General features: G+C 72.5%; 42 protein-coding genes (2 of these 42 running past the window's edge). 18 read left to right on the forward strand and 24 right to left on the reverse strand.

Annotated features, from left to right (window positions below):
* Nucleotides 1-462: the final stretch of an NAD(+) diphosphatase gene (gene nudC, locus O0S08_RS00405; RefSeq protein ID WP_269036928.1), read on the forward strand. The gene continues 489 nt to the left of window position 1, outside the view; the window shows 462 of its 951 coding nt (coding positions 490-951); its start codon lies beyond the left edge, outside the window; the stop codon is at nt 460-462.
* 426 nt (nt 463-888) lie between these two features.
* Nucleotides 889-2,160, forward strand: coding sequence for a phosphatidylethanolamine N-methyltransferase family domain-containing protein (locus tag O0S08_RS00410; protein ID WP_269036929.1), 1,272 nt, complete (start codon nt 889-891; stop codon nt 2,158-2,160).
* A 43-nt stretch (nt 2,161-2,203) separates the two neighbouring features.
* Here the strand turns inward: O0S08_RS00410 and O0S08_RS00415 are convergent, their stop codons facing one another.
* Nucleotides 2,204-3,295, reverse strand: coding sequence for an aldo/keto reductase (locus O0S08_RS00415; RefSeq protein WP_269036930.1), 1,092 nt, complete (start codon nt 3,293-3,295; stop codon nt 2,204-2,206).
* A gap of 24 nt (nt 3,296-3,319) precedes the next feature.
* Entirely contained in the window at nt 3,320-6,397 is a 3,078-nt protein-coding gene (locus tag O0S08_RS00420; RefSeq protein ID WP_269036931.1) for a serine/threonine-protein kinase, read from the reverse strand.
* 186 nt (nt 6,398-6,583) lie between these two features.
* Between O0S08_RS00420 and O0S08_RS00425 the strand changes: the two genes are divergently transcribed.
* From O0S08_RS00425 to O0S08_RS00435, 3 genes are all read left to right on the forward strand, one after another.
* Entirely contained in the window at nt 6,584-7,687 is a 1,104-nt protein-coding gene (locus O0S08_RS00425; protein WP_269036932.1) for a hypothetical protein, read from the forward strand.
* A 1,209-nt stretch (nt 7,688-8,896) separates the two neighbouring features.
* Complete coding sequence (locus O0S08_RS00430) at nt 8,897-9,856, forward strand: isoprenoid biosynthesis enzyme family protein (RefSeq protein WP_269036933.1); 960 nt, start codon at nt 8,897-8,899, stop codon at nt 9,854-9,856.
* Nucleotides 9,857-9,874: 18 nt separating this feature from the next.
* Entirely contained in the window at nt 9,875-11,266 is a 1,392-nt protein-coding gene (locus O0S08_RS00435) for an MBL fold metallo-hydrolase (protein WP_269036934.1), read from the forward strand.
* 90 nt (nt 11,267-11,356) lie between these two features.
* On the opposite strand, the gene O0S08_RS00440 is transcribed toward O0S08_RS00435, so the two are convergent.
* Both O0S08_RS00440 and O0S08_RS00445 read right to left on the reverse strand, forming a co-directional pair.
* A complete protein-coding gene (locus O0S08_RS00440; protein WP_269036935.1) occupies nt 11,357-11,662 on the reverse strand; it encodes a hypothetical protein in 306 nt (101 codons plus the stop codon).
* Nucleotides 11,663-11,881: 219 nt separating this feature from the next.
* The gene (locus tag O0S08_RS00445; protein ID WP_269036936.1) at nt 11,882-12,181 is read right to left on the reverse strand and encodes a hypothetical protein; all 300 of its coding nucleotides are present in this window, start codon (nt 12,179-12,181) and stop codon (nt 11,882-11,884) included.
* Nucleotides 12,182-12,642: 461 nt separating this feature from the next.
* Here O0S08_RS00445 and O0S08_RS00450 point away from each other — a divergent pair, with 461 nt between their 5' ends.
* Together O0S08_RS00450 and O0S08_RS00455 are read left to right on the forward strand one after the other, a co-directional pair.
* Complete coding sequence (locus tag O0S08_RS00450) at nt 12,643-13,569, forward strand: sensor histidine kinase (protein ID WP_269036937.1); 927 nt, start codon at nt 12,643-12,645, stop codon at nt 13,567-13,569.
* On the forward strand, nt 13,566-14,927 hold the full coding sequence (locus O0S08_RS00455) for a sigma-54-dependent transcriptional regulator (RefSeq protein ID WP_269036938.1): 1,362 nt from the start codon (nt 13,566-13,568) through the stop codon (nt 14,925-14,927). Before O0S08_RS00450 ends, O0S08_RS00455 begins: the two co-directional genes overlap by 4 nt.
* 219 nt (nt 14,928-15,146) lie before the next feature.
* Here the strand turns inward: O0S08_RS00455 and O0S08_RS00460 are convergent, their stop codons facing one another.
* Nucleotides 15,147-16,346 (reverse strand): DUF4240 domain-containing protein, encoded by a 1,200-nt coding sequence (locus tag O0S08_RS00460; RefSeq protein WP_269036939.1) that lies wholly within the window; start codon nt 16,344-16,346, stop codon nt 15,147-15,149.
* Nucleotides 16,347-16,905: 559 nt separating this feature from the next.
* Between O0S08_RS00460 and O0S08_RS00465 the strand changes: the two genes are divergently transcribed.
* The 3 genes from O0S08_RS00465 to O0S08_RS00475 all read left to right on the forward strand — a co-directional run bounded on the left by O0S08_RS00465 (nt 16,906) and on the right by O0S08_RS00475 (nt 19,324).
* Nucleotides 16,906-17,247, forward strand: a complete 342-nt coding sequence (locus O0S08_RS00465; RefSeq protein ID WP_269036940.1) for a hypothetical protein — start codon at nt 16,906-16,908, stop codon at nt 17,245-17,247.
* A gap of 407 nt (nt 17,248-17,654) precedes the next feature.
* Nucleotides 17,655-18,341: a hypothetical protein gene (locus O0S08_RS00470; RefSeq protein ID WP_269036941.1), complete on the forward strand. Its 687-nt coding sequence runs from the start codon at nt 17,655-17,657 to the stop codon at nt 18,339-18,341.
* Between the two features lie 59 nt (nt 18,342-18,400).
* Nucleotides 18,401-19,324 carry a hypothetical protein gene (locus tag O0S08_RS00475; RefSeq protein ID WP_269036942.1) on the forward strand — a complete coding sequence of 308 codons (924 nt, stop codon included), beginning with the start codon at nt 18,401-18,403 and terminating at the stop codon, nt 19,322-19,324.
* Between the two features lie 267 nt (nt 19,325-19,591).
* On the opposite strand, the gene O0S08_RS00480 is transcribed toward O0S08_RS00475, so the two are convergent.
* Nucleotides 19,592-20,308: a sulfite exporter TauE/SafE family protein gene (locus O0S08_RS00480; RefSeq protein WP_269036943.1), complete on the reverse strand. Its 717-nt coding sequence runs from the start codon at nt 20,306-20,308 to the stop codon at nt 19,592-19,594.
* Nucleotides 20,309-20,391: 83 nt separating this feature from the next.
* On the opposite strand from O0S08_RS00480, the gene O0S08_RS00485 reads away from it, so the two are divergent.
* The 3 genes from O0S08_RS00485 to O0S08_RS00495 all read left to right on the forward strand — a co-directional run bounded on the left by O0S08_RS00485 (nt 20,392) and on the right by O0S08_RS00495 (nt 25,091).
* Entirely contained in the window at nt 20,392-21,240 is an 849-nt protein-coding gene (locus tag O0S08_RS00485; RefSeq protein ID WP_269036944.1) for a LysR family transcriptional regulator, read from the forward strand.
* 67 nt (nt 21,241-21,307) lie between these two features.
* On the forward strand, nt 21,308-21,820 hold the full coding sequence (locus O0S08_RS00490; protein WP_269036945.1) for a hypothetical protein: 513 nt from the start codon (nt 21,308-21,310) through the stop codon (nt 21,818-21,820).
* Nucleotides 21,821-21,947: 127 nt separating this feature from the next.
* Nucleotides 21,948-25,091 carry a carboxypeptidase regulatory-like domain-containing protein gene (locus tag O0S08_RS00495; protein ID WP_269036946.1) on the forward strand — a complete coding sequence of 1,048 codons (3,144 nt, stop codon included), beginning with the start codon at nt 21,948-21,950 and terminating at the stop codon, nt 25,089-25,091.
* Between the two features lie 379 nt (nt 25,092-25,470).
* Here the strand turns inward: O0S08_RS00495 and O0S08_RS00500 are convergent, their stop codons facing one another.
* Nucleotides 25,471-25,833 (reverse strand): GFA family protein, encoded by a 363-nt coding sequence (locus tag O0S08_RS00500; protein WP_269036947.1) that lies wholly within the window; start codon nt 25,831-25,833, stop codon nt 25,471-25,473.
* Nucleotides 25,834-25,889: 56 nt separating this feature from the next.
* On the opposite strand from O0S08_RS00500, the gene O0S08_RS00505 reads away from it, so the two are divergent.
* The 3 genes from O0S08_RS00505 to O0S08_RS00515 are packed head-to-tail and all read left to right on the forward strand — an operon-like array spanning nt 25,890 to nt 27,220.
* Complete coding sequence (locus O0S08_RS00505) at nt 25,890-26,735, forward strand: DUF6597 domain-containing transcriptional factor (RefSeq protein ID WP_269036948.1); 846 nt, start codon at nt 25,890-25,892, stop codon at nt 26,733-26,735.
* Entirely contained in the window at nt 26,732-27,019 is a 288-nt protein-coding gene (locus O0S08_RS00510; protein WP_269036949.1) for a hypothetical protein, read from the forward strand. The genes O0S08_RS00505 and O0S08_RS00510 overlap by 4 nt, the downstream gene beginning before the upstream one ends.
* Nucleotides 27,020-27,076: 57 nt before the next feature.
* Nucleotides 27,077-27,220 (forward strand): hypothetical protein, encoded by a 144-nt coding sequence (locus O0S08_RS00515; protein WP_269036950.1) that lies wholly within the window; start codon nt 27,077-27,079, stop codon nt 27,218-27,220.
* A gap of 344 nt (nt 27,221-27,564) precedes the next feature.
* On the opposite strand, the gene O0S08_RS00520 is transcribed toward O0S08_RS00515, so the two are convergent.
* Nucleotides 27,565-28,380, reverse strand: coding sequence for an SAM-dependent methyltransferase (locus O0S08_RS00520; protein WP_269036951.1), 816 nt, complete (start codon nt 28,378-28,380; stop codon nt 27,565-27,567).
* A 179-nt stretch (nt 28,381-28,559) separates the two neighbouring features.
* Nucleotides 28,560-29,372, reverse strand: a complete 813-nt coding sequence (locus O0S08_RS00525; RefSeq protein ID WP_269036952.1) for an AraC family transcriptional regulator — start codon at nt 29,370-29,372, stop codon at nt 28,560-28,562.
* A gap of 302 nt (nt 29,373-29,674) precedes the next feature.
* Here O0S08_RS00525 and O0S08_RS00530 point away from each other — a divergent pair, with 302 nt between their 5' ends.
* On the forward strand, nt 29,675-30,760 hold the full coding sequence (locus tag O0S08_RS00530) for a ferritin-like domain-containing protein (protein WP_269036953.1): 1,086 nt from the start codon (nt 29,675-29,677) through the stop codon (nt 30,758-30,760).
* Nucleotides 30,761-31,112: 352 nt separating this feature from the next.
* Here O0S08_RS00530 and O0S08_RS00535 read toward each other — a convergent pair whose 3' ends face one another.
* The 6 genes from O0S08_RS00535 to O0S08_RS00560 form a co-directional block, all read right to left on the reverse strand.
* Nucleotides 31,113-31,796 carry a hypothetical protein gene (locus tag O0S08_RS00535; RefSeq protein ID WP_269036954.1) on the reverse strand — a complete coding sequence of 228 codons (684 nt, stop codon included), beginning with the start codon at nt 31,794-31,796 and terminating at the stop codon, nt 31,113-31,115.
* Nucleotides 31,797-31,930: 134 nt separating this feature from the next.
* The gene (locus O0S08_RS00540; RefSeq protein WP_269036955.1) at nt 31,931-33,130 is read right to left on the reverse strand and encodes an NAD(P)/FAD-dependent oxidoreductase; all 1,200 of its coding nucleotides are present in this window, start codon (nt 33,128-33,130) and stop codon (nt 31,931-31,933) included.
* On the reverse strand, nt 33,127-33,324 hold the full coding sequence (locus O0S08_RS00545) for a ferredoxin (RefSeq protein WP_269036956.1): 198 nt from the start codon (nt 33,322-33,324) through the stop codon (nt 33,127-33,129). The genes O0S08_RS00540 and O0S08_RS00545 overlap by 4 nt, the downstream gene beginning before the upstream one ends.
* Nucleotides 33,325-33,365: 41 nt before the next feature.
* Nucleotides 33,366-34,016 (reverse strand): TetR/AcrR family transcriptional regulator, encoded by a 651-nt coding sequence (locus O0S08_RS00550; protein ID WP_269036957.1) that lies wholly within the window; start codon nt 34,014-34,016, stop codon nt 33,366-33,368.
* Nucleotides 34,017-34,020: 4 nt separating this feature from the next.
* On the reverse strand, nt 34,021-35,226 hold the full coding sequence (locus O0S08_RS00555) for a cytochrome P450 (RefSeq protein WP_269036958.1): 1,206 nt from the start codon (nt 35,224-35,226) through the stop codon (nt 34,021-34,023).
* Nucleotides 35,227-35,536: 310 nt separating this feature from the next.
* A complete protein-coding gene (locus tag O0S08_RS00560) occupies nt 35,537-36,082 on the reverse strand; it encodes a hypothetical protein (protein WP_269036959.1) in 546 nt (181 codons plus the stop codon).
* Between the two features lie 852 nt (nt 36,083-36,934).
* On the opposite strand from O0S08_RS00560, the gene O0S08_RS00565 reads away from it, so the two are divergent.
* Entirely contained in the window at nt 36,935-39,784 is a 2,850-nt protein-coding gene (locus O0S08_RS00565; protein WP_269036960.1) for a serine/threonine-protein kinase, read from the forward strand.
* A 232-nt stretch (nt 39,785-40,016) separates the two neighbouring features.
* On the opposite strand, the gene O0S08_RS00570 is transcribed toward O0S08_RS00565, so the two are convergent.
* From O0S08_RS00570 to clpB, 9 genes are all read right to left on the reverse strand, one after another.
* Entirely contained in the window at nt 40,017-41,789 is a 1,773-nt protein-coding gene (locus tag O0S08_RS00570; RefSeq protein ID WP_269036961.1) for a hypothetical protein, read from the reverse strand.
* A 267-nt stretch (nt 41,790-42,056) separates the two neighbouring features.
* Complete coding sequence (locus O0S08_RS00575; RefSeq protein ID WP_269036962.1) at nt 42,057-43,253, reverse strand: STAS domain-containing protein; 1,197 nt, start codon at nt 43,251-43,253, stop codon at nt 42,057-42,059.
* A 395-nt stretch (nt 43,254-43,648) separates the two neighbouring features.
* On the reverse strand, nt 43,649-44,617 hold the full coding sequence (locus O0S08_RS00580; RefSeq protein WP_269036963.1) for an alpha/beta hydrolase: 969 nt from the start codon (nt 44,615-44,617) through the stop codon (nt 43,649-43,651).
* Nucleotides 44,618-44,847: 230 nt separating this feature from the next.
* Entirely contained in the window at nt 44,848-49,281 is a 4,434-nt protein-coding gene (locus O0S08_RS00585) for a WGR domain-containing protein (protein WP_269036964.1), read from the reverse strand.
* A 74-nt stretch (nt 49,282-49,355) separates the two neighbouring features.
* A complete protein-coding gene (locus tag O0S08_RS00590; protein WP_269036965.1) occupies nt 49,356-50,216 on the reverse strand; it encodes an STAS domain-containing protein in 861 nt (286 codons plus the stop codon).
* A gap of 676 nt (nt 50,217-50,892) precedes the next feature.
* Nucleotides 50,893-52,527 (reverse strand): SpoIIE family protein phosphatase, encoded by a 1,635-nt coding sequence (locus O0S08_RS00595; protein ID WP_269036966.1) that lies wholly within the window; start codon nt 52,525-52,527, stop codon nt 50,893-50,895.
* Between the two features lie 422 nt (nt 52,528-52,949).
* Nucleotides 52,950-54,434: a tetratricopeptide repeat protein gene (locus O0S08_RS00600; protein WP_269036967.1), complete on the reverse strand. Its 1,485-nt coding sequence runs from the start codon at nt 54,432-54,434 to the stop codon at nt 52,950-52,952.
* Between the two features lie 179 nt (nt 54,435-54,613).
* Nucleotides 54,614-55,669 (reverse strand): lysylphosphatidylglycerol synthase domain-containing protein, encoded by a 1,056-nt coding sequence (locus tag O0S08_RS00605; protein ID WP_269036968.1) that lies wholly within the window; start codon nt 55,667-55,669, stop codon nt 54,614-54,616.
* A gap of 556 nt (nt 55,670-56,225) precedes the next feature.
* Nucleotides 56,226-57,671: the 3' portion of an ATP-dependent chaperone ClpB gene (gene clpB / locus O0S08_RS00610; RefSeq protein ID WP_269036969.1), read on the reverse strand. The gene runs 1,173 nt beyond the window's last position; the window shows 1,446 of its 2,619 coding nt (coding positions 1,174-2,619); its start codon lies off the right edge, out of view; its stop codon occupies nt 56,226-56,228.

The raw sequence follows: 57,671 nt of genomic DNA on the forward strand, positions 1-57,671 counted from the left end.
GCCTGCGCCATCGAACACTTCCCGCGCACCGACCCCGCCATCATCGTCATCGTCGGCTGGCGCGACGCCTGCCTGCTCGGCCGCCAGGCCAGCTGGCCGCCCGGCCGCTGGTCGACGCTGGCAGGCTTCGTCGAGCCCGGCGAGACGCTCGAGGACGCGGTCCGCCGCGAGGTGTTCGAGGAGAGCGGGGTGGTGGTGGCCGAGTGCGACTACCACTCGTCGCAGCCGTGGCCGTTCCCGGCGTCGCTGATGCTCGGCTTCACGGCCGAGGCCCAGGGCCCGGAGCTGCACGTCGGCCCCGAGCTCGAGGCGGCCCGGTGGTTCACCGCCGAGGAGATCGTCCGCTCGCTCGCCGACGGCTCGCTGATGTTCCCGCCGCCGCTGTCGGTGTCGTTCCGCCTGATCGAGCACTGGCTCCGCGAGACCGCCGGGCTCGAGCTGACCGCGCTGGTCCGTGGGTGAATTTTTTGAGATGCATGTCCTTGAAGACATGTCGAATCGAACATGGTCGAAGCACCATTGTTTTGGAGACATGCGCCGGAGGGACGGGGACGGAACCTGGTCGATAGGACAGCCGTGGAGCGTCGGCGGTCGTCCTGCTGGATCTGCGGCGTGGCCGTGATTGTCGGCGCCGTCGGGGTGAGACGGCGGGAGGTTCGCGCGAATCGCGGGCAGGTGCGGCGCAGGTCCGGGAGATCTACCCGGGGCGGGCGTCGTGCTCGGGATCACCATGGTCCGTGAGGCGGTCGGACAGGCGCGTGGGGGCCGAGGCGTCACGGAGGTCGCACGCGGGAGGTGCGTGGTCGCGGGTGCGGGCGAGCATGGGCTCGTGTCCCGCGACTCGCCCGGCCTGGAGATTCGCGGCGCCCGCCACTATCGTCGCTGCCGATGACGACCGCCGCTCCGGAGCCCGCGCACGACAAGACTCGCCCCGATCAATTCGGCGGCCCCTGGGGCGCGCTGCTGCTGACGATCGTCATGCCGACGGTCACGTTCTATCTGTGGTCGGCGGTGGCGCAGCACGGCGGCTCGCTGTGGCTGCCGCGCTCGGCCGCCGAGCTGTGGGCGATGATCCCGGCGCCGACCTGGGAGGCCGCGGCGATCTTCGCCGCGTGGCTCGGGCTGCAGGCGCTGCTCTACGTGGTGGTGCCGGGTCGCGTGGTCCACGGCCGGCTGACCGCGGCCGGCGAGCGGGCGGAGTACCGGCTCAACGGCCTGGTCGCGTTCGGCCTGTCGGCGGGGCTGCTGGTCGCGGGGATCGCCGCCGACGTGGTGTCGCCGTCACACGTGCTGGCGCAGCTCGGGCCGCTGCTCACGCTCGCGGTCCTGTTCGCCGGCGGCGCCGCGGCCCTGACCTACGTCGCCGGCCGGCGACGCGCCCACCTCGAGCGCAGCACCGGCAACCCGATCTACGACTTCTACATGGGCGCGATCCAGAACCCGCGGATCGGTCGCCACGACCTCAAGTTCTTCTTCGAGTCGCGCATCGGCATGGGCTCGTGGGGGGCGCTGGCGATCTTGCTGCCGGCGGCGGAGCTGCAGGCGCACGGGGAGCTGTCGACGGCGATGCTGGTCGTCAGCCTGTGCCAGCTGTTCTACATCTTCGAGTTCTTCGTGTTCGAGTCGGCGCTGCTGTCGACGATCGACATCATCGAGGAGAACCTCGGCTTCATGCTGTGGTTCGCGTTCCTCGCGTGGATGCCGTTCAACTTCACGCTGCAGCAGCAGTACGTGCTCGCGGCGCGCCCCGAGCTGTCGACGCTCGCGGCGGCCGCGATCATCGTCATGAACTTCGCCGGCTACTACGTGTTCCGCGACTCGAACCTGCAGAAGCAGCGATTCCGCCGCGACCCCTCGTTGCCGATCTGGGGGAAGCCGCCCGTCGCCATGGACACCGCCCGCGGCACCAAGCTGCTGCTGTCGGGCTGGTGGGGCCTCGCGCGCCACGCCAACTACCTCGGCGACCTCACCATGGCGCTCGCCTGGTGCCTCGCGTGCGGCTTCGGCAGCCTCGTGCCCTACTTCTACTTCATCTACTTCGCGCCGCTGCTGCTCAACCGCGAGCGCCGCGACCACGCGATGTGCCAGCGCAAGTACGGCGCCGACTGGGACCGCTACTGCGAGAAGGTGCCGTACCGCATCGTGCCGTTCGTGTACTGAGGGCGCGGGCGCGTCGACCTCGAGGTCGACGCGCCCTCGCGGATCAGCGCGGCCAGTACCAGGCGGGCGCGGCGTTCACGGTGGTGCCGCCGGTGAGCATGCCGCGCATGCCGGGCGCGAAGAAGTGATAGGGGTGGACGGTCTCGGGGCGGCTGGCGGCCTCGAGGCGCTCGGCGAGCGCGGCGGGGATCGTGAAGTCGAGCGACTTGAGGTTGTCGTCGAGCTGGGCCGGCTTGGTCGCGCCGATGATGGTCGAGGTCACGCCGGGGCGGGTGGTGACCCAGTTGAGGGCGACCTGCGCCGGCGTGTGCCCGAGCTCGCGCGCGACCTCGACGAGGACGTCGACGATCTGCCAGTTGCGCTCGGAGGTCAGCTTCTCGAAGGCCGGGTTGCCGCTGCTCTGCATCATCACCAGGCGGCCCTCGCCCTCGGCGCGCGTGCCGGCGCGGCCGTACTTGCCGGTCAGCATGCCGCTGCCGAGCGGGCTCCACGGGCACAGGCCGAGGCCGAGGGCCAGCGCGGCGGGGATGTGCTCGCGCTCGATGTTGCGTTCGACCAGCGAGTACTCGAGCTGCAGGCCGGCGAGCCGCTCGCTGCCGCGGAGCTCGGCGATCGTCTGGGCGCGGGCGAGGTACCACGCGGGCACGTCCGACAGGCCGATGTAGCGGACCTTGCCGACGCGCACGAGGTCGTCGAGCGTCGCCATGACCTCCTCGACCGGGGTGAGGCCGTCCCACGCGTGCAGCCAGTAGAGGTCGACGTAGTCGGTCTGCAGCCGGCGCAGCGAGGCGTCGAGGGCCCGGCGGATGTGCTTGCGCGAGTTGCCGCCGGCGTTGGGGTCGCCCGGCTGGACATTGAAGGAGAACTTGGTGGCGAGCACGACCTGCTCGCGGCGGCCGCTCTCCTTGAGGTACTCGCCGATGAGCTTCTCGCTGGTGCCGGCGGTGTAGCCGTCGGCGGTGTCGATGAAGTTGCCGCCGGCGTCGAGGTAGCGGGCGAGCAGCTCGAACACTGTGTCGCGGGGCGAGCCGAAGCCCCACTCGGTGCCGAAGGTCATCGTGCCGAGGCACAGCGGGCTGACGCGGAGGCCGCTGCGGCCGAGGAGGGAGTAGGACGCGAGGGACGGGATCGACATGGGGCGGAGGATAAGGGCCGCGGGTCACGGACCTGACACGGATTTCGTGTGTGCCGCGAGCCAGGCGGCGACGCGCCTGACGTCGGCTGCACGCGCCTTGACGCGGAGCGCCTCGAGTGCTGCCTCGGCGAGGGCGCGGGCCTCCGCCGGGGCGACCGCCGCGTCGGCGGTGAGGGCCCGCGCGTGGGCGAAGCGGGCGCGGGCGGCCGGCGAGTGGTCGGGCTCGGCGACTGCGTCGTAGATCGCCAGCGACTGCGCGGCGAAGCCGGCGGCCTCCTCGAAGCGGCCGCGCGCCAGCGCCAGCTCGGCCAGGGCGGTCAGGTTGCCGGCGAGCAGGAGGCTGCGCGTCAGCGCGGCGCGCTCGAGCTCGGCGAGCGCGCGCCGCAGGTCCTCCTCGGCCTCGTCGAGGAGCCCCAGCTCGAGCCGCAGCTCGCCGAGCAGCGACGCGGCCTCGGCGGCGTCGATCGTCCGCTCGGTGCCGGCCAGCGCGGCCAGCATCTGCTCGAGCGGCGCGAGGGCCTCGGCGGTGCGCCCGAGCGCGGCCAGCGAGCGGGCGTGGGCGAACCGGAGGAAGTGCAGCCGGCGGTCGAGCGGGTCGGGCTGCGCGGGCAGGCGGGCCATCGCGCGCTGGTGCTCGCGCTCCATCGCCGGCCCGTCGCCCTCGGCCGCGAACAGGCGCATGCGCTCGGCGAGCACCGCGTCGTGGGCCTCCGACACCTCGGGCACGGCCGTCATGGCCTGCTCGAGGTGCTCGCGCGCGGCCGCCAGGTCGCCCTCGTCGATCTCGATCATGCCGAGGTCGCGCAGGATCATCCCGCGCAGATAACTGTTGCTCAGGCGATCGAAGCGCTGGACGATCTGCCCGAGCTGCGCCAGCGCCTGCCGCGGGCGGCCGAGCCGCCACTGGCTGTTGGCGAGCAGCCACTCGTAGCGCATGTGGGAGGCGTGGTGCGGCCCGAGCAGCGGCCCGGAGACGGCGAGCAGGCGGCGGTAGATCGCGGCCATGTCCTCGTCGCGGTGCTCGGCCCGGGCCAGCCAGCCGAGGTTGGACAGGGTGTCGAGGGCGCGCGGGGTCTCGGCGCGGCCGTGGCGTTCACGCAGGGCGACGGCCTCCTCCCAGCGACTGCGCGCGGTCGCCAGCTCGGAGGCGGTGGCATGGACGACGCCGAGGTTGTTGAGGAACTCGGCGTACAGGTCGACGTCGTGCTCGACGCGGTGGTTGAGCGCGGTCGCCAGCGGCACCTCGGCGCGCGCCTGCTGCAATTGGTTCAGCGGCACCGCGCGCAGGTAGATCTGCTTCGAGCTGGCGACCGCGGCCACGGCCGCGTGGCCGCAGCCGAGCGCCGCCAGCAACGCGTCGGCGTAGTGGCGCTCGGCCGCCGCGTGGTCGCCGGACTCCATCGCCAGGCTGCCGGCGCGCAGCAGCGCCTCGGCGCGCAGCGGCTCGTGGGTGAGGGCCGTGCTGTCCTCGAGGACATCTTCGACGAGGACCCGGCCGAGCGGGTACTGCCCGGCGTCCTCGAGGACCTGCGCGCGCGCGAGGGTCTCGCGGTGGGCCTGGACGTGCAGGCGCAGCCGCGAGTCCGTGGGCGGCGGCAGCTGTTCGGTCAGCGCCGTGGCGTCGGCGCAGCGCGACAGCGGCGGCAGGCCGGAGATCGCCTTGATGACGCTGTCGAGGCTCGCGGCGTCGACCTGCGTCAGGGCGGCGGCGAGGGCGTCGAGGCTGGCGCGTCGCTGGTCGAGGCACGCGGTGCGCTGGTCGAACAGCGGCGTCGACTGGCGCGCCTCGGTGTGCGCGCGGCAGGCCTCGTTGCGCATCTCGATCCACGCCGCGGCGTAGCGGTCGATCCGCGGCAACGCGTTGGCGATCGCCTCGGCGGCCGCGGGCGTGCGCAGGGCGGCGAGCGCGTCGCGGACGTTCGCCGCGCGGGCGGCGTCCCACACGCCCGCGAGCTCGGCCTCGGCGTCGGGGCACAGCTGCACCGCGGGCTCGCCGGAGCCGGCGGCGTGGAAGCCGGCGAAGGCGGTGGCGGCCGCGGTGACCACGAGCGCGGCGGCGCGGCGGTAGGTCGCGCCCGGGTCGCGCTCGAGCGCCGACAGCAGCTCCGTCATCGACGGGAAGCGCTCGGCGGGCGCGAGCGCCAGGCCGCGGCGGAGGGCGCGGAAGATCCGCGCGGGCACCGGCGTGCCCACGGGCGGGGGTGCGACTCGCCCGCGCCGTAGATCGGCGAGCAGCGTCGCCATCGAGGTGGTGTCGAACGGCGAGCGGCCGTAGAGGCCCTGGTACAGCGAGACGCAGAAGCTGAACTGATCGCTGGCGGCGGTCGACGACTCGCCGCGGTGGGCCTCCAGGGCCATGTACGCCGGGGTGCCGAGGACCGCGCCGGTGCGCGTGATCGGGGCCAGGTGCGAGCTGGCCGGGGCGATGTGTCCGGGCAGTTCGGGCTCGCCGGGCGTGCGGTCGTCGGTCGCACGCGCGAGGCCGAAGTCGAGCACCTTGACCCCGCCGTCCTCGCCGACCATCACGTTGGCGGGCTTGAAGTCGCGGTGGACGAGGCCCGCGCGGTGGGCGGCCTCGAGACCGCGGCCGGCGCGGACGAAGGTGGCCACCACGTCGCGCCACGGTCGTCCTTGCTCGATCCACGCGTCGAGGGTGACGCCGCGGACGAACTCCATCGCCACGAACACCTGGCCGTGGTCCTGGCCGACCTCGTGGACGGTGACGATGTTGGGGTGAGACAGGCGCGCCATCGCCTGCGCCTCGCGCATCAGGCGGGTGCGCGACGTGGTCATGTCGCGGACGGCCTCGCCGAGCAGCACCTTGACCGCGACCTTGCGGTCGAGGACGCCGTCGTAGGCGGCATAGACCACGCCCATGCCGCCGCGGCCGATCAGGCCGAGGACCTGGAAGCGCCCGATCTGCACCGGCGTGGCGCGGCGCGGGAACAGGGCCCGCTTCACCAATTGCTTGTCGAGCGGGTCGTCGACCTGCCTCAGCGACTCCATCGCCCGCGGCATGGTGTCACCGTCGCCGTGCATCGACACGGGCGTGCGCTCGACGCTGCGCTCCGGCCCGCCGGGGGTGAACTCGTTGCTCTTCATCCGGCGGATAGTGTCTCCAAACTCGAGATCAATTTTGCCGATTTGCGGTCACTTGACGCACGTTCCCGGTCACATGGGCGAAAACGCGCCGAATGGCGGTCCGATCGGCGCGGCCCGAGAAAATTCAGGCGGAGGAAATTGTTCGGCGTTGGCCGGTCACCTGCCCTTCGTAGTTCGGGCACTACGATGCGTACTTCGAATAACATTCTCATTCTCCTTGTTTCCACGCTTTCCTTCGCAGTCGGCTGCGACGACGAGTTTTACGCCGATTTCGGCGAGGAAGAGGTAATCGCGCTGCGCTGCAACACTCCGGATTGTGGCAGCGGGCTCGCCAATACCTCGCGGATCGGCGACCACTCGCTTTCCAACCTGTCCGAGACCCTGATTGCGCCGGCGGCCAATACCACGTCGAAGGTGCGCATCGAGGGCGGCACTGCCGAATACCTCGGGTCGAAGACGGCGATCATGGGGATCGACGTCGAGGCCGATGGGGAGCTGAAGCTCAAGCTGGCCACGGGCGGGTGGATCGGCGGGGCGGCGGTCGAGGGCGCGACGTTCTCCGTCGTCATCGAGCCGCTCGACGGCGAGCCGCGGATCGCCGCGGAGCTGAAGATCGCCGGCGCCTGGTGCTCGCCGGGTCGGTACGACGCGAGCATGACGATCTGCCGCTATCAGTTCGTGACGGACATCGAGCCGGAGGACACAAAACTCTATCCGGAGAGCGAGGAGATGCCGGGCTACTACCACATTTGCCCGGACGAGGACGAGGACGGCGCGCTCGACGACACCCACAAGTTCAGCTCGGTGCTGAGCCCGAACGTGTCGCTGTTCGCGAACCCCAGCGTGGGCCCGACCATCGCGGACTCGCCCGGCATCTTCATCAACGGCTGCATCAACAGCGCGGTGGCGAAGGGTCAGTTCAAGCTCAACGCGTTCTACGACCCGACCGCGTACCGCGGCCTGCAGTTAGGCCAGCGCACCGCGCTGCTGCGGGCCTGGATGGCCTGGTTCAACGGCGGGCCGCGCACGGTACCCGGCAGGTTCATCTCGCTGAAGGACCCGCTGGGCGGGCTGTTCGACTGGACCTCCGAGCCCGCGTGGGTGCTGGAGGCCGGCTACGGGGCCGAGGGCGCGCGTTGCCGCGGCGGCGCGGAGGACACCGGCAACCACCGCTATTACATCGACCCGGTGCTGAGCTTGCCCGGCTGGTCGACGCTGCCGCCCTGCACCACCGCCGACTACACCAGCTACGGCGCGGTGCTCGGGGTCAAGGTGCACGGCGACCTGTAGGATCGCCATGCGCGCGAATCGTGGCACCGCGAGGGCCGCGGGCGTACATGTCTGCGGCCCTCGTCGCGTCGGTTCTCCGGTGATTCGCGTATCTACCGGTGTCCCACCGCCTGCATCGTCGATTGATGCATCGACCCGGTTAAACCGATCGGCGGGGCGGCGACACTACCGGAGCGCCGAGGGACGACGACGCGGCCCGGAGACGACCGAGGCGCAGCGTCCACCGGCGAGACACCCCGTGCAGGAGGACATCCTCGCCGCCGGTCCATGGGCGCCGGGCCGGTGAGTCGGTCGCACCCATCCCATTCCCCACCCCCGGGCCAGGACGCACCCTCCCCCGCGTCCTGGCCCTTTTTTGCGCTTTCTCGCCGCGCGTCCGGCGCTCGCGTGAAACACCTGCGATGGGCGACACAATGTGCATTGTGGCGGATGCGCGGTGAAGGGTCGCGGGCCGGCCAGCCGGGGCGCGCCGGGGCCGCGATGTCGGACAATGTGCAGTGGGGGCCCGGCGGCACGACAGCGAGGAGACCATGGGCAGGAGCACCCGGCCGCGAGCGCCGGCGGTTCGCAGACGAACATCGAGCCGGACCGGGACGGGACGATCATGTGCCCGAGCCGGTGAGCCGCTCGCACTCGAACCTGCAGGCGGCCAGAGCGCGCGATGCGGCGTGCTGGCCGCGGTTTCGCCCGTTTGCAGCGACCGCGGCGGGGCCGTATCAGTGACCGCCGGCGCACGGTCAATTGCCCCCGCGGCGCGCTGTTCCACCGGCGTAACCTCGCAGCGAAAGGTTAATCAGTCGCGCCGGTCGGTGACACTACCCGAGAGTCGGGGGGCGACGGAAGCGGCCCGGATGAGCCGAGGCGCGGCGCTCACCGACATGAGGTCGACACCATGGACGAACATATCATCACGACACGACCGCCGTATCGCCGCCGAGCGAGTGACATGGTGTCTCGCGCGGACCAGGTCGCTCGAAACCCGGCCTCGCACGCGCTTATCTCGTAGCTCGGCCTCGGCGGTCCCGCGATCCGGCCGTCCGACTGTCCTGCCGTCCCCGACATCGTAGGATCGCGCTGTCCCACGATCACGCTATCCGCTATCTCACTATCGCACTATCAACTATCCGCGATGCGATGATCCTGGCTTTGTCGATTGCATCCGCCCCTGTTTGGCCTAACCTGAAATTTAGCCCCGAGGATAGATTCGCCATGCATGAAACGCTCGCCATCGCCGTCGCCGCCGCGCACCGCAAGTGCGACGAGGTCGTCCGGGACCCGCTGCTCGACCCGGACCAGAGCGAGCTGCTCGTGGCGTTCATCGCCGGGGCGCGGGCCGGCGAGGCCGGCCCGATGGCCGATCTCGCGGCCCTGCCGCTGCTCGTCGGGCTGTGCGAGTGCGGCGAGGCGAACGTCGACCTCGCGGCCGGCTGCACCCTTTATCATCTGGCGCTCCGGCTGTTCGACGACGTCTCGGATCCCGACCTCGTGGCTCCGTGGGGCCCCGAGCGCGCGCCGGTGGCCGACAACGCCGCGCTCGCGCTGACCATGGTCGCGGTCGACACCCTCGCCGCGGCGGTCCCGGCCGGTAGGGCCGAGGCCGCGCGGCTGTCGCTGCGACGCCACACGCTGCGGGCCGTGGGGGCCCGGCACCGTGACCTCGGTGGGACGGTCGCCGGCGACGAGGCCGGCGTCCGCGCCCACAACGCCGACAAGTCGTCGGTGTTCGCGCTGTCGACCGAGCTGGCGGCGATCGCCGCCGGTTGCGAGCCCGAGCGCGTCGCGGCGTATTGCAGGATCGGCGAGGCGACGGCGGAGATCCGCCAGATCGCCGAGGACCTCCGCGATCTGTTCGGCGAGCCGCGCAGCCGCGACCTCGAGCGCGAGGCTCCGAGCTTCCCCCTGGCCTGCTTCGCCGCCCGCGCCAGCGCGGCCGAGCGGGCCGAGCTGCAGCGCCTGCGCGCCGAGCTGCCCGGCAGTCTCGACGCGATCCGCAAGCTGCTGCTGGCCGGCCCGGCGGTGCGCGCCAGCGCGGCGGCGATGGAGGCCGCGCGGCGGGCGGTCCACGCCGAGGTCGCCGCGCTGTTCCCCGCCGGCTCGGGGCTCGACCTCCACGCCGAGTTCGTCGACGCGGTGGCCGCCGAGCTGCACCGCCGGCCGCGCGCCGCATGACCTTTGGAGCATGTCCTCATGGCCACGTATCACATGCGCCTGCGCGACGAGATCGGCCTGCAGGTCCGCTACGCCGACAGCACCCGCTACGGCAGCGGGGTGACCGGCCTGGTCGACGCGCTGGTGGCCCGCATGTGCGCCCCGCTGCTCGCGCTGGCCCGCCGCGAGGGCCCGGCGCGCCTGGTCGAGCGCAGCGCCGAGTTCATGCCGCGGATGTTCGCCGGCCAGGCGCTCGGCGGGCTGTACGCCGCGCCCGACGTGCTGCGCGAGGAGTGCCTCTACCCCGACCCGGCGCGCGTGACCCCGGCGGCGCTGGTCGTGCGCGGGCTGGGACCCGCGGGCGAGGGCTCGCTGGCGCTGCCGCTCCACCGCGAGGCCGCCGAACTGGCCGACGTGGTCGCCGCGCTCGACCGCGGCTGCCCGCGCCCGCTCGGCGGCCTGGGGGCCCGGCTGTGGGACGCGCTGCTCGACGCCGGCGCCCTGACCCGAGAGACAGCTGACGAGCGCGCGCTGGCCGACGGCGTCACCGCGGTCGGCCACGCCACAGTGGCAGTGCAGCACGCGGGCGCGCGCCTCGTGGTCGATCCGTTCGCCGCCCCGCCGCTGCCCGGCGAGGCCCCGCGGCCGCTGCCGTGCCGGGCGCTGCGGCCCGACCTCGTCCTCGTCACCCACGGCCACCCCGCCCACTTCGACCTGCACGCGCTGCTGCGCTTCGGCGCCGACACGCCGATCGTGGTGCCGGCCGTCGCGCGCGAGTCGCTGCTCAGCGTCGACATGGCGCTGCGCCTGCGCCAGCTCGGCTTCCGTCGCGTGATCCCGCTGTCCTGGCGCGACGCGGTGCAGGTCGGGCCGTTCCACGTGGTCGTCCTGCCGTTCTTCGGCGAGCAGCCGACGTCCGGCGAGTTCCTCCACCCGGAGGCGCGCAACCTCGGCAACACGTACCTGATCGAGGTCGCCGGCCGCCGCGTCGCGTGCATCGCCGACGCCGGCGCCGACGCGGCCGGCGACACGATCACCATGGCCCGCGCGGCCGCGCGGCGGCACGGCCGGCTCGACGTGCTGTTCGGGGGCTACCGCGCGTGGCGCCCGCACCCGATCGAGCTGCTCGGGACGTCGATGGCGCGCTACCTGCTGCAGGTCCCGCGCGCGCAGTGGGGCACGCGCCAGCAGCTGACGCCCGACGCCGACGACCTGCTCGCCGCGGCGCAGGCCTGGCAGGCGCGCACCGTGGTGCCCTACGCCAACGGCGGGGCGCCGTGGTTGGCCCGCCTCGGCCTCGGCCCGCGCGGCGCCGACAGCCCGAGCTTCGACCCCGATCTGGCCGCGGTGAGGCAAGCGGCCGCGCGGGCGCCGAACGCCCCCACGGTCCGCGCGCTGCGCCCCGGCGAGCGGATGGAGCTGTTCGGATGAAGTTCGACGGGTGCGTGGCTGATCTTTGGGACATGTCCTTGGGGAAAGACCGCCGCGGATAGCCGTGAACCGGCGATGGTGCCGATCGCATCAATCGCGGTGAAGCTCGAAGCCGCAGCAGGGGCCGGCGAGCTGCTCGAGCTGCTGCACCGGATCGAGCTGGCGACACACGTCCCCGCTGGCGCACTCGCCGGCTTGCTCGTCGCCTGCCCAGCAGGTGCAGGTGGCGTCCTCGCAGGCGATCGTCCGGACGGGCTCGCCGGGGCACTGCTGCGAGAGGGCGCAGGTGGCGTCCGTGCCGAGGCTGGCTGCCAGGTTGCAGGGCAGGTCTCGCTCGGCCGCGACCGATGACCACGCGGCGAGGACGAGCGAACAGACGAGGGGTCGGGCGAGCATGCGTCGAAGCTGCATGAAGGCAGGTCGCCGTCGACCCGACCGCGACCTGGCAGGCGCTCGCTCGCCGACGGCGCTCGGCTGATTCACCGAGCCCGCGGGGTCTGACCCTCCGCGGTGCGAGCGGTCACGGGCCGACGCTCGCGGCGGAGGACGGCCCTGTCGCGTCCACGCGCGAGGCCGCCGCGGAGGTCCGCGTCGACCTGCGCGGCCGCTCGCGCCTCACGCGGTCTTGAGCGCCCACTCGCGGCGGATGAGGTACGCCAGCGGCCCGAGCGAGCCGAACGCCAGAGTGGCGACCAGGTACGGCACCACCTTGAGGCCGTGCTTGCGGGCGTCGACCAGCATCCAGCCCATGATCATGAACAGGGCGATGGTCAGGTCGAAGGCGGTGAGGATGCCCGGCCACGACGACAGCAGGTCGGCGAACATGCCGACGTAGCCGAAGGTCTCGACGACGTAGATGGTGAGGGCGAGGAAGTCGACGGCGACGATGGCGAGGACGATCTGGCGGGTGTTCATGCGATGATTTCCTTTCGTGCCAGTCCTTGAGCAACCCGCGTGCCAGCGCCCGAACGCCGCCGCAACGGGGCTCCGGCGGCGATGGGGCGCGGGTGACGTTGCAGGTCTGCAACACGCGTTGCGGCGGCGCATCCTCGGCGAGCGACGCACGCATCGCGCGAGCCGCTACACCCGCGAGCTCCGCGTCCTGCTCGCGCGGCCCGGCGAGCGGCTCGTCTGCAGCGGATCGGCGGCGCACCGGGCGAGAGGCGGCGTTCGCCGGGGCTTCACGGGCCGACCTGCACGACGGCCGCGCGCTCGCGTCGTCGCGCCGAACCGGCCTCTGTGCTCTCGGGCGGGCACGCGGCGACGGCGCTCGTCGCTGGCACGCCGCGTGCTCGAGCGAGGTCGTGACCCTGCGACCGCGTCTCGCCTATAGTCGTCTCCGCGCCCTCGCGCTCGCCCCGACCGGAGACGACCCAGTGTCCTCAGCGCCGACCTCGCCACCGTCCACGCGCCGCGCCTGGTTCGGCGCAGTCCTCGGGTTCGGCGCCGGTCTGTTCGACTTCCTCCTGCTGCGGCTGGCCGGGGTCGACGTCTCGGCGTTCGTGGTCGGCTTCTTCGCCGTCACCTTCGCCGGCTTCGGCTACGCGATCGGCCTCCTGCTCGAGACGCGCGACCGGCTCAGGGCCAGCGCCGCGGCGCTCGCGGCCAGCCACCGGCGGGCGGCCCACAGCGAGAAGCTGGCGGCGATCGGTCGCCTCGCGGCCGGCGTCGCCCACGAGGTCCGCAATCCGCTCGGCGTGATCCGCTCCTCGGCCGCGCTTGTCCTCGAGGACATGCCCGAAGGGACAGACAACCACCAGGCCGCGCGCTTCATCGTCGAGGAGGTCGACCGGCTCAACGCGGTCGTCACGGCGCTGCTCGACTACGCCCGGCCGCTGGCGCCGCGGCGCGAGGAGGTCGAGCTGGCGGGGCTCGTCACCGCGGTCGAGCCGCTGGTGCGCGAGGCCCTGCGACCGAAGCGCGGGCGGCTCGACGCCGCCGAGAGCGACGGCCCGGCGCTGCGCGGCGACCCCGACCTGCTGGCGCAGCTGGTCTACGGGCTGGCGCTGAACGCCGCCCAGGCGATCGGCGACGGCGGGCGCATCGAGCTGCGGGTGCGCCGGCGCGGCGAGGCGGTCGAGCTGCTGGTGCGCGACGACGGCCCGGGCGTGGCCCCCGAGCACGCGGCGCGGATGTTCGAGCCGTTCTTCACCACCAAGAAGACCGGCACGGGCCTCGGCCTCGCCACCGCCGCGCGGATCGCCGAGGCCCACGGCGGCGCGCTCGAGCTGATCCCGGGCGGCGGCCTCGGCCCCGACGGCCGCGGCGCCTGCTTCTGCGTGCGCCTGCCGGAGGCCGCATGAGCGCCGCACAGATCGCGGTCGTCGACGACGAGCCGCGCATGGCCGAGATCCTCGCCATGCTGCTGCGCCGCGACGGTCACAAGGTCGACGTGTTCGCCGGCGCCGAGGCGTTCCTGCGCGCCCTCGCCGAGCAGTCGTACGACCTCCTGCTCACCGACCTGATGATGCCCGGCGTCGACGGCCGCGAGCTGCTGCGGCGCGCGCGAGCTGTCTCTCCGGACATGCCGGTGGTCCTCGTCACCGCCCACGCCAGCGTGCCGACCGCGGTGGCGGCGATCCGCGACGGCGCGTTCGACTTCGTCGAGAAGCCGTTCGACAACGACGCCTGCCGCGCCCTGGTCCACCGCGCGCTGCAGGTCCGCGCGCTCACCCGCGAGAACCGGCGCCTGCGCGCGGCCCTGCAGCGGACCGGCTCGCCCGACATCATCACCCACAGCCCGGCCATGCGCGAGGTCCTCGACCTCGCCGCACGCGCCGCCCGCAGCCGCGCCACCGCGCTGGTCACCGGCGAGAGCGGCACCGGCAAGGAGCTCGTGGCGCGCACGATCCACGACCACAGCGATCGCGCGCTCGGCCCGTTCGTCGCAGTCAACTGCAAGGCCTTCGCCGCCGGCGTGCTGGAGAGCGAGCTGTTCGGCCACGAGCGCGGCGCCTACACCGGGGCCGCCGGGGCGCGCGCCGGCGTGTTCGAGCGGGCCGGCGGCGGCACCCTGTTCCTCGACGAGATCGGCGAGGTCGACCTCGACTTCCAGGCCAAGCTGCTGCGGGCCCTGCAGACGCGCGAGGTGCTGCCGGTCGGCGGCACCAAGGCCAGGCCGGTCGACGTCCGGATCGTCGCCGCCACCAACCGCGACCTGCGAGCCGAGTGCGCCGCCGGCCGCTTCCGCGAGGACCTGTACTTCCGCCTGGCGGTGATCCCGATCCGCCTGCCGCCGCTGCGCGAGCGCCCGGAGGACGTCCTGCCGCTCGCCAATCACTTCCTGGCCCGCTTCGCCGCCGAGCTCGGGCGCGAGTTCGTCGGCTTCCACCCCACCGTCGAGACCTGGCTCAAGGGACATCCATGGCCCGGCAACGTGCGCGAGCTCGAGAACCTGGTCGAGCGGGCCGCCGTGCTCGCGCGCAGCGAGATCATCACTCGCGACGACCTGCTGCTCGAGGCGACCGCGCCGGCGCCGGCGAGCGCCGACCCGGACGACGCGCTGCCGCTGCAGGTCCACCTCGACCGCGCCGCGGCCCGGCGGATCCGCCTGGCCCTGGCGCGCGCGCAGGGCCGCCGCAACGACGCCGCCGCCGAGCTCGGGGTCGAACGGACCACGCTGTATCGCCTCATCAAAAAGTTCGGGCTCGAGGACGAGTGACCTGCGAGCGGTGCGCTCGGCCGGCGACCGCTCGCAGCAGCTCGCCGTAGGTGGTCGTGCCTCATTAAAAAGTTCGGGCTCGAGGACGAGTGACCTGCGAGCGGTGCGCTCGGCCGGCGACCGCTCGCGGAGCAGCTCGGCGTGCAGCAGCTCGCCGTGGGGGGTCGTGCCTCATTAAAAAGTTCGGGCTCGAGGACGAGTGACCTGCGAGCGGTGCGCTCAGCCGGCGATCGCTCGCAGGAGCTCGCGGATCTGCTCGGCCTGCAGCAGCTCGCCGTAGGTGGTCTTGCCGGGGATGAAGCGGACCAGCAGGCCGACGACCTCGCCCTGCTCGGACAGCAGCGGGGCGCCGCTGGTGCCGCCGAGGGCGAGGTCGGGGCGATCGAAGGCGACCATCCCGAGGCCACGGGTGTCGGCGACCTTGATCGCGCGATGCAGCCGCTTCGTCCGCGGGGCGCCGGCCCGGACCGAACCGGCGAGGAACACGACGTCGCCGGCGCTCGGGTTGCGGGCGGACAGGCGAAGGAGCGGCAGCGCGTGGCCGTCGGGCAGCGCGAAGGCGGAGAGGTCGTGCGTCGGGTCGTCGCCGTTGGCGCCGGGGATCGACAGCGATCGGCCGGCAGCGCCTGTGGGCGCGCCGTCGAAGGGATCGGTCAGGTTCACCGATTCGACGAAGCGATCCATGAGCTCGCCGGGGACGTCCTTCGAGAGGCCGCCGGCGGGGCCGAACAGGTGCTGGCAGGAGACGAGCAGGTCGCGGCCGAGCTCGGGGAAGGCGAGCGGGAAGGCGGAGCCGGCGGCGAACGGGCCGATCGCCGAGACGAACTCGGGCTTGTTGACGGCGCCGCGCGCGAGCGGTGGAGCGCCAGGGTCGTCGGCGTCGTCCTCCTGTTCGGGCTCGCCGTCGTCCCAGAAGCGGGCGTACAGGCGCGGCAGGTGCTCGCGCAGCAGCTCGGGGGTGAACGCGGCGCCCTTCAGGCGATCGGCGGGCCAGGTCGACAGGCCGTCGATCTCGACGCGAGGCGAGCCGGCCTCGAGCTCGCGGCCCTGCGAGCGCCTGTGGGCGACGAAGGCGGCGCCGAGCATCGCTTCGCAGCTCGGGGGCTCTTTCAAGGGGTGATCGGCGAGCGAGTCGGGGTCGTGGATCGCGGCCATGTAGACACGCTCGCCCTGTCCGATCAGCCAGCCGCGGAAATAGTCGAAGCCGTCGTCCGAGCAGCCGCCCATGATCGTGTACGCGGCGGCCCACAGCTCGCGGCGGTGGGCGGCCCACTGGTAGGCCCAGTACCAGGCGTCGAACGCGACGATGTCGTCGACGGGCAGGGCGGCGAGCAGGTCGATGAGCGCGGCGGCGGTCCTGCGCGTGCCGGCATCGCTGCGGGCCGCGTCGATCAAGTCCCAGAAGCGTGTCCGATCCACGGCCGCTGGGGTAGCCCGGTACAGGCGGCGAGACAAGGCCCGGCGCGTGTTGCGCGGATTCGCCCATGGGCCGGCGAGCAATGCTCGACCAGGAGCCTTCAATCCGCTCCGACGTGGCGCTCGCGAGCTTCGGGCAGCACGTCACCGATCGCGATGACCGGCACGATCGGCCAGGTCGCCTCGACGGCCGCTCACCTTTCGGCCGCGAGGACGGGTGAACCTGCGAGCCGCCCGCCGCCGAGGTCGCGGTCGAGCGGGCCACGGCGCGGACGAGCGAGCCGGCAGCGGGTCGAATCACCGAGCGGGGCGGTCGGCCGCGACGACGGGTGAATCGGCGAGCTGCCACCGCCCGGGTCGACTCTGCCGCGCGGGCGGCCGGCCGTGACGACGCGCGGACCGGCAGCCCGCTCCCCAGATCGATCCACCGGCGGCCGCGGCGGCGAGGCGCTCCGCCGTTCGGTCGCCCGCTCGCGCTGCGCCGCCCGGCCGGCGATTTCAGAGCAGCCTGCTCGACAGCGACGGCTGGCGAACCAAACTTTGCGACGAATCGAGGAGTGCCATGTCGATGTTCGTCGCGCTGCTTTACACCCAGACGATGTTGCTCGCCGCGCCGGCGGTGGTGACGCCCGCGCCAGGCGGCGGCCCGGATCTCTCCGGCGAGCTGCGCGTGCAGGGAGGTTGGTGCGCCGACCCGCACTTCGCCGGCCCGTGGTATTGCCTCGCGCGCTGCACCGAGGCCACCCAGTTTTACGTGGCCGACGAGAATCCCCTCGACATCTCGGCGGAGACGGATTGGGACGCCGCGCGGGCCGACTGTTATTTGAAGGCAGTGGACTTCTGCAAGACAGCCTTCTCGCAATACCTCGATCGGTCGTGCCTCGGCGGCGCGTTCGACGAATGAGGCGCTGACGTCGGCGGCTGTGCGCCGCCGAGCGAGAGCCACGTCGGCTCGCGGCCGCTGAAGGGGCGCGGGGAGGCTCGTTCCGCCGCGTCCCGGCCATGATGGGAGCCACGGGTTCGGGCGACCGGCGCGTGAGGTCGGCGAGCCACGCCAGCCGAAAGCGAGTGAACGACGCTCGCTCACGCGGTCGACGGGAGGCGCGATTCGTGGCCACGCCGTTTCGCGTCGGTCGCGGCGAATCGCATGATCGCTCCATTCGTCGTTCGTACTCCGTCCCGGCGAGGACGAGGTGATTCGACCGAGCCCGCGGGCAGCGGCGCGCGGGGCGATAACTCCCGTTGATCGCGGCATTGGCGTTTGGAAGCATCCGAGCCGCCGCACAGGCGCGGCGGGAAAGGAATCGTTCGATGCCGTCTCTCAACCAATTCGCGTACGTCGCGGGCTCCACCAATTATCAGTTCGGGTACAACTCGATCCCCAACATCACGATCACGGGGGCGCCGGCCGACGCCAACCTGGCCCGCTGGTCCATGCTGCACGACAACGCGGCCTATCGCCTGTACTGCTTCAAGGGCTCCAGCCGCGACGCGATCTACCAGTTCAGCTTCAACGGCACGAGCTACGCCTTCGGCCACAATGCGATCCCCGAGCTGCGCCTCGAGGGCTTCCCGGCCGACGTCGACGCCAGCAGCTTCTCGATGCTGCACGACGGCCTCGACTACCGGCTGTACATGCGCCGGCTCGGCCACCGCCAGACGCTGTACCAGGCCGCGTGGGTGCAGGGCACCAACGTCTATCGCTTCGGTCACAACTCGATCCCGCAGATCCCCGTGCTCGAGTTCCCCGCCGACACCGACTGGTCGCGCTGGGCCATGCTGCACGACGGCGCCGATTACCGCTTCTACGCCTTCAAGCTCGGCAGCAACACCCAGTTCTACCAGGGCGCCTTCAACCGGGCCAACAACAGCTACCAGTTCGGCTTCAACTCGATCCGCGAGCTGACTCTGGTCGGCACCCCGGCCGGCAGCGACACCGGCAGCTGCGGGATGCTGCACGACAACGGCGCCTATCGCTTCTACTTCCAGACCCGCTGACGCTCCGCGCTCGCGCGCTCGCGCCGCGGTCGGGGCGGGCGTGCTAACCTCGGCGCGGCATGGACGACCTCGACGACTACGGCCGCGACTACGTCCCGCAGGCGGCGGCCGGCGTCGCCGACCACGCGATCCGCAGCGGCGACCGCTACGTCGGCCGGCGCGACCTGCTGCGGGCGGTCGCGGTCGCCGTCTCCGGCGCCGAGGCCGACGTGCAGCTCGGCGTCGACCCGGGCACCTTCTACTGCGCCGACCAACTGGCCAACCTGATCGCGCTGGCCGGCGAGCCGGCGTTCGCCGGCGTGCTGAGCGGCTTCATCCACGTCCCGCCCGACCGCAGCACCGGCGCGGCCGCGGTCGCGGCGACGCACCTGCTCTCGCGGGCCGACAACCTGCAACAGTGCGCGCGGGTGGTCGCCACGGCGGTGCGTGAGCTGTCCGAAGGGACAGACGGTGCGACGGTCGTGCTCACCGCGTTCGGGCCGTTCGCCGGGGTGATCGACAACCCGACCGCGGCGTTCGTCGGCGACGCCGACCACCTCGACGCGACCGCGCGCCTGGCCGTCGCGGGCCTGACTCTGGTGGAGCGCGAGCCGCTCGGCGCGGCCACGCTGCACCGCTACGCCGGCGAAGGTCGGAAGCTGGTGCTGGCCACCGCGGTGCTGCCGCTCGCGGCCACCGCCGCCGCCGCGCTGGCGGGTCGCTACTTCGACACCGATACCACCGCGGCCAACTTTCGCCGCGCGCTCGGGGTGATCGTCGCGGTGCAGCCGCCGCGGGCGATCGTCAGCCTCGGGGTCGACAGCGGTCAGGTGCTGCGCCCGGCTCGCCCGGCCTTCCGCGTCGAGACGCAGACCCGCGGCTTCCACGGCGCCACGCGCGGGCGCACCGCGAGCGACGCGTACCAGCGCCACCTCGAGCTGGCCCGCCTGTTCCTGCGCGCCAGGGCGCGGGGCGACGGGCCGCTGCGCTTTCAGCCGGACTGAGGCCTGTTCGTCGGCTGGCCGATCGAGCATGTTTTAATGGCCATGTCCGTAGAATGCGACGCGTCCAGCTCCGAGGTGGAGCGCGAGTGGCGAGAATGAGAGGCGCAGCGCGAGAGCGATCGAGCATGGCGAGGGCGGTGCTGCTCGCGTGGATGGCCAGGGCCGGCTCGAGATCGACGGAGGGCAGAGCCGCGACTCGCCGCGGGCCGCGAATCGTCGACGACCTGCGAGCGAGCGCGTGACTCGCCAGCCCGCGAGAGTTCGCGCTTACGCCAGCCCCGCGAGCGCGAGGGCGACGCAGGCGAACAGCACCCCGAGCTCGATGCGGCTGCAGGCGGGCGCGGACAGGCGCTTGCGGACGCGGCCGCCGGCGAGGTTGCCGGCGAGGATCGCCAGCGCCAGCGCGGCGGAGAGCAGGGCGGTCTCGCCGGTGACGAGGCCGCCGAACCCGTAGGCGGCGATCCGGCCGACGTGCATGGCGACCGCGGTGGCGGCCGCGGTGGCGACGTAGGCCGCGCCGGAGAGCCCGGCCGACTGCAGGATGGCGCCGATGGCCAGGCCGGCGCTGCCCGTGGTCGCCGCCATCGCCCCGATCGCCGCGCCCGCGGGCACCAGCGCGGCCGCGGGCGGCGGGCGCGGCAGCCACCAGCCGAGCGCGCGGGCCAGGGCGAGCGCGCTCGTGAGCACCAGCAGGAGCTGCAGCACGGCGGTCGGCATGGCCACCACCAGCAGGCCGCCGAGAGCGCTGCCCGGCAGCGCGCCCAGCGCGAACGGCCAGGCGATCCGCCGGTCGACCTCGTCGCGCCCGACGGCCCAGCGGTGCAGGTTGCCGACCAGCAGCGCCGGCGACGACAGCGCCAGGGCCTCCGCCGGGCTCATCCGCAGCGACAGCGCGAGGATCAAAAAAACTCCGCCGCCGAGACCGGCGACGGTCGTCAGCCAACCCGCGACCCATCCCAGCAACAGCAGCAACCCGATCTCCACGAAGCGACCTCCTGGGCCTGGTGTAGTGCCCAGACCACCATCTTCAAAATCGAATCTTCGGAAGGCTGCTATAAAGATTCCTGATGATCGACGAGCTCCGTCACTTCCTGCTCATCGTCGAGCTCGGCACCTTCACCGAGGCGGCGCGGCGGGCACATTTGTCTCAGCCGGCGCTCACTGCCTCGATCCAGCGGCTCGAGGGGGCCTTCGGGGCCCGGCTGCTCGACCGCGGGCCGGGCGGGGCGACGCCGACCGCGGCCGGGGCGGCGCTGGTGTCGCGGGCGGGGGCGGTGCTGGCGGCGCTCGACGACGCGAAGCGGGCGGTGGCGGAGATCGAAGGCCTGCACGCGGGCGAGGTGCGGGTCGGCGCGGGGGCGACCGCGTGCACGTACCTGCTGCCGGCGACTCTGGCCCTGTACCGGGCGGAGCACCCGGGCGTGCGGTTCTTGCTGCGCGAGGCCAACACCGACGAGGTGCTCGACGCGCTGCACCGCGGCGACCTCGACCTCGGCGTCATCACCACCGACCGTGGCGAGCCGTGGTTCGTCGACGAGATGATCCTCGTCGCCGCCCCCGACTTGCCCGATCCGTCGCACGCCCCGTTCGTCACCTTCGCCCGCGGGACCACCTCGCGCGAGCTGCTCGAGCGCCACTTCCCGGGCGCGGAGATCGTGATGGAGCTCGGCAGCATCGCCTCGGTCAAGGGCAACGTGCGCGCCGGCATCGGCGTCGCGTTGATCAGCCGCGCCTCCGCCCGTCACGACCTGTCTCAGGGCCGCCTCGTCGAGGTGCCCGACCCGCGGACCCCGATCGCCCGCCCGCTCCACCTCGTCCACCGCGGCATCGACCGCCTGCCGCCCGCCGCCGCCCGCCTGCGCGAGCTGCTGCTGGCGCACCCGCCCGACCGCCCGCCCGTCCGCCGCGCGAGCTGAGCTCGCTCGCTGCGCGTGGGACCTGCGCTGGGCAGCCGCGTGGCGTCGTGTTAGACGCGCGCTCGAGATGCTGAAGTGTCAGTGGGATCGCGTCTGCGAGAATTTCAACGAGATCGGCGCCCGCTGCGATCGCAACCGGGTGAAGGAGCAGATGTTCTGCGAAGTTCACCTCCAACGGCTCTGCATCGCGGCGTTGCAGCAGGCCAGGCCGCGAGAACCCGGCGCGGCCGCCAAGTTCGGGCGGGAGCTCGTGCTGCGGAGCCTGGCGGGCGTCGGGGGGTTCCTGGCGGGTGCCCTGTTCAAACACTACTGGCCCATGATCGTCGAGGCGGTGAACTCGTTCATGATCCACGTCCCGCCGGCCGGCGCCGAAGGGACCGACGAGTTGACGTTCCGGTGGGGCGAGCAGGAGATCGACTTGCTGTCGCCGACTGGTTGGGAGGGCGCACGCACGGTGGTCGTCCGCCCGCAGCTCGGGTTGCCTGCGGAGCTCGTGCGCCAGCTCGAGAACGGGGACGGGTGGACGGCGGTCGGCCGGATCCTCGAACACCTGGTCCGAGCCGAGCAATCGCCCTCGTGAGCCGAGTCGAGAATGTCCCGAAGGGCATGTCTCGAGAGGCATGTGATGCAGGCTTGCGCGCCGGGCTCGGCTGGTCGAGACTGGCCTCGTGTCGCGCAGGTTTTTAATAGGCGTCGCGGTCGCGCTGGTGCTGCTGGCGATCGCCGCGTGGTGGTTGCTCGAGCGGCCGGGGCCCGCGGAGGCGCTCGCGGAGGAGCGGCCCGATCGGGCGGCGCGGGCGGCCGAGATCGCGCGGGAGCGGACGGAGGCGCGGGCGCGCGGCGAGGTCGACATCTCGCCTTGCTCGGCCGCGGGGCGGGTCGTCGACGCGGCGAACGGGCGGGGCATCGCCGGCGCGGTGGTGATGCTGCGACCCAAGGGCCTCGGCGCGCCGGTGGGGTTCGGCGATTCGGGCGCGCCGATCACCGCGCGCACCGACGCCTCGGGCGACTGGTCGGTGCCGCTGGTGCGGCCGGGCCACTACATCCTCAGCGCCGCGGCGGCCGGATATTTACCATATGTCCGCAAAGACCTGTCCCTTCAATCAGGCAACGCTCACGCCGGCCTCGACGCCGCGCTGGTGCCCGGGGGTCACGCGCTGCGCGGCACCGTGAGCGACATCGGCGGCGGGCCGGTCGAGGGCGCGATCGTCAGCGTCGACCGCCAGGGCGAGGGCAACGTGATCCAGTTCAGCCGCGCCTCGTTCCCGGCGGTCAGCGACGCCGAGGGCCGGTTCGAGGTGCAGGTCGCCGACGGCCTGTATCAGGTCGCGGCCTGGCACGCCGACTACACCGGCGACAGCGAGGCCGTCGACGTGGCCGGCGGCCCGCGCTCGGTCGACCTGCGGCTGGTGCCGGCGGCCTCGGTCGAGGGCACGGTGCGCGGCGACCCCGGCGACGCGCCGGTCACGGGTGCGGTCGTCAGCGTCGGCGAGTTCGGCGGCTTCGGCGGCGCCTCGGCGGTCAGCGACGAGCGCGGCCGGTTCCGCCTCGGCGGCCTGGCCTCGGGCGCGCACAGCCTGTGGGCGGCCGCGGCCGGGCACGCCTCGCGCGAGCCGGCGAAGGTCGAGCTGGGGATCGGCGAGTCGCTCACAGGCGTCGAGATCCGCGTCGAGCGGGCGTTCAAGATCTCCGGCTTCGTCGCGCCCAGAGACGACCCGCGCAAGGCCCTCGACGGGGTCATGGTCGGCGCCCTGTCGCTGGACCCGTTCGCGCTGCGCCCGGCGACCGGGCCGAGCGCGGTCGACGGTTACTTCGAGGTGCTCGGCGTACGGCCCGGCACGTACATGCTCGGCTCGGTGGCCGAGCAGGCGCTGCCGGAGATCCTCGGCGGCCCGAGCGTGACCGTGGTTGACGCCGACGTCAGCGGGGTGCTGGTCGAGCTCGACCGCGGGGTCGAGGTGCGCGGGCGGGTCGAGCCGCCGGCGATGGCGGCGGTGTCGCTCACCCTCGCCGACGAAGAGGCGGGCTTCCTGTCGTTCCTCGCCAACCTCGGCAACGTCCTGGTCCGCAGCCGGGCCGACGCCGGCGGCGAGTTCACGCTGCGGCCGGTCAAGCCGGGCAAGCTGCGCGTGGTCGCCGAGGCGCCCGACGGCAGCCGCGGGCAGGTCGACGTCGAGGTCGGCGCCGAGGGGCTGCGCGGCGCGGTGGTGGTGCTCGAGCCGCGGGCGACGGTCACCGGCCGGGTGGTCGACGCCCGCGGCGCGCCGGTCAAGGGCGGCAGCGTGCAGCTGCTGCCGGTGGCGCCGAAGCGCGACGGCGCGGCCGCGGTGACGTTCGACGCCGACCGCCGCGACCGCTACCCGATCGCCGAGGACGGCACCTACGCGGCGCGCGGCCTCGACGGCGGCGAGTACGAGGTGCGGGTGCTCGACCGTGCGGGCAATGTGATCCGCTGGGATGTCCCTGCGGACAGGTCGTACGAACCGGCGCGAAAGACCGTCGCCGCGGCGGTCGTCACGCCCGGCGTCGACCTGGTGGTCGAGGTGCGCGACGGGGTGCTGCGCGGGGTGGTGCTCGACCCCGACGGCGCGCCCACGCCCGACGCGTGGATCACCGCCACGCCGGAGCAGCGCGACCCGGCCGAGAGCCCGTTCCACCGGCCCGAGGCCGCCAAGTCGGGCGAGAAGGTCGGGCTCGTGCCCGAGGCGCCGAAGGAGCCCGGCGCGGGGGCAAGGGCCGCGTTCTTCGGGCGCGGCGAGCCGGTGCTGTCGGGCGAGGACGGTCGCTTCGAGTTCACCGGCCTCGCGCGTCGGACCTACACCCTGCGCGCCGAGGCCCTCCGCGGCAGCGCGCGTGTCGAGGTGTCCGGCCTGTCCCCGGGGACAGACGTGCGACTGCAGGTGGTCCCGCTCGCCGAGCTGACGGTCACCGCGCTGGCGGGCGGCAAGCCGGTGCCGCGCTGGGAGCTGCACCTCACCCACAAGAAGCAGGGCGGGGTCACCAGCAACGACCGCGAGACCGTCGACAGCGCGACTGGCGGCCGGCGCCTCGACCACCTCGAGCCCGGCGAGTACGAGCTGATCGCGGTGGCCGACGCCGGCCGCGTCGAGCACCCGCTCGAGCTGAAGCCGGGCGAGCGCGCGGCGGTCACCCTCGACCTGCAGCCGTGGGCCAGGCTGCGCGGCGTCCTGCTCGACTCGCGCAGCGGCCAGCCGCTGGCTGGCATGTCGGTGATGACTTTCGGCAAGGGCGAGCGGACCGGCGGCCTGATCGGCAGCCTGTTCGGCAAGGGCCCGCGCACCGACGCGAGCGGCCGCTTCGAGCTCGCCAGCGTCAGCCCCGGCGCCGGCGAGCTGCACTTCGTCGACGGCGACCTGTCCGACGTCGGCATCATCGCCCGCGCCGACTACTCGGTGGCGGCCGGCGTCGAGGCCGACCTCGGCACGATCTACGGCGTCGCTGCCGGCAAGATCGCCAGGGCCGAGCGCGGCGACCTCGGCCTGCGCACCCGTCTGGCCACCGAGGCGAGCCGGCCGCGGCCGCTCGGCGAGCAGCCGGAGCCGTTGAAGGAGAAGGAAGATCCGCGGGCGCCGAAGCGGCTGTGGATCGAGGCGGTCACGATCGACGGGCCGGCCGACCGGGCCGGGGTGCAGCCCGGCGACGAGGTCGTCGGCGTCGACGGCCTGGCCGTCTCCGCGACCAACTCGGAGAACGCCGCGCGCATGCTGGCGCCCGCCAGCGTCCGCCGCGGCCAGAGCGTGGCGCTCGAGCTGGCCCGCGCCGGCGGCCGCGAGACGGTCACGCTCGAGGCCGCAGCGCGGCCGCCCGAGCCGGGTCTTCATACGCAGTGACGGGCGGCGCGGGCCAGGCCGAGCGGCGTGACGCAAGAGGCCGCGAATACAGCACGTGCCGGCGCGCTAGCGAGACGGTCACGCTCGAGGCCGCAGCGCGGCCGCCCGAGCCGGGTCTTCATGCGCAGTGACGGGCGGCGCGGGCCAGGTCGAGCGGCGTGACGCAAGAGGCCGCGAACGACCGCACGTGCCGGCGCGCTCGGCTCCTCGCCGGGGCCGCGGCCCGCGTCCTGGAAGCTTGCGGCGCCCTCACCGGGGCCGTCCAGCTCGTGCGAGCTGGTGGGCCGGCGAGACACCGGCTCGTGAAGAACATGTCCTCAAGAACATGTCCTTCGTATCATGCCGTCATGGACATGCTCTTATGGGCATGTCCAGAAGCTCAGGCGCTCTTGCCGTCGTACTTGTTGACGCTGAGCTTGTCGACGTCGACGTCGTCGAGGCAGCGGACGTTGACGGCGACCATCTCGGTGCCGTCGGGGCCGACGCCGCGGGCGAACGAGCGGATCCCGCAAGCGTCGCAGAACAGGTGATGGATCCGCTTGCTGGCGAACTGGTAGTCGGTCAGGTGGTCGTCGCCGCCGGTCAGGCGGAACTCGCTCTTGGGCACGAACGCCAGGACGGCGCCGGTCTTGCCGCAGATGCTGCAGTTGCAGGAGAGGACGGGCTGGCCGAGGTCGAGGTTGACCTCGTAGCGGACCTTGCCGCAGTGGCAGCCGCCGGAGTGCTGAGTGGCTTGGGTCATGGTGTGAGGATGCCCTGACACGGCCCCGCCGCGTATTGTAGAAATGCGACACGCCGATGCACCGCGCCAGCACGCGCTCGGGAGGGGTCCTCCATCCGCACGCCGCGCGGGGGCAGTTCTCGCTGACGCGTCACCTGCCGGCGGCCGACCTGTCGCGGTGGGTCGAGCGCCACTGGACGGTCCGCTGGGACCTGCGCGGGCGCCCGCCGCACGTGCAGGAGACGCTGCCGCACCCGTGCGTGAACCTGGCGATCACCGCCCGCGGCGCGGCGATCCACGGCTGCGAGACGCACCGCTCGGGCGTGCAGCTGCGCGGCGAGGGCCGCGTGTTCGGCACGAAGTTCCGCCCGGGGGCCTTCTTCCCGTTCCTGCAGCGGCCGCTGGCCCAGCTGACCGACCGCGACGTGCCGCTTGGCGAGGTGTTCGGCCCGGCCGCGGACGAGCTCGCCGAGGCGGTGCTGGCCGCCGAGGACGACGCGGCTCAGGTCGCTCTGGTCGAGGCCTTCCTGCGCGCGCGCTCGCCGGCGCCGGACCCGAGCGTCGACCGCGTGCTCGAGGTGGTCCGCCTGGCGCTCGACCACCCCGCGATCGCCCGCGTCGAACAGCTCGCCGAGCTGGCGCAGATCCCCGCCCGCTCGCTGCAGCGGCTGTTCCGCCGCTACGTCGGCGTCGGCCCGAAGTGGGTCATCCGCTGCTTCCGCCTCCACGAGGCCGCCGAACGCCTGGCCGCCGACCGCGTCCTCGACGGCGCGACCCTCGCCGCCGAACTCGGCTACTTCGACCAGGCCCACTTCATCCGCGACTTCAAGGCGCTCATCGGCAGCGCGCCCAGCGAGTACGCCGCCCGCTGCGCCGCCGAGGCCGCGATGCTCGCAGGAAGCCACGACGAGCGCCGCGCGTGAACGGCGAGAAGCGCATGCATCGCGACGCTTTCATCGAGGACGCGCTGAGAGCCCGCGCCGGACAGGGGGCGTCCGTCGTCGCGCTCGTCGAATGGCTCCGCGCGGAGCTCGGCGTCACAGACCCCGGGCAGGGCCGATTCATGGTGATGAGGCACCTGGCCCGAGCTTTTGCGATCCCGGCCCGGGAGGTCTCGGCGGTCGGTGCATGGGTCGGCTTCGGCGACGGAGACGGCGAGATCACGGACGAGGAGCTGAACGCGCTGCTGGGAGCCTATCTGCGCTGAATGCTCCCTTCGGGCCGCCCGGGCTTGAATGCGTCGAGAGCGAAGGACACCCTGAGCATGACGGACCTCGAAGAAGAACTCTACGAACGGGTGTCGGAGATCTCCGAGGAAGCCTTCTGCTCCGGGTGGCAGGGCGGGATAGAGTTCGACCTCTGGGACCGGATCGCCGGGACGGAACGAAGGTGGGCCAGATCCTCCTGAGCGAGGAGCGCGTCCGACGCTTGCGCGAGCCGAGCCGTGCGCTGAATGGCCGGATGGTATACAGCATATACGGGGATGGCCCCGAAGTGGTGCCTTCCGCGGAATGGCTCGAGATGTTCGCTCGGTGGCGATTGAACCCGAGGGCCGACATTTGCCGCGTCAAACCTGGCACTCGCCGAGGGGCGATTCGCCGCACCTCGAGAATGTGTGGCCATCGCCGTGATCGAGGTGCTGAGAGTCCGCCGATAGCAGCGCTCGCATCGGCGTCTTCTCACTCGTCAGCCCGTCGCTGCTCCGCTCGAACTTGGGGCGGCGACGTCCCCGGCCACCAGCGCCGCGTCGCGCTATCGCTTGCTCGCCTCGACGAGGTACCCGCGCGGCACGCCCGGCGCGTCGGGCGGGAGGGCAGGGAACGGCCAGCGGCCCCACTCCGCCGCGAGCACGGACGGATCGGTGACGACCGCGTCCCAGCCGTGAGCGCCGATCAGGCCCCCCGGCTCGTCGGTGGCGTAGACCCACGGCGCGCCCAGCTCGCGCATCATCCGGAGCGTCGGCGCGAGCGCGGGCGCCTCGAGCAGCCCGCGGCCGACCACGTCGTACAGCAGGCGAGAACCAGGCGCCGACAGCTGCTCGACGCGGGCGAACAGGGCAGCGACCACGCTCGCGTCGAGGTACTGCAGCAGCCCCTCGACCAGCCAGGCGGTGCGCTGCGAGCGATCGAAGTCCGCGGCGAGCAGCGCGGCCGGCCAGTCGTCGCCGAGGTCGGCACCCACGGCGAAGCGAGCGGCCCGCGATCGGGCGCCGCCCAGCCGCTCGGCCTTGGCGGCGAGCACGTCCGGCTGATCGACCTCGAACACGCGCGCGTCCGCGGGCCACGACAGGCGATACGCGCGTGCGTCCATGCCGGCGGCGAGGACCACGAACTGACGAATGCCCGCGTCCCAGGCGCGCGCGAGCGCCTCGTCGTAGTAGCGCGTGCGGACCTCGATGATCGGCAGGGACAGCGGACTGGCGGAGCGGTAGGCGGCGAGCGCGGCCCGGCCGGCGCCCCCGGCGAGCTGGGCCGCGAACGGGTCGTCGAACAGTCGGTCGGCGCGCGCGGATTCTTCGGCCCGCATGGCAGCGACAAGGAGGCCGGTGGTGGCGACTGAGTTGAGCATGCGGCGAACATGCGCCGGCCATCGCCCCGCGTCTTGGATCTTTTTTCCCGCGCTCGCGCGGTGTCGATCGCCGCCGCGAGGACGCTCGAGCTCCCCCGCTCGGCCGCAGGGATCCTCGCAGCCAGCGCCGAGTTCATCGATTGATTCAGGTCGCGATTCGTGGGTCGCGGCGAGAGGGCCTATCCGCGCAGCGGCACGTGGTTCGGACGCTCGACGCCCTGGGCGCGGTAGGCTCGCGGGCTGAGGCCGGTCAGCTCGCGGAACTCGCGGTCGAAGTGGGACTGATCGCAATACCCGAGCTCGGCGGCCAGATCTGCGCCGCGCGCCGGCCGATCGGCGTCGAGCCGCCGCAGCGCCGCTTGCAGCCGCCGGACCCGCCAGAACGCCTTGGGTGCCAGCCCCACCTCGTCGCGGAACAGCGCCAGCAGCCGCTTCGCGGACACTCCGGTGCGCGTCAGCACCTCGGCGACGCTGCCGAGGTCGGGGTCGTCGAAGGCCCGCAGCGCGTACGCGACGGCCGGGTGCCGCCGCGGCGGTCGAGCGAGCCGCGCGAGCAGGAATCGCGCGAGCAGGCGGAACCGTTCGTCGGGCCCCGCGGCCTCGAGCAGGCGCTCGCGCAAGGTCGTCGCGCTCGCGCCCCAGATCGCAGCGAGCGCGAAGTGACCGCCCGTGAGCGCGCCCGCGGGGACCCCGAGGAACGGCGCGGCGCCGCCGGGCTTGAAGTGCACCCCCATCACCGCGGCGCACGGCGCGGTGTCGATGACGAAGTAGCCGGCGTGCGCGCCCGAGACCATGATCCCCGGGAACAGCGCGGCGCGGTCGGAGCGGTCGAATACGCGGAGCCGGTCGTCGCGCAGGTTGATGACGATGTCGACCGTCCCTGACGGCAACGCCCGCTCCCGCGGAGCCGGGGCGGTGTAGCAATCCCACGACCAGAAGCAGTCGACGAACTCGCCGAGCGGTGGCCCAGGACGGTGGAGCTGCGCAGGCATTTTTTTCCACTGCGAGTATTCGCGCCCGCCTCGCGAGGAGCAAGTCGACGCCAATCGTCCCTCCGACGTCCGACCTCATGGGTGTCGCAGCAGATGGCCGCCCGCCGAATGATTCGCGCCGTGACCTGCTTCAAAGGACATCTCCTCATCGATGGCGGCGACCGGTGTCAGGGATCGCCTGATGCGCGTCCTGCGAGCTGTTTCGAACCGGGCTCGATGGACCGGCAGGACCGGTGGGCTGCGCACGCAGGAAGCCGCAATTTTTCGGTGGCCGTCGGTCACTCCCACGTGGAGGAACCTTCATGAACTACGCCCTTGGTCTCGGCGCCTCGCTCGCCTCGCTGTTCGCCAGTCTCCTCGCCGGCTGCGGCGACTCGTGCAGCGGCTTCGACAGTTATCACGGCAAGGAGACGATCCTGTTGACGCCGGAGGAATATGCCCACTGGCAGACCGGCAAGCCGCCGCCCGTCGATCCGACCGGCGGCAGCACGAGCGGGGACAGCACGACCGGCGGGGACAGCACGACCGGCGGGGACAGCACGACCGGCGAGGACCCCACCACCGGCGGAAACGGCACGACCGGCGGGGCGGCGCCTCTGACCGACGACGAGGTGTGCATGCTCGTGTGCGACCGGGAGATCTCGGTCAGCGACAGCGTCGACGGGTGCTCCGTCGGCGCGCCCGACGGCGACGGCAAGATCCCCGTCACATGTGCGTACCACACCCTCTGCACCGGCCGGCGCCACCTCTGCGTGCGTTCGACCGGCGAGACCGAGGCCCGCGGCCGGATCGGCGCCTGGCTCGCGCGAGACGCCCACAACGAGGCCGCGTCGGTGCACGCGTTCGTGGCGCTCCGGCGCGAGCTCGCGGCCCACGGCGCTCCCGAGCAGCTGCTGGCGCGCCTCGACGCTGCCGCGCGCGACGAGGTGCGTCACGCCGAGCTCGTCGGCGCGCTCGCGCGGATGCACGGCGCCGAGACGCCGGCCGTCGCGGTCGCCGACGTGCCGGTGCGCGACCTGCTGGCGATCGCGCTCGAGAACTCGATCGAGGGTTGTGTCGGTGAGACGTGGGCCGCGCTGATCAACGCGCACCAGGCCCGCGCCGCTCCAGATCTCGCAATTCGCGAGATCTACGCGGAGATCGCCGCCGACGAGGCGCGCCACGCCGAGCTGGCATGGGCCCTCGACGCCTGGCTCTGCGGACAGCTCGACGCGGCCGGGCGTGGCCGCGTCGCCGCAGCCCGGGGCGAGGCGGTGCGCCGGCTGTCGGCTGCCCTCGAGGACAGCGAGGACGACGTCGCGCTGCGCGTCCTCGGCGTCCCGGATGGCACGCGCGCGCAGCAGCTGGCCGCCGGCCTCACCGCTGCCCTGTGGTCGCAGGCGGCCTAGCGCCTCGAGGCAGCGATCCTCGGCAGCGACGGCGACGTCGTGCCTGGCCGGGCGGGCCGCCGCCCGGTTCGAACGGTCGCGCCATCGCGCAGGGTTCGCCTGGAGCGGCTCGAGCGACAGATGCCGATGATTGGCACAGGCAAAAGTATGGATAGGCGGCCACGTTACCGCCACCATACGCGACGTGGCAGGCATTCGCCCGGTTCGGGCGCAAGTTGAACCCGGACGGCGCCCCTCGTCTCCCCGTTCGGAAACGGGCCCGAGCTGACGGGCGTCCATTCCACAAATCGTGTCGCGCCGATGAGCCCTGCGACTTCAGCGATGGCGACTCACGACGCGGCTCTCAGGCAGGTCAGAAGTGGCCGCCGAGCGTGAGGGCGCCGCCGTCGAGGAGGCGCGTGGGGGTGACGCCGAGGCGCAGCCGCTTGCCGAGCTTGAAGCCGTCGGCGTCGGCGACGCGCGGGCCCCGGCCGTCGCGGACGAATTGCACGGTGCCGACGATGGCGAGGCTCAGGGCGACGACCTGCAGGACGCCCGGTAAGACGATTTGAAACCGCTCCCGGTGAGTTTCTCCGACGGGGAGCGCCGCGAATGGGCCGACGACCGGGATATACATCCGATTGATGGCCCTGGGGATCCCGGGATCTGGGTAGCAGGGCGAATCGTCGGTGCACGGGCTGGGATAGGGATCGTAATCGTCGAGGGCGACGAAGAGCAGGGTGACGCCTGCAGTGAGGGTGTAGAGGGTCCCGAACGCGACCCAGCCGCCGATCATCAAACCCTTGCGTCGGCGCGGCGGCGGCGGCTGCTGGGCGGTGTTGGCGGCGGGCGCGGCCGGGGCGGGCCAGGCGTAGTAGAGCGGAGCCTCGGGCGCGGACGAACCCTGCTGGACGGTCGACGTCGGGGGTGCGGCCGATTTCGGCGAAAATGGCTCTTCGACCATGACCGAAGAGTCATGTTGAACCGGTGCGGCCAGAGTGGGAGAGGCCAGTCCGACGACGATCAAGGCGGCGAGCGGGACGGCGCGTCGGTTCATCGCTGGCCCTTCATGGAACGATTGTGGCCCGCGCCTGCGGACGTGACAAGCCGCGGCGCTCCGGGGACGCGCGGACCTTGCCCCTGAAGCCGCGGGGCACAATCGTTCACCCGGCCTGCGGACCGGTCCTCCGCTCAGGACGCTCGCAGCGAATCGACCCTGGACCAGTCGGTCCCTTCGACCACGTGCTGGCGATGCATGCGGGTCTGCTTGACCATGTTCCACCCGAGCACCCCGGTCACCTTGCCGCCGCTGCCGTACAGCGCCACGAATTGACCGAGCTCGGGCGAGCCCTCGACGAGCGCGACCTCCGCCCCGGGCGTCGCGAATCCGTGGACCTGAATCTTCACATCGTATTGATCGGTCCAGAAGAAAGGCACCGGCGCGTAGGGTCGGTCCTTGCCGAGGATGTTCGCCGCCACCGCTGCGCCCTGTTCGACCGCGTTGCTGCGGTTCTCCAGGCGCAGCCCGGTTCCGAGGCCCTCGTGGTGCCACCACGCCACGTCGCCGACGGCGTAGATGCCCTCGGCCGCGCGGCAGCGGGAGTCGCAGACGATCCCGTCGGCCAGCTGCAGGCCGCTGTTCGCCAGCCAGCCGATCGCAGGGCGCGAGCCGATCGCCACCACCACCACGTCGGCGGGGAGCACCTCGCCGCCGGCCAGGCGGACCCCGCGGACGCGCTGGTCGTCGCCGACCAGTCCCTCGACCGCGGCGCCGAGGCGCAGCTGCACCCCCTGGCGCGCGTGCAGCTCCGCCAAATAGCCGCCGATTCGCGGGCCGAGCTGGCTGGCGAGCGGCGTCGCTTGCGGGCCGACCAGAGTGACCGTCAGGCCCATCCCGCGGGCCGTGGCGGCCGCCTCCGTGCCGAGCACGCCGTCGCCGACGACGACCACCTGCGTGGCCGCGAGCAGGTCGGCCCGCAGCGCGACCGCGTCGTCTACGGTGCGCAGCACGTGGACCCCGGGCCACGGCAGCTGCCCGGGCAGGCGGCGCGGCTCGAGGCCGGTGGCGATCACGATCGCCTCCGCGGTCAGCCGGCGCCCCGCCGCGGTCACCACCGCGCGGGCGGGGGCGTCGAGGTGCACTGCAGGGTCGCCGAGGAGCACCGTCGCGTTCAACTGAGCCAGCGCCGCGTCGGGCCGCAAGCGGGTCCGGTCCGGCTCCAAGGCGCCGGACAGGACCTTCTTCGACAGCGGCGGGCGGTCGTAGGGCGGGTGTCGCTCCGCGCCGAGCAGCGTCAGCGCGCCGGCGTACCCGTCGCGTCGCAGCGACTCGACCACCGCGAGGCCGCCCACCGAGGCGCCGACGACGAGCACGCCGGACGGGACCGTCACGCCTGCTCCTCGAGCCGGATCGCCGCGCCCGGGCACACGCAGGCCGCCTCGCGCACGGCCTTGTGCAGCTCCGGCGCCGGCGACTCGTCGAGCAACACGACGATGCCGTCGTCACGCTGGTCGAACACCTTCGGCGCCAGCAGGACGCACTGACCTGCCCCGCAGCACTTCTCCACATCGACAATGATGCGCATGGTCGTCGCTCTCCTTGATCGTTCGGATGTCGTTTCGAGGGTCACTTCGTGGCGGTGAAGGGGGCCTGCCACAGGCCCGCGAGGGCGTCGATGAGGCCGACCGCCGCGCCCTCCCAGGTCGCGCGCGGGGTCGGCGAGCCCTCCTGCAGCGCGCGCTCGCGTTCGGCGCACACGTGCACGATGAGGTGGCGGCTCATGTCGCCGCGCTCGGCGACCACGTCGGCGGGCAGCACCGGCATCAGCCGCTTGAGCCCGTCGGTGACCGCGGGCATCGACGGCGAGGCCTGGGTCTCGCCGATCACGATCTCGCGCAGCACCGGGTCGGTGGTCGCCTGGGCGATGAAGCGCGCGTACCAGCTCGGGCTGCCGAGCGAGGCGAGGTGTTCGGTGGTCGGCAGGACCAGGCAGCCGAGCCAGTCGCGCAGCGCCTGCGAGCCCTGGATCGCCGCCAGGGCGTCGGTGCGGCGGCGCTCGATCGACGGTGCGTGTCGGCGCACGATGGCGGCCACGAGATCGGTCTTGGTGCCGAAGTGGTAGCCGACGGCGAAGTTGTTCGCCTGGCCCGCCGCCTCGCTGATCTGGCGGTTCGAGACCGCGGCCACCCCGTGCTCGGCGAACAGGCGCTCGGCCGTGGTGAGGATGAGCTCGCGGGTCTCGGTGGCGTGGGCGTGCCTCGTGCGTGGTCCGGCCATGGGGTCACCAGCGTACTGGAACCCGCTCGAGTCCGCCGATCAGCAGGCCCTCGCGGCGGGCCAGCTCCTCCGGCGGGACGGCGAGCTCCAGCGTCGGCAGCCGGCGCAGCAGCACGTTCAGCGTGGTCTGCAGCTCGGTGCGGGCCAGGGCCTGGCCGACGCACGAGTGCGGACCGACGCCGAAAGTCAGGTGCGGGTTCGGCGACCGGGTCAGGTCCATGTGGTCGGCGCGCTCGTAGGCCTTCTCGTCGCGGTTGGCGGCGGCCATGTTGCAGATCACGGTCGTGCCGCCCGGCAGCTTCTGGCCGCTGACCTCGATGTCCTCGGTGATGAAGCGGGGCAGGCCGAAGCCGGCGTTGGCGTCGAAGCGGAGCACCTCCTCGACGGCGGTGCGGACCAGCGACGGGTCGGCGACCAGCTGCTCCCAGCGGTGGCGCTCGCCGAGCAGCATCGCCATCATCTTGGCGATCGTGTTGGAGGTGGTCTCGTGGCCGGCGACGAGGATGCCCTGGCCGATCATCATCAGCTCGCGCTCGGTGAGCGGGTGGCCGTCGTCGACGGCGGCGACCAGCTCGCTCAGCAGGTCCTCGCCCGGCGCGGCCCGCTTGGCGGCGATGTGCGTCATCATGTACTGGCTGAACTCCGCCTGCGCGGCGTCCATCTCCTGGCGGGTGAACTGCGACATGTTCAGCATCGCGTTCGACCAGTAGGCCAGCTTGTCGCGGTCGATGTCGGGGATCCCCAGCAGCTCGCAGATCACCCACACCGGCAACGGGAAGGCCAGGCCGGCCACCAGGTCGGCGGGCGCGCCCTGCTTCACCATGTCGTCGATCAGCTGGTCGGCCATCGCCTCGATCCGCGGCTGCATCGCCGAGACCCGCTTGGCGGTGAACGACTTGTGCAGCAGGCGCCGCCACCGCTCGTGCCCCTCGGTCAGCGAGGCCGCCTCCTCGGTCTCGAACACCGAGCCGCCCTCCTCGGACAGCCGCGCCGCGCCCTCCTTGCCGAGCTGCCGGGTGAACCGCGGGTCGGCCAGCACCTGGCGAACATCGTTGTAGCGGGTCAGCAGGACCGCGCTGTCCCCGCTGGGCAGCCGCACGTGGGCGACCGGACAACCCTGGCGCAGCTTGGCCCACTCCTCGGGCGGCTCCAGCGGGGCAGGGGCGCGAAGGGGATAGTCCAGGACCTGGTCGCTACTTTCGATGCTCATCAGAACCTCCGGGCAGGAGGTCTAAGTCATGCGACTGATTAAGTCAATCAACTGACTTATGTTTTGAAGATGGGACCGCCAGGACGGAGGCTCCGGGCGAGGTCGAGCTCGCCCGGCGCGACGAAGAGCGGCGACGCGCCGAGGGCCCGGAGCGACAGGCTCGCGCGCGAGCGGAATGTCCTGAAGGACATGTCCGGAGAGACATCCTTCGGCGAGTTCCGGCCGGCGAGAATGTCTTCCAGGACATGTCCTTCAGGACACTGGCCAGCGAGTGGACCGGTCCAGGCGGACCGCCGGCGCCGGCGCTCGTTCAGGTGACCTCGCGGTGGCGGACCTGGCCCTTGTGGACGGCGCCGCCGGCGTCGCTGCAGGTGACTGCGACGCGGGAGAGGCCGACGGGCATGCCGAGCACGCGGTGGGCGATCAGGCGGGCGGCGGAGAGGCGGCAGCGGGGGACGTGGCGGCCGTCCTCGCTGTCGATGGCGACGAAGGCGTGCAGCTCGCCGGACTCGGCCAGCTCGACGACGAAGGCGAACTCCTTGCCGTCGCCGGTGACCGTGACGGTCAGCGAGCGGCTCGAGCCCCGGTGGTAGCGCAGCTTGACCATGCGCTCGACCATCGGCCCGAGCGGCTTGCGCCGGTCCTGCTCGGCGGTGTTGACCCACCACAGACGGGCCTCGTCGAGGCGCGAGGCGTCGGCCGAGACCCACGCGTCGATCGCCAGATCGAAGTGCGGCTTGCCGAAGTCGCGCTTGACCCGGACGACCTCCGTCCCCGGCGCGGCCTGGCCGCTGTCCTTCACCTTCGGAGCGGCGCCCGCGAGCACGAGCGCGACGACAGACAGGGACCAGTTCAAAACATCATCACGGTAGCAAGGGCGGCGCGGGCCGACAATGCGGGCACCGCGATTCACGATAGTGGAACGCGCGAGCCGAGGACGCCTGCGCGACACAGCCTCGACGCATTCGCGAGATTTGGCCCGCTGGCGGCGAACTGGGCGACAACTGCAGCGCCGCGGGTCGGCGAGAACGACGGCGACGCTGCGGGCGACGCGTTCAGGATACTCGCCGATCCGCGCGACTCGGGCTCCAGCTCGACCTGCGCCCAGGAGCAGCATCGCGCGGCGGCGCGTGCCCGCGGGGTCCCGATCGCAGCTCGGCGCCGGCATGGGGAGCGCGACGACCTCGACGGAGGCGCTCCGAACGAGGACCCGAGCGCGTCCGCACGACGACCGCGAGCGAGCCAGCGGCGATCGATCGCGTACCCGCGGGCGCGGGCGAGGATGTCCGAAAGAACATGTCTCAAGAGATGTGTCGAAGACAGGCGCCGGTGGATGCGGGGCACACGTGCGGGCGACAGGCGCGTGTCGGTCTCGTCTCTCGTGATGCCTGCTGGTGGCTCGCCGCGAAGACTCTCGAGGGCGCCGCGCCGACTGCTGACCTCGGTCGAGGCCCCGCAGGCGCGGAGCTGGATCGGCCCCGCTCAGATCTGCCTCGGGGGTGCGACGGACCCGAGAACAGTCGGGTCATGCCCGAGCCGCTGCCGGACGAGCCGGGCGAACTGCGCCGACACGAACGACCGCGGCTGGGCCTGAGCGGCGCGGAACCGAGCCGCCGGCGCGCCTCTGCGCCCGCGCGCCGGGGAGGTTGGTCGCGCGGCCGGCATGACCGATGATGGGGCGAGAGGCCCGATGGACGAGCGCACGGAGATGTCCAAGAAGACATGGCCTGAAGGCCATGCGAAAGACGCGCTCGAGGAGACCACCGCCCCCGCCCCGGCGCGGAGCGTGAGCGCGGGCAGCGTCGAGGAGACGGTGGTGCGGCCGGACAGTCTCGACCGGGTGCGCACCGTGGTCGACGTCGACAGGACCACCGCGAGCGTGCCGCCGGGGGGCGAGGCGCAGCCGCCGGAGCGGACTCTGGGGCGCTACCTCATCATCAAGCAGCTCGGGTCGGGCGGGATGGGGGCGGTGTACAAGGCCTACGATCCCGACCTCGACCGCAAGGTGGCGATCAAGCTGCTGCACGGCGCGGCCGTCGGCGAGGCGCGGACGCGGCTGATCCGCGAGGCGCAGGCGATGGCCCGGCTGTCGCATCCCAACGTGGTGCCGGTGTTCGACGTCGGGGCGCACCGCGAGGACCAGGTGTTCATCGCCATGGACCTGGTCGAGGGCACCGACCTGCGGCAGTGGATCGCCACGCGCCGGCCGTGGCCCGAGGTCGTCGACGTGTTCGCCCAGGCCGGCGCCGGGCTGGCGGCGGCGCACGCGGTCGGGCTGGTCCACCGCGACTTCAAGCCCGACAACGTGCTGCTCAGCACCGACGCGGCGACCGGCACGCCGCGGGCGCAGGTGGCCGACTTCGGCCTGGCGCGCCGCGACGAGGAGCGCGACGGCCCGCCGCGCGCGAGCGAGGCCGCCAGCAGCAGCGCCCTCGACACTCAGCTCACCCGCTACGGGGCGATCGTCGGCACGCCGGCGTACATGTCGCCGGAGCAGCACGCCGGCGTCGCGGTCGACCCGCGCACCGACCAGTTCAGCTTCTGCGTCGCCCTGTTCGAGGCGCTCTACGGCAAGCGCCCGTTCGTCGGCGCGACGATCGAGGAGCTGGCCCGCAAGGCCCGCAGCGCCCAGCGCGAGCCGCCCCCGCGCGGCAGCGAGGTGCCCGGGTGGCTGCACCGGCTGTGCCTGCGCGGCCTACAACCTGACCGAGAGGCCAGGTACCCGCGCATGGACGCGCTGCTCGCCGACCTGCAGGCCGGCCGCGTCCGCCGCCAGCGGCGCGCGCTGGCCCTCGGCGGGGCCCTGCTGGCGGCGGCGGTCGCCGGCGGCACCGCGTGGGCGATGACCGGGCCGGGCGTGTGCGCCGGCGGGGCCGAGCGCGTCGGCGAGGTCTGGCACGCCGGCCGCCGCGCGGCGATCGAGGCCGCCTTCACCGCCACCGGGCTGCCCTACGCGGCCGGGGCGTGGGCCGGGGCGGCCCCGCAGATCGATCGCTACGCGGAGGACTGGAAGAACATGTACGAAGAGACATGTTCTGCGACGCAGGTGCGGGGCGAGCAGTCGGCCGAGCTGATGGACCTGCGCATGGCCTGCCTGCAGCACCGGCTGAAGGACTTCGACGCGCTGCTGGCCCTGCTCGAGCAGGCCGACAAGCAGGTGGTGAAGCGGGCCTCGGAGGCGGTGGTGGCGCTGCCGGGGCTGCAGGGCTGCGCCGACGCCGAGGCGCTGCGCAGCGGGGCGCTGGCCTCGCGGCCGGCGGCCGATCCTGTCCGCAGCGAGGCGCTGCGCGAGCGGCTGCGGGCGGCGCGGGCCAAGGTGAGCGCGGGCAAGAGCAAGGACGCGCTGGCGGAGCTGGAGGCGACCGCGACCGAGGCGATCGCGCTCGACGACCCGAGCCTGACCGCCGCGGCTCGCCACGCCCTGGCGCGCGCGCAGCGGGACGCGGGCAACGACGAGGCCTCGCACGTGACCGAGGCCGCGGCGATCTGGCAGGCAGTGGCCGACCGCGACGACGAGACGCTGTGGGAGGGGCTGCTGAACCAGATGTTCGTGGTCGGCTACAAGCTCGGGCGCAAGGCCGAGGCCGAGCCGTGGGTCGACCACGCCGAGGCGCTGCTGCGCCGTCGCGGTCAGCCCGACCGCGAGCGCGCGCAGTGGCTGCACCACGTCGGCATGATCGCCCTCGCCGCCGGTGACAGCGCCGACGCCGAGAAGTCGGTGAGCGAGGCGATCGCCCTGTACGAGAAGGTCTACGGCCCTGACCACCCGCGCCTGGTCACTTTGTTCAACGCCCTCGGCGCGTCCAAGCTGCGCGGCGGCAAGTACGTCGAGGCGCAGCAGATGTTCGAGCGGGCCGTCGCGCTCGACGAGCGCGCCCACGGCTCCGGCCACCCCGACCTGGCGATGCCGCTCAACAACCTCGCCCTCAGCCTCGAGCGGCAGAACCGCTACTCCGAGGCGATCGCGGCGCTGCAGCGGTCGCGGGCGATCCTCGAGGCGATCAACCCCAAGGACCCGACTGTCGGGGTGATCCGGCAGAACGTCGGGGGGATGCTGCAGCTGTCCGGAAAGCCAGCCGAGGCCCTGACCGAGCTGGCCGCCGCGCGGGCCCACCTCGAGGAGGTGCTCGGCCCGGACCACCCCGCGATCGCCGGCGTCTTCACCTTCATCGGCGACGCCAGCCGCGACCTCGCCGACTACCCTGGCGCCCGCGAGGCGTACGTGCGGGGTTGCGAGATCCGCGAGAAGGCTCTCGGCCCCGACCACCCCGACCTCGGCCTCTGTCTCCTGGGACAGGCGCAGATCGACCTCCTCGAGCAGAAGCCCGCGGCGGCGCTGGAGCACGTCGACCGCGCCCTCAAGAACGTCGCCGCCGCCACCAACGACCCCGGCGACCTCGGCCTCATGCACTTCGCCCGCGCCCAGGCGCTGCGCGCCACCGGGGCCGCCGCCGAGTCCGCCGAGGCCGCGAAGCTGGCCCGCGAGGCGCTGACCCGCGCGGGCGTGGCCGGCGAGCGCGGGATGAAGCAGCTCGACGCGTGGGAGGCCGCGAAGTAGCGTCGACGCGACGGCGCGTTTGAACCATCTCTCCTCGCGGTCGGTCCGGCGCCGCGGCGGGAAGAAGCGCGAGAGCATCGACTTACCGCTCGCAGCCTCGCATCTTTCGAAGTCGAAGCAGCGGGCCGATGATCGGCGTCGGGCTGTCGCTCGCCGACATCCTGGGCGAGAGGTCGAGGTCGACTGCAGCCTCGTGTCCGACAGGGCATGTCCTGTCGGACATTCGTGAAGATCACGGCCGGTACTTGATCAGCAGCAGCTGCGGGCCGTTCGGGGTCGACTCGCGCGCGAGCACGTAGGCCGCGCCGGCGGCGTCGATGCCGATGTCGCGGGCCTCCTCCTCGAGGAAGTTGCCGGAGCCGGCGTGGATCGCCGTCCACTCCGTCGCGCCGCCCGCGGTGTGCTTGCTGGTCTGGACATGGTATTTGGCGAGGCCGAGCTTGATGTGACGTAGGCCGGCCGCGACGAGCGGGCCGCCCGGAAGCGTCGCCACCGCGTCGTAGGAGTCGTCGAGGAAGCCCGGGCCGCCGGCGAGGTCCCACGTCACCGCGCCGGCGAGGTCGCGCTGCTCGATCCACGAGTGCGCCTCTTCGTAGTTGGGCACCCACCCGATGCTCGTGCCCCCGACGGTGATCACGCGGCCCTGCTCGTCGATCGCCACGTCGCGCCCCGACCGCGGGTGCGGAGCATCCGCCTCCCAGAGCTCGACGTCGGCGGCGGAGTACAGGGTCGTCCACGTCTGCTTGCCGATGAGGCTGGTGCTGCTCGTCAGCAGCGCCCACTCGCCGCTCGCCCGCACGGCGAGGCCCTCGGCCTCGCCGCTGCCGATGTACTTCGAGGGGCCGAGGGCGCCCCCGGCGAGCGAGAAGCGGCGGAACTTCGTGGCCGCAGACTCGTCGACCTCGTTGATGAAGCCCGCCGCGGACAGCACCTGCGGGCCCGGGCCGAACGCGACGCGGACGGTGGACGATCCGACGAGCGAGGAGTTCCACTGCGACGCGCCCTGCAGGTCGAGCATGTCGAGCCGGGCATCGTCGAAGGGAGTGACCGAGCCGACGACGATCCGCCCGGCGGCGGCGTGGACGGCGACGTCCTGCGCCACGCCCCAGCTGTAGGTCTCGCTCCACAGGATGAGGCCGTCGAGCGTGCGTTGCTCGACCCAGGTCTTGTCGTCGAGCGTGCCGGCGAGCACGAGGAAGTCCGGACCCATCGCCAGCGCGAAAGCGTCGCCCTCGATCGGCAGCGCCCACTGCTCGGTGCCGGGGCCGTCGGCCGCGATCGCCACGCCGAGGCCGATGTCGTCGCTCGCGTCGGTCTGCGCCGCGGTGTCGCGCGCGACCGCCCTCAGCGTGTACGCGCCGCTGTCCGCGGGGCCGACGTGGAACGTCGCCTTGAACGGCGGGAGGTCGTCGGTCATCAGCAGCGTGTCGTCGACGTAGAAGTCGACCGCGACGTCCGGCTTGTCGTCGGTCGCCTCCGCCTCGAGCAGGACGAGCGTCGGTACGCCGATCGGCGCCGGCGTCGTCGTGCCCTGCACGAGGAAATTGACCAACACCGGCGGCAGGTCGATCGGCGCCACGGTCGTGTCGCCGGTCGAGGTCGAGTCGTCGGTCGTCGAGGTTGAGTCGCCGGTCGAGGTGGAGGTGGAGTCGCCGGTCGAGGTGGAGTCGCCGGTCGAGGTGGAGTCGCCGGTCGAGGTGGAGTCGCCGGTCGAGGTCGACGACGGGTCGCCGGTGGTCGTGGTCGTCGTGTCGGTCGCGACCGCGTCGGTGGTCGACGCTTCGGTCGACGTGCCGGTGCTGGTCTCGGTCCCGGTGGGGTCGGTGGGGCCGGTGCTCGCGGCGGTCGGGTCGCCGCCGTCGGTGGGGTCGACGGCGGTCGTCGCTCCGGTCGAGGTCCCGCCGGTCGAGGTCGAGTCGGTCTCCATGGCGGGCGTGTCGGGACAGCCCGCGAGCAGCGGCGTGAGGATGACGGACAACAGGGGACGCAGGCGTAAGGTAGTCATCGGCGGACCATTGTGACACCGATCCTTGGCTCGCGGATGCAGGCGAAGGCGAGCGCGCCGGTGCGCGTACCTGGGGCCGCGCGGCGACGTCAGGGGGGCGGCCGACCTTCGCTTCCTCGTCGGCGATTCGCCGCGCCGAGCTCGACGCGCAGGACGCCCTGAACAACGGGCCGCTCGGCCGCCTTCTCGCGCGAGGTCGGGTTCATCGACCTCGAGGACGAGCGCGTGCCCGCGAAGTCGCCGGCGACGGCTTCGGTGATGGAACGCTCAGGAGCGCGGCCGCGAGGGGCGACCGAGGCGGGCGATGCAGTGCGTGAGGGCGTCGCGGAGCTTGCCGAACACGGCCACGCGCGTGAGGTCGACGCCGAGGGCCACGATCGTCTGGGCGATGGTCGGATGAATGCCGGTGAGGATGCCCTCCGCCCCGAGCAGGCGGATCGCCTGGATCAGCCGGATCAGGTGGCTCGCGGTGCCGGTGTCGACGACCTCGACGCCGGTGAGGTCGAGGATCGCGAACTTCGCCCGCGAGCGCGTGACCGCCTGCAGCAGGTTGTCCATGATCTCGGCGGTGCGGACGGTGTCGACGAGGCCGACGATCGGCAGGGTGAGCACGCCGTCCCACACCTCGATGATCGGCGTCGACAGCTCGCGGATCACCTGCTGCTGCCGCTCGATCAGATCGAGCTTGGCGCGCAGCTCGAGCTCGTTGCGCTTGGTGTCGGTGACGTCGAGCGACACCGAGATGACCGACAGCTCGCTGTCCTCGATCGGCAGGGTCCAGCTGAGCCAGTGGACGCCGTACACCTCGGACGGCACCGCCAGCTGGGCCTCGCCGTTCATCGCCCTGCGCGTGGCATCGCCCGCCTCGGTGCCGCCGAACAGATCGAAGTAGTTCTGGCCGACGAATTGACCCGGGCTGAGCCCGACGGTCTGGAGCGCCTTGCCCTGCTGCGACGCGAAGACGCCCTGCTTGTCGATCGAGCACACCACGAGGTCGAGGTTGTCGAGGAGCGCCCCGAGCATCTTCGACTCGAGGCCGCGACGACGGAACTCTCGCTCGCGCGCGGTGATGTCGTGGCCGTACAGCGTCGCGCCGACGACCCGGCCGTCGTCGTCTCGCGTCACCTCCCACCACGCCGCGAGATACAGCTCGTCGTCGGGCCGGGCGATCTGCAAGACCTCGGGCTCCTCGCTGTCCGCGATGAGGCGCGCCGCCCAGGCGTCGGGCTCGCCGAGCACGGGCAAGAGCTCCGCGAGCGGGCGACCGACCGCTTCGGCAGCGCCGACGCCGAGCACACGCTCCGCTCGCCGGTTCCAGCGGAGGACCCGAAGAACGTCGTCCACTTCGACCGTGAGGTGAGGAGCGTTGTCGCAGCGATCGTTCACGGGGTTCAGGATACCCAGGCCCTCGGTGAAGTACGCGTCCACGGTTGCGGAATCTCCCGGGTGGACGGACGTGGTCACGGGTCGCTCACGCTATGTCCCAAGGGACATGCATACGAGTTCGCCGCGCGGCGCGCCGATGTGCGCACATGGCCCTTGAGCCAGATGGCCGCGGCGATGCGGACGGAGCACGCAGCGCGGCGTCATCCCATCGGCCCGTGCGAGCTTGTCGTACAGGCGCGGCGGGCGGCAAAGAGACGATCTTCCGCCGACCTCCACCGCCGAATCCGCATCGCCGCGCGGAGCGCCGGGCGGCGTGGCCGGCCCTCGCCGCGGCCTGGGCGCAGCGCGCCGGCAACGACGCGGTCTTCGAGCGCGACCGGCCGCCTCGTGGCGACCGAGACCGAGACGCGGGCGTGAGTACGCCCGGCCGCCTCGTGGCGACCGAGGCCGAGACGCGGTCGTGAGTACGCCGCTCAGGTCGCCGGCAGCATGCGCGCGAGGTACTCGTACGTCGCCGCGTCGGCGAGGCGGCCGAGGGCGATCGGGAAGCTGTTGAAGCCGTGCACCGCGTCGGGCCAGACGCGCAGCTCGCCGGGGTTGCCCGCCATGCGCCAGCGGGTCGCCATGAACAGGGTGTCGTCGAGCAGCGGATCGAGGGTACCGACGGTGAAGAGCGCGGGGACCAGGCCGCGGAGGTCGGCGTAGAGCGGCGAGAGCTCGGGGACGCGGCGCTGCTCGAGCGAGCGGCCCGGCGCGAAGGCGGCGCCGAAGTACTCGATGAGCGGGCGCGAGAGCACGAGGTTGCGCTCGCCCCACGCGCGCTGGCTCGGCGTCAGCGACAGGTCGTAAGCGCCGTAGACGAGGTTCGCCGCGCGAAACACCCGCGCGAGGTCGCCTCGATCGCGCAGGCGCAGCAGCGTGAGCACGGCGAGGTGAGCACCGGCAGACTCGCCGCCGATCGTGAAGACGGGCGGCGCGTCGAGGACCCGGGCGCCGTGCTCGACGAGCCAGCGGGCCGCGTCCTCGCAGTCGTCGGGCCCGGCCGGGAAGGGGTGCTCGGGCGCGAGGCGATAGTCGACGCTGACCACGACGAGCCCGGTCGCGGCGGCCAGCGCCGTGAGGGCGGGGTCTTGCAGGTCGGCGGCGCCGAGCATCCAGCCGCCGCCGTGAAGGTGGAGATAGACCCCGCGCGCGGCGGACGGCGGACGGGCGACGCGGAGCCGCACCGGGCCGCCGCGGGCCGGGATCTCGAGGTCTCGCATGTTCGGCAGGTACACCGGCGCCGGGAAGGTGCCCTTGCCGGCGCGCCGTCCGGCGCGGACGAGCGCGGGCGGGACCGTGTGCGCGGACGGGATCTTGGCGAGCATGGCCTCGAGCCCTTCGTTGAAAGCGAGGGTCTCGGCGGCGACCTCGGCGGCGACCGGCTCGACGTGGAGCAGCATGGCGCGCAGGGTATCACGCGGCCGCGGACCGGTGGCTCGCGCCCACAAACGAAGGCCGGCTCGTGAACGACGACGCTCGACCTCGGACGGCTCCGCCGGTCGAGCTGGATCGCCGCACGCGGGAACATGTCTTTAAGGAAATGTCTTTAACGACATGACTAAGAGAGCATGCCCCATCGAGCATGCTCCGAAGGACATTCGGGCCCGCCAAGAAGCAGCCCCGCGCCCGGTCACTTGGCCAGCCGCCAGCCCTCGCCGGTCTTGCCCTTGACCAGCTTTTCAAATTGCGCCCGCGCCTCGTCCTCGCCATCGAACCGCCGCAGCTTCTCGCTGCCCGCCGCGCCGAGCTTGCCCGAGCGCGTCAGCACGAACGCCCCCGGCGGATCGAACACCACCTCCCAGAACTTCCCGTCCTGCGTGTAGCGCCGCCGCACCACCCCGTCGTGGCGGCGCGCCCCGTACGGCAGGCCGAGCAGCTCCGGGCAGGCCTCGCCGAGAGCAGCCACGAACGGGCGCGCCAGCGACTCGGCGATGAACCACTCGAACGCCCCCTCGTACCACAGGTCGTCCGGCTTGCCCGTCACGTCGTAGTCGACGAACACGCGGCCCTCCTTGCGCGACGGCGAATTCGGCACGAACAGCACCACCGGCTGCTGCTGCGCGTCCTCGATCACCACCTGCGCCCCCGCCATCAGCTCGCGCAGCGCCTCCGCGTCCGCCGACGACTGCTTGGCCGCGAGCGCCTCGACCCGGTCCATCAGCGCCGGCCCGCGCGCCAGCGCCTCGTCGGGCCCGAGGAAGGACAGGCCGCGCTCGCCGATCCGCCACGACAGCGGGCCGTGGGCCCACGCGCCGCGCAGCTTCTCCGGCGCCTCCGCCCCGGCCGCCGCGGCGAAGCAGGCGATCGCCGCCTCGTCGGGCGGCGCGCCGCGGCTGACCGAAAGGCCAGGTACCACCGGCGTCCAGCCCCACTCCGCCAGCAGCCGCTCGAACTCGGCGAACGCCTCGAGGTGCCAGCTCGGCGAGCGCTCGTCGTCGCGGGCGCGGTCCGTGAGGTACTCGAGCAGGCCCATGTCGCCAGGGCGGCGGCGGTTGTCCGTCCACTCGATGCAGGCCACGCGCGCGCCGGGACGCTTCAGCAGCGCCAGCACCCGCGCCTCGACCTCGGCCTGCGCCTCGGGCTCCTCGCGCAGCTCGTACACGTACTCGCGGTCGTCGGAGTACTTGCCGCCCTCGAGCGGGGCGTAGTAGGTGCGGAGGACGCCGCCGCGCTGCGGCACGTACCAGGGCTCGGCGACGAACCAGTCCTTGGCCGGGTGGTCGACGATCTTGCGGTACAGCGCCTCGCCGGCCCCGGGCCCGTCGGCGACGAAGCCGTGGCCGGCGAAGCGGCCGTTGTTGGTGCCCTCGAACACGAGCACGCGATCGCCGTAGCGGACAATGTCGCGGAACTGCCCGGCCGAGGCGTTCCAGTGGACGACGTGGCCGTCGCAGCGCTCGGCGTCGGCGAGGAAGGCGCCGAGGTCGTCGACGCCGGCCACGACCTCGAACGGCGGCGCCTTGACCTCCTGGCCGTCGAACACGTGCAGGCGCTCCTGCTTGTCGAAGAACCACACCTCGCCGGCGGGCGTGGTGAGGAAGCGGCGATCGATGGGCACGCCGGCCAGCTCGGCGAGCGCGTCGTCGCTGATCTTCTTCAGCGGCTTGGCGGCCTTGCGCGGCTCCGCGGTCGCGGAGGTCCCGGCCAGCACGCGCTCGAGCTGCTTGCGGTCCTTGGCCTTGAACGACTCCCACGGGTCGTCGGTCGCGCGCTCGTAGTGCAGCTCCGAGAGGTTGGAGAGCGGCGGCTCGGCGATCGCCTGCGCGGCCGCGTGGGCCTGGCGCACCAGCTCGTGGTCGCCGCTCTCGAGCCCGAGCCGGACCGCGTGCATCAGCACGAACTTGCGCTGGCTGCGAGCGCGGGCGTCGGTCGGCTCGGGCCAGCCGAGCACGGCCCGCGCGATCGCGGCGACGTAGGCGTGCGGCTTCTTCTTGGTGTCGTTCTCGAAGTCGAGGAACACCACCGCGTAGCTGTCGGCGGCGTGGTCGCTGCGGGTCCGCTCGAGCTCGGCCATGATCTCGCCGTGGCCGGCGTCGTCGAAGGTCTCGGCGACGGCGTTGCACAGGTACCAGACCTGCCGCCGCTCGATGAACAGGCGCGAGCGCAACAGCCCCAGCGCGGGCTCGGTCCCGATGTGCGTGAGGCCGCTGTAGAGGTTGCCCAGCAGCTCCGCGTCGGTCGTCTCGCCGAGGAGCTCGGCGATCGCCTGCAAGCCGCCCGGGTTGGTGAAGTAGAACAGGACCCGACCGGCGGCGTGGTAGACGTGGATCGCCGGGAACACGCCGTCGTCGTCGTCGTCCGCGCCGGCCGGCTTGACGCCGAGGCGCGCGGCCAGGCGGACCAGGCGGAAAGCTTGCCCTTCGGACAGGCGACGGACCACCTGGTTGTCGCTGTAGGCGATGAACAGCTTCGAGAGGATCTTGTCGCGCAGCACGTGGCGGCCGTCCTCGGCCAGCGCGGCCAGCAGCCAGTCGAAGAGCGCCGGCTCGTGGGCGATCGGCGCCAGCTTCTCGACCAGATCCTCCTTGTAGTCGTCGTCGAAGAACCCGCCGCTCTCGGGCCGCATCAACAGGGCCTGGAAGGTCGGCAGCAGTGGGTCGGCGAGGTCGACGATGCCGTCCTCGCGCAAGAGGGCGAGCTGGGCGGCGAAGTCGGACGGATCGTTCAAGCCGGCGGCCGCGGTCTGCAGGTCGGCGAGGGCCTCGCGGTCGTCGGCCGAGAGCAGGACGTCGACCGCCGCAGCGAGGACGTCGCCGGCGATCTGCCCGGCCATGAGGAGCAGCCGCCGCGCGAGCAAGAGGCGCTGCGGCGGGGCGAGCTTGCGCAGCTTCTTGAGCCCGGCCTCGCGTTCGTCGTCGTCCTCGGCGTAGAGCTGCAGCAGGAGCGGTCGCACCTCGGCGAGCGGGGCGATCCGCGCGGCGAACTGCTCGGCCCGCGCGCCGTCGCCGTCGCGCTCGGCGGCCGCCTGGGCGGCGTGGAGGACGCCCCAGTGGTACGGGTCGCGCGCGAGCACGCCGTCGATCAGGTCGCGCACGCGCAGGCGGTCGATCGCCAGCGGGGCCAGCGGCTCGAGCACGGCTCCGAGCAGATCGAGATCTGCACTTTCGTGCATGGTCTGAAGGACAGAATCGGCGGCGTGGCTGGCCCGGACGCCGGCGCGGACGTCGAGCAGGGCGGCGAGGGCCTGGAAGCCGAGCTCGACCCCGGGCGGGCCGGCGGCGACGAGGGCGTGCAGGCGATCGAGCTGGCCGGTGGCGGCGGCGGTGTCGACCAGGCGCTCGGCCTTGACGAAGCCGTGGGCGACGGGGTCGGCGAACACTGCGGCGGTCAGGCGCTCGAGGTCGACCTCTTCGCTGCTGACGGCGCCGCCGGTGTAAAAGAGGAGCAGGGAGCGGCGGGCGCGGAAGCCGGGGGCGGCGGCGACGTCGCCGTCGTGGGCGAGGGCGCCGAAGGCGGCGACGAAGGCGTGCACGAGGGGGTGCTCGCTGCCGGCGAGGGCGGCGACGACCTCGTCACGGCGGGCGTGGTCGGCGAGGAGGCTGGTGTGCAGCAACCAGTAGATGCCGAGGTGCGGGTCGTCGGCGAGGCGCCCGCGCTCGGCGGCGAAGGCCTTGGCCTCGGCGGCGCGGTCGTCGAAGGCGGCGCGCAGGTGGCCGTAGGCGCGGCGCGCCATGTCCTCGTCGCTGTCGATGGTCTGCCCGCGCAGCTCGTGGGCCCGGGCGAACAGCCACATCAACCACTGATAGCGCTCGAGCAGGGCGGCGGTGGTCGGCCGTCGCTCGCTGGTCGACTTGAGCTTGCGCGGCCGGAAGCGGGCGGCGATGTCGTCGTCGTCTTCCTCCTCCTCGTCGTCGTTGTCGCTGGCCTCGCGCTTGGCGTCGCGATAGGCGGCGAAGTCTTCGACGCTGTCGAAGCGGAGCACGACCTCGCGGTCCTCGTGGTCCTGCCAGTACACCTGGCCGCTGTCGCGCAGGTCGGCGAGGTAGTAGTTGTCGCCCTCGTCGTCGAGGACGTAGAAGCCGGACAGGGTCTTGTCGATCGCGCCGAAGTAGCCGAAGTTGCGCCCGAGGTGCGCGGCGACCAGATCGTCACCTGACCGATCGGTCAGGCCCTCGTCGCTCGCGGCGTAGGCTTCGCCGTCGATCGGCAGGGCGTAGAAGCGCCTGGCGGCCATGATCTCCGGCGACGCGGGCCCGAGCGCCGGCCGCGGACGCGAGGCGGTCTGCTTGCCCGACTTTGCCCTGGCCGACTTGCCGCCCGACTTCGCCTTGGCGGCCTTGGTGCCGGGCTTCTTGGCGGACTTGGTGCCGGGCTTCTTGGCGGACTTGGTGCCGGTCTTCTTGGTGGCCTTGGTGCCGGCCTTCTTGGCGGGGGTCTTCTTGCCGGCCTTCTTGGCCTTGGCGGCGGCTTTCTTGTCGGCCTTCTTCACCGCCTTCGCAGCTCTTCTCGCCGCAGTCTTGGCGGCCTTCTTGGCCCTGGCGGCGGGCTTCTTGGCGGCCTTTTTGGTCTTCGCCCCGGCGGTCGCCTTCTTCTTGGCCCTGGACTTCTGCTTCGCTTGCGGCATTGGCCGCGAGGATAGTGGGCGGATCGCGGATCGTCACCCTCACGCGGTGCGCAAATGCGCGCGAGCCGTCATGTCTACCCGAACGCGGCGGCGAGGGCCTGTTCGGCGGTTGCGGTGGTGCGGAGCTGCGACAGATCGACGCCGAGGTCGACGAGGGTGCGGGCCAGAGACGGCTGGATGCCGGCCAGCACGACGCCCGCGCCGAGCAAGGACGCGGCGGTGCCGGTGCGCACGAGGGCCGCGGTGGTGCTCGTGTCGAGGTCGCCGGCGCCGGTGAGGTCGAGGATGACCGTGCGGGCGCGGCGATCGGTGATGGCTTGCAGGACGCTGTTCATCATGGTCGCGGCGCCGTCGCGATCGAGCTCGCCGACGATCGGGACCAGCAGGACGCCGGCGGCGACGCTGAGGATCGGCGTCGAGAGGCGGCGGATTACCTGCTCCTGCAGCGCGAGCTGGACCGCGTGCTCGCGCAGCTCGGCCTCGCGGGCCCGCCGCTCGGTGAGGTCGCGCCAGGCCACCAGCATCACCGGGCCGCTCGGCAGGCGCACCGGCGTGAGCGTGACCTCGACCGGGAACACCTCGCCGTCCATGCGCCGGTGCAGCCACTCGAAGCGGTGCACGCCGCGGGTGCGGGCAGTGTCGTCCATCTCGATCGACTTCTCGCGCGAGAGCCGACCGTCGGGCTGCCGCTCGGGCGACAGCTGGGCCGGGTGCGACGAGCGCAGCCGCGAGCGGTCGTCGCAGCGGAGCATCCGCATGGCGGCGCTGTTGCAGTCGAGGATGCCGGTGTGATCGAAGATCAGGTGAGCGTCCGAGGAGTGCTCGAACAGCACCCGGAAGCGCTCCTCGGCCTGCGCCAGGGCGGTGAGCTCGCCCCGCAGGCGCTCGTTCTCCGCCCGCAACGCCGCCAGCTCTTCGGCATGAGTGTCGGCCATGGGACGTCGACGTTACAAAAACGTCGTTCGTGGGGCAAAGCAGAAGCTCGCGGCGCGCAAGCGCGCGAGGTCGCGAGCGGGTGCAAGAGGATGTCTCCGAGGACAGGTCTTACCGCGCGGGCCCGGCGAGCTCATCCACGGCGTGGAGGCGAGGGAGACGCTCCGCCGCGGTCGGCTGCGCGACCTCGGGTCACCTCGCCGAGGCTGACGCGAGGGCAACTCTGGCGGCCGCGGTCTCTGCACGGGCGATGACTGCGTGGCCGCGAGTCAGCAGGCCCGACGCAGACGACGAGCTCCGGAGCGCAGATGCCAATCCCCTTGCACGCCTGCCGGGGCGCGTGTGCTCTCGGCAGCAGGACTTGGAGCGGGCCTGTTCTCCGCCACGCCGTCGGGTGGCTCGTCGGTCGCGTACGGTCTGTCGGAGCTCGGCCGAAGACGACTCGAGATGCCGAGGCGCGAACGGAGCATCTCCGAGGCACGCCACGAGCGCGGCGAGCGGGGCATTTGGAGCGGGCCGCGCTCGTTCTCCGCCGCGCTGTTCGCGGTGCTCGTCGGTCGCCGCGGCCGGTGCGCCCGTGAACTCACAGGCGCTTTCGGACATGCTCTCGAGGGAATGTCCGAACGAACATTCCCCATCGAACATGTTGCGAAGAGAAGGTCCGGATGGGCCGCCGCCTCAGGCGCCGAACAGGGCGAGGGCGAAGCTGATGTCGTCGGAGGCGGGGGCGCGGCCGCGGTGGAGGGCGAGGCGGTCCTTGAGCTGGGCCTCGAACCACTCGAGGTCGGGCTTGCGGCCGGCGGCGCGGCGGATGTCGGCGACCATCTCGGTGAGGCCGTCGACGCCGAGGATCTTGTCCTCCTCATTAAAACACTCGGACAGGCCGTCGGAGTAGAGGAGGAGCAGCTCGCCGGGGCGCAGGCGGTCGTCGCTGAGCTCGAGCTCGATGTCGAGGAGGCCGATCGGCATGCCCTCGGCCAGGCGGAGCTCGCGGATCGTCCCGTTCGGGGTGACGACCATCGGCGCAGGGTGGCCGCAGCCGACCGCCTCGAGCGCGCCGGTGCGCGGGTCGATCAGCGCGGCCGCGAGGGTCACGAAGGTCTCGCCGCTCCAGGTGTCGAGCAGCTGCCGATTCAACGTGTGCACGAGGTCGGGCAGCGACATGCCCTGGCGGACCGCGAGGTGCACCGTGGTGTGCAGGCCGGAGGCGATCAGCGCGGCGTCGATGCCCTTGCCGGCGACGTCCATGACGGTGACGAGGACGCGGCCGTCGCGGGTCGGCAGGGCGTCGACGTAGTCGCCGCCGACGCCCTTGCACGGGGTGAAGCCGAAGCCGATCTGAAGTGACCCGGAGGACATGTCCCGAGGGACAAGTCGGGCCTGGATCGCGCTCGCGCGCCGCAGCTCCTCCTCGAGCAGGGCCTGGCGCTGGGCGGCCTCGCGCGCGGTCCAGGCGTCCTCGGCCTGGCGGTACATGGCCGAGGCGAGGGAGGCGAGGGCGAGCCACTCGGCGGTGCCGTACTGGCCGGGGAGCATGACGTAGAGGACGTCGAGGTGCTCGGCGTCGCCGCGGATCGGGCACGCCACCGCGGCGGTGGCCTGGCCACCGAACACGACCGACATCTGGACCATGTTGTTCTTCGGCCCGGCCGGGCCGGAGCTGGCGAGCACGGGGGCGTCGCTGGCGAGCACCGCCTTGATCACCGAGCGGCTGATCGGCGGCTCGCCGCCGGGGCCGGTCGGGCCCGACAGGATCTCGGGGGCGCTGGCGTCGGAGCGGAGGATCCGCAGGACCACGGCGGCGTTGCCGTGGAAGTGCGCGCTCGTCATCAGCTCGCACAGCTGGAACATCCGCCGGTCGGCTGCCTCTTCGGCCAGCAGCGCGGCGCTGAAGCCGAGGACGCGCGAGAGGTGCGAGGCGTCGACCTTGGGCGGCCCCAGCTCCTGCAGGGTGCGCGCCGGGCCGAAGGCGCCGTCGGTGACGCTGGTGCGTGGGCGGGCGGCGGGCCGCAGGGGGGCCGGGCCGGCGTGGAAGACGAGGTCGAACTCGTCGATGCGGAGGACGTCGCCCGACTGCAGGGCGCGCTCGCCGGCGACGCGGGTGCCGTTGACGCCCGTGCCGTTGCGGCTGCCGAGGTCGCGGACCCGCCAGCCGTGGTCGTCGCAGATCAGCTCGGCGTGCTGGCGCGAGACCGAGGTGGTGTTGAGGACGACGTCGCAGTCAGGAGAGCGGCCGACGACGACGCGACGCCCGACGAGGTTGACGTTGGTGACGGGAGCCTGGCCCCGGCGGATCTCCAACCATCCGGCCACGGCGTCACGATAAACCAAAAGCGCGGGCGGGGGCGCGCGGAGCCGGCGAGCGGCGCCGCAGCGGCCGCCAGCGGGTCGCCGCGGCGAACGGGCCTCTCGGTGCGGGGTTCGCCGCGCACGCGAATGGCGGGCTGCGCCTCACCGGCGAGGTCGACTCCGTGGGAGCACGGGTGGTGAAGTCACGAGCCGTGGGCGCGAAGGATGCCTGCTGCGAGGCGGTCGGCGTGGGCGAGGGTGGAGAAGTCACGAGCCGCGGGTGCGAGTGATGGGTGCGGGGCGGGTGGTCGCGGGCGAGGTGGAGAGTCACGAGCGCGAGTGATGCTGCGCGGTCGTCGGTTCGCGGGAGGGCAAAATGAAAGCGACTTCACGGCGAGGCCGCGAAGTCGCATGTTCGTCGCTGCGGGGCCGGGCCCGCGCCGCCGTCACTTGGCCGGGGTCTTCGGGGTGAAGAACACCTGGCCCTGGGAGAGGGCGTAGGTGACCTTCATGCTCTTGAGCAGCGGCACGTTGACGTAGCCGCCGAGCTCGAAGCCGCCGAGCTCGACGACCTGGGCGAGGCCGCTGTCGGGCGGGGTGTTGGCGAGGACGAGGCCGCCGACGCCCTTGACGCCGAGGTCGCCGACCTTGGCCTGGTCGACGTAGATCATCTTGAGGCCGGCGTTGGGGTCGTCGAGCGGGTCGAGCTCGCGGGGCAGGTGGCCGCTCTTGAGGTAGTTCTTCTTGGCCACGGTGAGGGCGGTGCCGTAGGAGCCGCCGAGCCAGGCGTAGAACTGGGCGTCGGAGCCGTCGAGGGTGACGGGGACCGAGGGGACGAGGAACAGGTGGAGGTCGAGCAGGAGCAGCTGCGAGGCGATGCTGCCCGCGGGCGCGCCGGTGGGCGGGGCGCTCTGGAGCTCGAGCGAGGCGTTGGGGAAGTCGAAGGTGATCGCGCCGATCTTGCTCAGGACCTGGCGACCGAGCAGGACCCCGGGCGTCTCGCCGAGGCCGAAGGTCGAGAGGTCGTCGACGATCGCCGGGACGTTGGTGATCTTGAGGTCGCCGAACTTGATCTCGGGGATGAGGACGATGCTGGTCTCCGCGTCGCTGCCGAAGGTCTTGATCTTGGCGACCTCCTTCAGCTTGAGCTGGTCGGCGAAGGCCTTGTGGATCCGCGCCTCCTCGCGCAGCTCGAGCAGCAGCACCCGCGTGTACTCGCCGCCGACGGTCGCGCCCGAGTGCTTGAGCCCCTGGGTCGGATCGATCTGCAGGTCGGAGGTGCCCTTGGCGCCTTCGACCTTGGCCAGCTCGCCCTTGCCCTCGAGCGGCCGCATGAACGCGGCGTGGCTCTGCAGCAGCGGCAGCAGCGGGTTGTCGGGCTCGATCAGCTTGAACACCGCGTCGAGCGTCTTGACCGCGTTGGCCGCGTCGAGCTGGGCGTAGTAGCTCCACAGCTTGACCAGCAGCGGGTCGATCTGGTTCTGGTCGGCCGCGAGGATCGTGTCCTGCAGCTCGATCGCCGACTTGTGGTCGCCGACCGCCTGGTAGTTGCGGCCGAGGCCCACCGCGGCGCCGAAGTTCTTGCGGTCGAGCTCGAGCGCCTCCTTGAAGGCCTTGGTCGAGCCGGCGTAGTCACCCGCGCGCCAGTTGGCCGCGCCGAGCACTGCGTAGGCGTCGGCGTTCTTCGACTCCGACTCGAGCGCGCGCTTGGCCCGCTCACGCGCCGAGGCCCAGCGGCCCTTGGCCAGGTCCTGGTTGGCCAGCGAGACCAGAGTGTCGGCCTTGGCCGCCTTCTGCGCCTCGGCCCGCTTGCGGTCGGCCTCCTCGACCGACATGCCCTTCTCGCCGGGGGCGGCGGTCTCGCCCTTTTTGCCGCACGCCGCGGTGGTGAGGGTCAGGGCGAGCAGGCCCAGAAGACCGGGGCGGAACAACTGGCGAAGCGTACGAAGGTCGCGCGACATGAACTCTCCAGCGCGGGGCAGGCGGCGCCGCGCCGGCGGAGCATACCCGCGGGGGCGGGCGTCCAGCAACGGCCAGGCGCGGGGGCCGGGGACGACGCCTCGGCGTGAACGGCCCCGGACCGGGCGGCCGCGGGGGAATTACCGGGAGGTCAGGCGATCGGACCGGGTTCGGAAAGGCCGGTGGACGCGGGATCGGTCGGCTGCCGGCGCCGGTCGCGGCCAAGGAGGGCGAGGCCGGGGAGGGCGAGGACGAGGGCGCCGAGGAGGCCGAGCAGGTACATCAGGGCGCCGAAGCTGGCGCCGGGCCCGACGAGCTCGGCCGGGCCGACGAACAACTGCAGGGCCAGGGCGGCGCCGAACTGAAAGCTGCCGACCTGGGCCGGACCGCCTGGCAGCTGGATGCTGAGGCCGACGACGGCGACGATCACGGCGGCCTCGCCGGCGCCGAGGTCGAGGCCGCAAGCCCGCAGCACCAGCCACAACTGCAGGAGGGTGATCGCCCAGTAGACGAGCGAGGCGCCGAGGAGGACGAGGCCGCGGGCGCTGGTGAAGATCGGCCGCAAGGCGGCGGCGAGGTGGAAGACGAAGTCGGCGAGGCGCCCGCCCAGGACCGGACGCACGAGGCCGTCGAGGCGCCCGTGGGGCCGCGGGGGCGTGAAGGCCAGGAGGCCCAGGCCCAGCATCAGGCCGCCGAAGACGACGCCGGAGGCCAGGCCGAACCGCTCGACCGAGCCGACCAGCGCGGCGAACTCCGGGCTGAAGGCGGTCGACAGGCCGAGGCCGAGGAACAACATGCCGACCACGAGCAGGCCGTCGAGCAGCCGCTCGCTGGCGATGGCGGCGATCGCCTCGGGCAGGCCGAGGCCGGCGACCCCGGCGCGCGCGAGGATCAGCGGCCGCGACAGCTCGCCGAGCCGCAGCGGCAGCAGCAAGATGACGAGGAACGAGACCAGGCCGCTGCCGAGCAGCAAGTCCCGAGAGACAGGTGCGCCCGGCGGCAAGGCCCAGCGCAGCCGCACCGCGCGCATCAAGCTGTACGGCACGTGCAGCGCGGCCGCGAGGGCGAACAGGCCCGGCCGCGGCAGGTGCAGGACGTCGGGCCACAGCGGGACCTTGCGCGAGGCGAGCCACAGGAGGACGCCCGCGCCGACGCACGAGGCGGCCCACAGCAGGGCGCGTCGTCGCGGCGGTGTGGACTCGACCACAGCGCGCACTCTACGGCGGACCCCGGCCGCGGTGCACGCGGCGACCGCGGCGACCGCCGTGAGTCAAGGCGGGACGCGCGATCTTCGTGTCGACGGCGACAGAGATCTTCAAGGAAAGGACGATCCGGGATCGGCTCGACGGGACGAGGGGAGGCCGCATCGCTGCGCGAACGAGAGTCGCGCGGGGCGCCGTGGTGGCGAGGAGCTCGAGTGGGACTGAACGAGTCGGCGAGCTCGCGTCGACGTCGCAGATGTGCGGAGAGCTCGGGCAGGCCGCGCGATCGAGCCGCGCCGGAGCATGAGCGGAAGCCGGCGAGTCGGCCCACCTCCGAGGTCGTCTCGTCGGTCGGAAGCACGACGGTGCGATGCGAGGGCGAGCTCGGGAGGGTCGGGCGAGTCGAGCGACCTCCGAGGCCGTCACAGTCCGGAAGCACGACGGCCGTGGATGCGAGGGCAGGCCGAGGTCGTCTCTTCGCGCCGCGAAGACGCGACGCTCGGGCCGCTCGGGCCGGAGCGTCGGCATGTCCTTCAGGTCATGTCCTTCAGTTCATGAAGGCTACTTGACCTTCAGGTCGATGCTCGGTTCGCCCTCGGCGTCCTTGCCGGCGGTGGCGACCACGGTCTGGCCGGGGCGGATCTCGTTGGAGAGGATCCTGGTGGCCAGGGGGTCGAGCAGGGTGTTCTGCAGCAGGCGCTTGAGCGGGCGCGCGCCGTAGGTCGGGTCGTAGCCGCGGTCGGCCAGCTGGCGCTTGGCCTCGGGCGAGACCTCGAGGTGGATCTCGCGCTGGGCCAGGCGGTTCTCGATGCGGGCCAGCTGGATGTCGAGGATGCCCATCATGTCCTCGCGCTGGAGCGAGTGGAACGAGATCACGCCGTCGAGGCGGTTGAGGAACTCGGGCCGGAAGTGGCGGCGCAGCACCTGCTCGCGCGCCTGCTCGAGCGCCTTGCCGCCGAGCCCCTCGGCCGCGAGCTCGCTGCCGATGTTGCTGGTCATGAGGATGATGGTGTTGCGGAAGTCGACCACGTGGCCCTGGCTGTCGGTCAGGCGGCCGTCGTCGAGGACCTGCAGCAGGAGGTTGAACACCTCGGGGTGGGCCTTCTCGATCTCGTCGAGCAGGACCACGCTGTAGGGCCGGCGGCGGATCGCCTCGGTCAGCTGGCCGCCCTCCTCGTGGCCGACGTAGCCCGGCGGCGAGCCGATCAGGCGCGACACGGAGAACTTCTCCATGTACTCGCTCATGTCGATGCGCACGACGTGGCGCTCGTCGTCGAACAGGAACTCGGCGAGCGCCTTGGCCAGCTCGGTCTTGCCGACGCCGGTCGGGCCGAGGAACAGGAACGAGCCGATCGGGCGCGCCGGGTCGGACAGGCCGGCGCGGCTCTGGCGGACGGCCTGGGCGACCCGGTGCACGGCCTCGTGCTGGCCGACGACGCGGCGCTCCAGCACGGACTCCATGTCGACCAGGCGCTGGGCCTCGCTGGCGAGCATGCGGCTGACGGGGATGCCGGTCCAGCGGCTGACGATGCCGGCGATGTCCTCGTCGGTGACGACCTCGCGGACGAACGAGTCCTTGTTCTTGGCCGCCTCCTCGAGCTTGGCCCGGGCGTCCTCGCGCTGCTTCTCGAGCGCGCGCATGGTGCCGTAGGTCAGCTCGGCGACGCGGTTGTAGTCGCCGGCGCGCTGGGCCCGGGCGGCCTCGTTCTTGACGTTCTCGATCTGCTCCGAGAGCTCCTTGATCTCGCGCACCCGGTCGCGCTCGCCCTGCCAGCGCGAGCGCAGGCCGGCGACCTCCTCGCGCAGCGAGGCCAGCTCGGCCTCGACCTCGCCGAGGCGCTTCTTGACCGCGGCCGACTTGTCCTCGCGCAGGAGCGCCTGCCGCTCGATCTCGAGGCGGGTGATCTTGCGCTCGCGCTCGTCGATCGGCAGCGGCACGCTCTCGACCTCCATCTTCAGGCGCGCGGCCGCCTCGTCGACCAGGTCGATCGCCTTGTCGGGGAGGAA

The organism is Nannocystis punicea (assembly GCF_026965555.1).
Taxonomy (GTDB): Bacteria; Myxococcota_A; Polyangia; order Nannocystales; family Nannocystaceae; genus Nannocystis; species Nannocystis punicea.

Coding starts and splice junctions, on each gene's coding strand:
- O0S08_RS00565 (WP_269036960.1), top strand. CDS start 36,935: ATGTCCAAGAAGACATGGCCTGAAGGCCATGCGAAAGACGCGCTCGAG.
- O0S08_RS00545 (WP_269036956.1), bottom strand. CDS start 33,324: ATGCGCATCATTGTCGATGTGGAGAAGTGCTGCGGGGCAGGTCAGTGC.
- O0S08_RS00590 (WP_269036965.1), bottom strand. CDS start 50,216: ATGGCCGACACTCATGCCGAAGAGCTGGCGGCGTTGCGGGCGGAGAAC.
- O0S08_RS00415 (WP_269036930.1), bottom strand. CDS start 3,295: ATGTCGATCCCGTCCCTCGCGTCCTACTCCCTCCTCGGCCGCAGCGGC.
- O0S08_RS00570 (WP_269036961.1), bottom strand. CDS start 41,789: ATGACTACCTTACGCCTGCGTCCCCTGTTGTCCGTCATCCTCACGCCG.
- O0S08_RS00555 (WP_269036958.1), bottom strand. CDS start 35,226: ATGAGCATCGAAAGTAGCGACCAGGTCCTGGACTATCCCCTTCGCGCC.
- O0S08_RS00520 (WP_269036951.1), bottom strand. CDS start 28,380: ATGCTCAACTCAGTCGCCACCACCGGCCTCCTTGTCGCTGCCATGCGG.
- O0S08_RS00440 (WP_269036935.1), bottom strand. CDS start 11,662: ATGCTCGCCCGACCCCTCGTCTGTTCGCTCGTCCTCGCCGCGTGGTCA.
- O0S08_RS00525 (WP_269036952.1), bottom strand. CDS start 29,372: ATGCCTGCGCAGCTCCACCGTCCTGGGCCACCGCTCGGCGAGTTCGTC.
- O0S08_RS00490 (WP_269036945.1), top strand. CDS start 21,308: ATGCTGAAGTGTCAGTGGGATCGCGTCTGCGAGAATTTCAACGAGATC.
- O0S08_RS00530 (WP_269036953.1), top strand. CDS start 29,675: ATGAACTACGCCCTTGGTCTCGGCGCCTCGCTCGCCTCGCTGTTCGCC.
- O0S08_RS00535 (WP_269036954.1), bottom strand. CDS start 31,796: ATGAACCGACGCGCCGTCCCGCTCGCCGCCTTGATCGTCGTCGGACTG.
- O0S08_RS00585 (WP_269036964.1), bottom strand. CDS start 49,281: ATGCCGCAAGCGAAGCAGAAGTCCAGGGCCAAGAAGAAGGCGACCGCC.
- O0S08_RS00505 (WP_269036948.1), top strand. CDS start 25,890: ATGCACCGCGCCAGCACGCGCTCGGGAGGGGTCCTCCATCCGCACGCC.
- O0S08_RS00485 (WP_269036944.1), top strand. CDS start 20,392: ATGATCGACGAGCTCCGTCACTTCCTGCTCATCGTCGAGCTCGGCACC.
- O0S08_RS00445 (WP_269036936.1), bottom strand. CDS start 12,181: ATGAACACCCGCCAGATCGTCCTCGCCATCGTCGCCGTCGACTTCCTC.
- O0S08_RS00430 (WP_269036933.1), top strand. CDS start 8,897: ATGCATGAAACGCTCGCCATCGCCGTCGCCGCCGCGCACCGCAAGTGC.
- O0S08_RS00470 (WP_269036941.1), top strand. CDS start 17,655: ATGCCGTCTCTCAACCAATTCGCGTACGTCGCGGGCTCCACCAATTAT.
- O0S08_RS00580 (WP_269036963.1), bottom strand. CDS start 44,617: ATGCTGCTCCACGTCGAGCCGGTCGCCGCCGAGGTCGCCGCCGAGACC.
- O0S08_RS00500 (WP_269036947.1), bottom strand. CDS start 25,833: ATGACCCAAGCCACTCAGCACTCCGGCGGCTGCCACTGCGGCAAGGTC.
- O0S08_RS00515 (WP_269036950.1), top strand. CDS start 27,077: ATGACGGACCTCGAAGAAGAACTCTACGAACGGGTGTCGGAGATCTCC.
- O0S08_RS00435 (WP_269036934.1), top strand. CDS start 9,875: ATGGCCACGTATCACATGCGCCTGCGCGACGAGATCGGCCTGCAGGTC.
- O0S08_RS00455 (WP_269036938.1), top strand. CDS start 13,566: ATGAGCGCCGCACAGATCGCGGTCGTCGACGACGAGCCGCGCATGGCC.
- O0S08_RS00425 (WP_269036932.1), top strand. CDS start 6,584: ATGCGTACTTCGAATAACATTCTCATTCTCCTTGTTTCCACGCTTTCC.
- O0S08_RS00550 (WP_269036957.1), bottom strand. CDS start 34,016: ATGGCCGGACCACGCACGAGGCACGCCCACGCCACCGAGACCCGCGAG.
- O0S08_RS00410 (WP_269036929.1), top strand. CDS start 889: ATGACGACCGCCGCTCCGGAGCCCGCGCACGACAAGACTCGCCCCGAT.
- O0S08_RS00475 (WP_269036942.1), top strand. CDS start 18,401: ATGGACGACCTCGACGACTACGGCCGCGACTACGTCCCGCAGGCGGCG.
- O0S08_RS00420 (WP_269036931.1), bottom strand. CDS start 6,397: ATGAAGAGCAACGAGTTCACCCCCGGCGGGCCGGAGCGCAGCGTCGAG.
- O0S08_RS00465 (WP_269036940.1), top strand. CDS start 16,906: ATGTCGATGTTCGTCGCGCTGCTTTACACCCAGACGATGTTGCTCGCC.